This is a genomic window from Amycolatopsis sp. (genome assembly GCF_035546795.1).
In the GTDB taxonomy this organism is placed as follows: Bacteria; Actinomycetota; Actinomycetes; order Mycobacteriales; family Pseudonocardiaceae; genus Amycolatopsis_E.
Map to the genome: position 1 here is coordinate 1 of NZ_DASZWC010000069.1, position 46,381 is coordinate 46,381.

At 67.2% G+C, this 46,381-nt stretch carries 44 protein-coding genes, 2 tRNA genes, 1 rRNA gene, 1 other RNA gene and 1 pseudogene; 32 read left to right on the top strand and 17 right to left on the bottom strand.

Translation table 11 applies throughout. The annotated features are described in order from the left end of the window. Nucleotides 1–9 precede the first annotated feature (9 nt). The 4 genes from rrf to VHD82_RS34780 all read left to right on the top strand — a co-directional run bounded on the left by rrf (nt 10) and on the right by VHD82_RS34780 (nt 4,555). Nucleotides 10–126: ribosomal RNA gene (gene rrf, locus VHD82_RS34765) — 5S ribosomal RNA — on the top strand. 86 nt (nt 127–212) lie between these two features. After that, nucleotides 213–971, top strand: a complete 759-nt coding sequence (locus VHD82_RS34770) for a type 1 glutamine amidotransferase (protein WP_325713493.1) — start codon at nt 213–215, stop codon at nt 969–971. Nucleotides 972–1,075: 104 nt separating this feature from the next. After that, nucleotides 1,076–4,063: a bifunctional [glutamine synthetase] adenylyltransferase/[glutamine synthetase]-adenylyl-L-tyrosine phosphorylase gene (locus VHD82_RS34775; RefSeq protein WP_325713494.1), complete on the top strand. Its 2,988-nt coding sequence runs from the start codon at nt 1,076–1,078 to the stop codon at nt 4,061–4,063. A 57-nt stretch (nt 4,064–4,120) separates the two neighbouring features. Then, the gene (locus VHD82_RS34780; protein WP_325713496.1) at nt 4,121–4,555 is read left to right on the top strand and encodes an acyl-CoA thioesterase; all 435 of its coding nucleotides are present in this window, start codon (nt 4,121–4,123) and stop codon (nt 4,553–4,555) included. 76 nt (nt 4,556–4,631) lie between these two features. Here VHD82_RS34780 and glnA read toward each other — a convergent pair whose 3' ends face one another. Continuing rightward, the gene (gene glnA, locus VHD82_RS34785; protein WP_325713498.1) at nt 4,632–6,056 is read right to left on the bottom strand and encodes a type I glutamate--ammonia ligase; all 1,425 of its coding nucleotides are present in this window, start codon (nt 6,054–6,056) and stop codon (nt 4,632–4,634) included. Nucleotides 6,057–6,228: 172 nt separating this feature from the next. Between glnA and VHD82_RS34790 the strand changes: the two genes are divergently transcribed. Continuing rightward, complete coding sequence (locus VHD82_RS34790) at nt 6,229–6,714, top strand: RDD family protein (RefSeq protein ID WP_325713500.1); 486 nt, start codon at nt 6,229–6,231, stop codon at nt 6,712–6,714. Nucleotides 6,715–6,721: 7 nt separating this feature from the next. Here VHD82_RS34790 and VHD82_RS34795 read toward each other — a convergent pair whose 3' ends face one another. Together VHD82_RS34795 and VHD82_RS34800 are read right to left on the bottom strand one after the other, a co-directional pair. After that, entirely contained in the window at nt 6,722–7,657 is a 936-nt protein-coding gene (locus tag VHD82_RS34795) for a hypothetical protein (RefSeq protein WP_325713503.1), read from the bottom strand. A 117-nt stretch (nt 7,658–7,774) separates the two neighbouring features. Continuing rightward, nucleotides 7,775–8,503, bottom strand: a complete 729-nt coding sequence (locus tag VHD82_RS34800) for a DUF4191 domain-containing protein (RefSeq protein WP_325713505.1) — start codon at nt 8,501–8,503, stop codon at nt 7,775–7,777. Between the two features lie 65 nt (nt 8,504–8,568). Here VHD82_RS34800 and VHD82_RS34805 point away from each other — a divergent pair, with 65 nt between their 5' ends. The 5 genes from VHD82_RS34805 to VHD82_RS34825 all read left to right on the top strand — a co-directional run bounded on the left by VHD82_RS34805 (nt 8,569) and on the right by VHD82_RS34825 (nt 13,032). Then, a complete protein-coding gene (locus VHD82_RS34805) occupies nt 8,569–10,650 on the top strand; it encodes an ATP-dependent DNA helicase UvrD2 (RefSeq protein WP_325713507.1) in 2,082 nt (693 codons plus the stop codon). A 582-nt stretch (nt 10,651–11,232) separates the two neighbouring features. Continuing rightward, entirely contained in the window at nt 11,233–11,637 is a 405-nt protein-coding gene (locus VHD82_RS34810) for a WhiB family transcriptional regulator (protein ID WP_325713509.1), read from the top strand. Beyond that, entirely contained in the window at nt 11,634–11,876 is a 243-nt protein-coding gene (locus VHD82_RS34815; RefSeq protein WP_325713511.1) for a hypothetical protein, read from the top strand. The genes VHD82_RS34810 and VHD82_RS34815 overlap by 4 nt, the downstream gene beginning before the upstream one ends. A gap of 131 nt (nt 11,877–12,007) precedes the next feature. Continuing rightward, nucleotides 12,008–12,853, top strand: coding sequence for a class I SAM-dependent methyltransferase (locus VHD82_RS34820; protein WP_325713513.1), 846 nt, complete (start codon nt 12,008–12,010; stop codon nt 12,851–12,853). Between the two features lie 32 nt (nt 12,854–12,885). Then, nucleotides 12,886–13,032 (top strand): hypothetical protein, encoded by a 147-nt coding sequence (locus tag VHD82_RS34825; RefSeq protein ID WP_414637622.1) that lies wholly within the window; start codon nt 12,886–12,888, stop codon nt 13,030–13,032. Between the two features lie 4 nt (nt 13,033–13,036). Here VHD82_RS34825 and VHD82_RS34830 read toward each other — a convergent pair whose 3' ends face one another. The 3 genes from VHD82_RS34830 to VHD82_RS34840 all read right to left on the bottom strand — a co-directional run bounded on the left by VHD82_RS34830 (nt 13,037) and on the right by VHD82_RS34840 (nt 16,566). Continuing rightward, the gene (locus VHD82_RS34830) at nt 13,037–13,987 is read right to left on the bottom strand and encodes a hypothetical protein (RefSeq protein WP_325713517.1); all 951 of its coding nucleotides are present in this window, start codon (nt 13,985–13,987) and stop codon (nt 13,037–13,039) included. 128 nt (nt 13,988–14,115) lie between these two features. Next, nucleotides 14,116–15,459 (bottom strand): AarF/ABC1/UbiB kinase family protein, encoded by a 1,344-nt coding sequence (locus VHD82_RS34835; RefSeq protein WP_325713519.1) that lies wholly within the window; start codon nt 15,457–15,459, stop codon nt 14,116–14,118. Nucleotides 15,460–15,516: 57 nt separating this feature from the next. Continuing rightward, complete coding sequence (locus VHD82_RS34840) at nt 15,517–16,566, bottom strand: TOMM precursor leader peptide-binding protein (RefSeq protein ID WP_325713521.1); 1,050 nt, start codon at nt 16,564–16,566, stop codon at nt 15,517–15,519. A gap of 166 nt (nt 16,567–16,732) precedes the next feature. On the opposite strand from VHD82_RS34840, the gene VHD82_RS34845 reads away from it, so the two are divergent. Next, complete coding sequence (locus VHD82_RS34845; RefSeq protein ID WP_325713575.1) at nt 16,733–17,305, top strand: M48 family metallopeptidase; 573 nt, start codon at nt 16,733–16,735, stop codon at nt 17,303–17,305. 81 nt (nt 17,306–17,386) lie between these two features. Here VHD82_RS34845 and VHD82_RS34850 read toward each other — a convergent pair whose 3' ends face one another. Then, entirely contained in the window at nt 17,387–18,730 is a 1,344-nt protein-coding gene (locus tag VHD82_RS34850) for a zinc-dependent metalloprotease (RefSeq protein ID WP_325713523.1), read from the bottom strand. Between the two features lie 264 nt (nt 18,731–18,994). Here VHD82_RS34850 and VHD82_RS34855 point away from each other — a divergent pair, with 264 nt between their 5' ends. Further along, on the top strand, nt 18,995–20,002 hold the full coding sequence (locus VHD82_RS34855) for a YlbL family protein (protein WP_414637624.1): 1,008 nt from the start codon (nt 18,995–18,997) through the stop codon (nt 20,000–20,002). Between the two features lie 82 nt (nt 20,003–20,084). On the opposite strand, the gene VHD82_RS34860 is transcribed toward VHD82_RS34855, so the two are convergent. Further along, the gene (locus VHD82_RS34860) at nt 20,085–20,621 is read right to left on the bottom strand and encodes a PPA1309 family protein (RefSeq protein ID WP_325713527.1); all 537 of its coding nucleotides are present in this window, start codon (nt 20,619–20,621) and stop codon (nt 20,085–20,087) included. A gap of 157 nt (nt 20,622–20,778) precedes the next feature. Between VHD82_RS34860 and VHD82_RS34865 the strand changes: the two genes are divergently transcribed. The 9 genes from VHD82_RS34865 to VHD82_RS34905 all read left to right on the top strand — a co-directional run bounded on the left by VHD82_RS34865 (nt 20,779) and on the right by VHD82_RS34905 (nt 29,300). Next, nucleotides 20,779–23,781 (top strand): UPF0182 family protein, encoded by a 3,003-nt coding sequence (locus VHD82_RS34865; RefSeq protein WP_325713529.1) that lies wholly within the window; start codon nt 20,779–20,781, stop codon nt 23,779–23,781. Between the two features lie 64 nt (nt 23,782–23,845). Then, nucleotides 23,846–23,919 (top strand) — tRNA-Met (locus VHD82_RS34870). 323 nt (nt 23,920–24,242) lie between these two features. After that, nucleotides 24,243–24,319 (top strand) — tRNA-Met (locus VHD82_RS34875). A 149-nt stretch (nt 24,320–24,468) separates the two neighbouring features. Beyond that, nucleotides 24,469–24,969, top strand: coding sequence for a PadR family transcriptional regulator (locus VHD82_RS34880; RefSeq protein WP_325713531.1), 501 nt, complete (start codon nt 24,469–24,471; stop codon nt 24,967–24,969). Nucleotides 24,970–25,036: 67 nt separating this feature from the next. Then, nucleotides 25,037–26,137: a peptide chain release factor 2 gene (gene prfB, locus VHD82_RS34885; protein WP_325713533.1), complete on the top strand. Its 1,101-nt coding sequence runs from the start codon at nt 25,037–25,039 to the stop codon at nt 26,135–26,137. A 130-nt stretch (nt 26,138–26,267) separates the two neighbouring features. Beyond that, nucleotides 26,268–26,957, top strand: coding sequence for a cell division ATP-binding protein FtsE (gene ftsE, locus VHD82_RS34890; RefSeq protein ID WP_325713535.1), 690 nt, complete (start codon nt 26,268–26,270; stop codon nt 26,955–26,957). Between the two features lie 60 nt (nt 26,958–27,017). After that, nucleotides 27,018–27,914, top strand: coding sequence for a permease-like cell division protein FtsX (gene ftsX / locus VHD82_RS34895; RefSeq protein ID WP_325713537.1), 897 nt, complete (start codon nt 27,018–27,020; stop codon nt 27,912–27,914). Between the two features lie 19 nt (nt 27,915–27,933). Beyond that, on the top strand, nt 27,934–28,407 hold the full coding sequence (smpB, locus tag VHD82_RS34900; protein WP_325713539.1) for an SsrA-binding protein SmpB: 474 nt from the start codon (nt 27,934–27,936) through the stop codon (nt 28,405–28,407). After that, a complete protein-coding gene (locus VHD82_RS34905) occupies nt 28,407–29,300 on the top strand; it encodes an amidohydrolase family protein (RefSeq protein WP_325713541.1) in 894 nt (297 codons plus the stop codon). The genes smpB and VHD82_RS34905 overlap by 1 nt, the downstream gene beginning before the upstream one ends. On the opposite strand, the gene VHD82_RS34910 is transcribed toward VHD82_RS34905, so the two are convergent. From VHD82_RS34910 to VHD82_RS34920, 3 genes are all read right to left on the bottom strand, one after another. Further along, a complete protein-coding gene (locus VHD82_RS34910) occupies nt 29,253–30,563 on the bottom strand; it encodes an acyltransferase (protein WP_325713543.1) in 1,311 nt (436 codons plus the stop codon). The two genes, VHD82_RS34905 and VHD82_RS34910, sit on opposite strands and share 48 nt — an antisense overlap. Nucleotides 30,564–30,661: 98 nt before the next feature. Beyond that, nucleotides 30,662–30,877, bottom strand: a complete 216-nt coding sequence (locus VHD82_RS34915) for a hypothetical protein (RefSeq protein WP_325713545.1) — start codon at nt 30,875–30,877, stop codon at nt 30,662–30,664. Nucleotides 30,878–30,966: 89 nt separating this feature from the next. Then, the gene (locus VHD82_RS34920; RefSeq protein WP_325713547.1) at nt 30,967–31,422 is read right to left on the bottom strand and encodes a MarR family winged helix-turn-helix transcriptional regulator; all 456 of its coding nucleotides are present in this window, start codon (nt 31,420–31,422) and stop codon (nt 30,967–30,969) included. Between the two features lie 94 nt (nt 31,423–31,516). On the opposite strand from VHD82_RS34920, the gene VHD82_RS34925 reads away from it, so the two are divergent. After that, nucleotides 31,517–31,888: a cupin domain-containing protein gene (locus VHD82_RS34925; RefSeq protein ID WP_325713549.1), complete on the top strand. Its 372-nt coding sequence runs from the start codon at nt 31,517–31,519 to the stop codon at nt 31,886–31,888. Between the two features lie 160 nt (nt 31,889–32,048). Here the strand turns inward: VHD82_RS34925 and VHD82_RS34930 are convergent, their stop codons facing one another. From VHD82_RS34930 to VHD82_RS34940, 3 genes are read right to left on the bottom strand one after another with little or no spacing between them, the layout of a single operon-like run. Continuing rightward, complete coding sequence (locus VHD82_RS34930; RefSeq protein ID WP_325713551.1) at nt 32,049–32,693, bottom strand: response regulator transcription factor; 645 nt, start codon at nt 32,691–32,693, stop codon at nt 32,049–32,051. A 51-nt stretch (nt 32,694–32,744) separates the two neighbouring features. After that, nucleotides 32,745–33,887 carry a sensor histidine kinase gene (locus VHD82_RS34935; RefSeq protein WP_325713578.1) on the bottom strand — a complete coding sequence of 381 codons (1,143 nt, stop codon included), beginning with the start codon at nt 33,885–33,887 and terminating at the stop codon, nt 32,745–32,747. Next, the gene (locus VHD82_RS34940) at nt 33,887–34,579 is read right to left on the bottom strand and encodes a sensor domain-containing protein (RefSeq protein ID WP_325713553.1); all 693 of its coding nucleotides are present in this window, start codon (nt 34,577–34,579) and stop codon (nt 33,887–33,889) included. Before VHD82_RS34940 ends, VHD82_RS34935 begins: the two co-directional genes overlap by 1 nt. Before the next feature lie 156 nt (nt 34,580–34,735). Here VHD82_RS34940 and ssrA point away from each other — a divergent pair. Together ssrA and VHD82_RS34950 are read left to right on the top strand one after the other, a co-directional pair. Continuing rightward, nucleotides 34,736–35,107, top strand: a transfer-messenger RNA (tmRNA) gene (gene ssrA / locus VHD82_RS34945). 469 nt (nt 35,108–35,576) lie between these two features. Continuing rightward, nucleotides 35,577–35,726 (top strand): hypothetical protein, encoded by a 150-nt coding sequence (locus tag VHD82_RS34950; protein ID WP_325713555.1) that lies wholly within the window; start codon nt 35,577–35,579, stop codon nt 35,724–35,726. Here VHD82_RS34950 and VHD82_RS34955 read toward each other — a convergent pair. Next, complete coding sequence (locus tag VHD82_RS34955; protein ID WP_325713557.1) at nt 35,723–36,508, bottom strand: IclR family transcriptional regulator; 786 nt, start codon at nt 36,506–36,508, stop codon at nt 35,723–35,725. The genes VHD82_RS34950 and VHD82_RS34955 overlap by 4 nt on opposite strands. A 72-nt stretch (nt 36,509–36,580) precedes the next feature. Here VHD82_RS34955 and hutH point away from each other — a divergent pair, with 72 nt between their 5' ends. The 7 genes from hutH (at nt 36,581) to VHD82_RS34990 (ending at nt 44,908) form a co-directional block, all read left to right on the top strand. Next, the gene (gene hutH, locus VHD82_RS34960; RefSeq protein ID WP_325713559.1) at nt 36,581–38,104 is read left to right on the top strand and encodes a histidine ammonia-lyase; all 1,524 of its coding nucleotides are present in this window, start codon (nt 36,581–36,583) and stop codon (nt 38,102–38,104) included. Continuing rightward, the gene (hutU, locus tag VHD82_RS34965; protein WP_325713561.1) at nt 38,101–39,762 is read left to right on the top strand and encodes a urocanate hydratase; all 1,662 of its coding nucleotides are present in this window, start codon (nt 38,101–38,103) and stop codon (nt 39,760–39,762) included. The genes hutH and hutU overlap by 4 nt, the downstream gene beginning before the upstream one ends. Before the next feature lie 57 nt (nt 39,763–39,819). Continuing rightward, on the top strand, nt 39,820–41,019 hold the full coding sequence (locus VHD82_RS34970; protein WP_325713563.1) for an allantoate amidohydrolase: 1,200 nt from the start codon (nt 39,820–39,822) through the stop codon (nt 41,017–41,019). Beyond that, nucleotides 41,016–42,308, top strand: a complete 1,293-nt coding sequence (locus VHD82_RS34975; protein ID WP_325713565.1) for a formimidoylglutamate deiminase — start codon at nt 41,016–41,018, stop codon at nt 42,306–42,308. Before VHD82_RS34970 ends, VHD82_RS34975 begins: the two co-directional genes overlap by 4 nt. Continuing rightward, nucleotides 42,296–43,435 (top strand): imidazolonepropionase, encoded by a 1,140-nt coding sequence (gene hutI / locus VHD82_RS34980; RefSeq protein ID WP_325713567.1) that lies wholly within the window; start codon nt 42,296–42,298, stop codon nt 43,433–43,435. The genes VHD82_RS34975 and hutI overlap by 13 nt, the downstream gene beginning before the upstream one ends. Nucleotides 43,436–43,545: 110 nt before the next feature. Beyond that, the gene (locus tag VHD82_RS34985) at nt 43,546–44,673 is read left to right on the top strand and encodes an inorganic phosphate transporter (protein WP_325713569.1); all 1,128 of its coding nucleotides are present in this window, start codon (nt 43,546–43,548) and stop codon (nt 44,671–44,673) included. Between the two features lie 10 nt (nt 44,674–44,683). After that, complete coding sequence (locus VHD82_RS34990; protein ID WP_325713571.1) at nt 44,684–44,908, top strand: hypothetical protein; 225 nt, start codon at nt 44,684–44,686, stop codon at nt 44,906–44,908. A gap of 114 nt (nt 44,909–45,022) precedes the next feature. Here the strand turns inward: VHD82_RS34990 and VHD82_RS34995 are convergent, their stop codons facing one another. Both VHD82_RS34995 and VHD82_RS35000 read right to left on the bottom strand, forming a co-directional pair. Beyond that, a complete protein-coding gene (locus tag VHD82_RS34995; RefSeq protein WP_414637623.1) occupies nt 45,023–45,628 on the bottom strand; it encodes a hypothetical protein in 606 nt (201 codons plus the stop codon). Further along, a complete protein-coding gene (locus VHD82_RS35000; protein WP_325713573.1) occupies nt 45,629–45,835 on the bottom strand; it encodes a hypothetical protein in 207 nt (68 codons plus the stop codon). A 133-nt stretch (nt 45,836–45,968) separates the two neighbouring features. Between VHD82_RS35000 and VHD82_RS35005 the strand changes: the two are divergent. Next, nucleotides 45,969–46,381, top strand: a pseudogene (locus tag VHD82_RS35005) (hypothetical protein); the annotation flags it as partial.

The window sequence follows — 46,381 nt, forward strand, 5'->3', positions numbered from 1 at the left end:
TCGTAGTGTTTCGGTGGTCATGGCGGCGGGGAAACGCCCGGTCCCATTCCGAACCCGGAAGCTAAGCCCGCCAGCGCCGATGGTACTGCAACCGAAGGGTTGTGGGAGAGTAGGACACCGCCGAACTAAAATTGAAAACCCTTGAGGCTCTGGTCGAGGTTCTTCGGAATCTCCCAGGGCCTCAAGGCATTTCTGGGCCGTATCCTGGCGAGGTGAACGCTCCGCGCCTGCTGATCATCCAACCCGACGAATCCGACCCACCCGGCCCACTCGGCGACTGGCTCACCGCGGCCGGCGCCGAGCTGGACCTCCGTCACCCGCCGGCCGACCAGCTCCCCGAAACCCTCGAGGACCACCAGGGCATCATCTGCCTAGGCGGCGGCATGAACGCCGAAGACGACAGCAAACATCCCTTCCTCCCGAAGATCCGGACCCTGCTGGCGACCGCGGCTCAAAGCGGAATGCCGACCCTCGGCATCTGCCTGGGCGCGCAGCTCCTCGCAGTCGCAATCGGCGGCCGAGTCCAGCCAGGAGACGAGGGTCCGGAAGTGGGCCCATTCCTGGTCTCCAAGAAGGACGCCGCCTGGACTGATCCGCTCTTCGCGGAACTGCCGCTCGTCCCCGACGTCATGCACTTCCACGAGGACGTCATAACCAGGCTCCCACCGAACGCCGTTCTCCTCGCATCCGCTCCGAAGTACCAGCACCAGGCATTCCGGACCGGCCGAGCTGCGTACGGCATCCAGTTCCACATCGAAACCACTCCGGACATCGTCCAAGCTTGGGGGCGCGACGCACCGGAATTGGCGGCAACGGCCCGCCCCGGAGTCTTCGACACCGAGCGGCTCACCGAGATCCACGCCGATCTAGCCGAAACCTGGCGCCCCTTTGTCGCCCGATTCGTACAACTGGCCGCCGGCACCCTCGACCCGGCCAACCCCACGCCCCACACCACCCTCCCCCTCGCCTAACCCCCGACCCGGCAGGCAAGCAAGGGATGTTTGCTATCGGCCAGCCGTAGCAAACATCCCTTGCTGTCGGGCATCGGTGGCGTGGGGGTTTACGGTGGAAGCTGATGGCTGAGCAAGCACGGGGGACCGCGTCCCCAGCACGGTACGGCTTCACCGACGACCGGGCCGAGACACAGTTGCGGGCGGCGGGATGGTGGACCAACACCGGACCGGACCCGGCGAGCATCGACGTGCTTTCAGCATTGTCGCGGTCGGCTGACCCGGACCTGGCCCTCCGCGAACTCGAACGAATTCGTGAAGCCGCCCCCGAAGGCTGGACCGCTCTGGCCGATGCGTTGTGCACCGACCCGGCATTGAGGGGGCGTTTGATCGGCGTACTCGGCACCTCGAGCGCGCTTGCCGACTTCCTCGTCGGCTCGCCAGACGAGTGGAAGCGGCTCGCCCGCGACAAGTGCACCGAGACCGACTGTTATGCCGACGAGCTGTTGGGTGCCCTCCGGCCCAAGGCAGGCTCGGACGCCACCCTTACCAACTCGGCCGCAGAACAGGCATTACGAGCCGCCTACCGCGGCTTGCTGCTTGAGATCGCGGCTGCCGACCTGGGACACATCGTCGAGCGTCGACTGGATCGGCCACCCTACGCAGAGGTCACCCGCCAGCTCACTGCGTTGGCGGAAGCGGCGCTCATCGCCGGCCTCGCGGTCGCCCGTACAGAGCACAAGGTGGACGACACCCACGACGCGCGCCTGGCCGTCATCGCGATGGGCAAATGCGGTGGGCGTGAGCTCAATTATGTCAGCGACGTCGACGTGATCTTCGTCGGCGAGGGCGATCTCCAACTTGTCACCCGAGTCGCCAGCACAATGATGCGGGTGGTCGGCAACGCGTGCTTCGAGGTCGACGGGGCGCTCAGGCCTGAGGGCAAAGCCGGGGCGCTGGTGCGCACCCTTGAGGGGCATACCGCCTACTACAAGAAGTGGGCGCGTACGTGGGAATACCAGGCCCTGATGAAGGCGCGTCCGGTCGCCGGAGATGAAGAACTCGGACGCCAGTACATCGAGATGGTGGATTCGATGGTCTGGTCCGCCGCGGAACGCGACAACTTCGTCGCCGATGTGCAACAGATGCGCCGGCGGGTGGAGAAACATGTTCCATCCGAATTGGCCGAGCGTGAGCTCAAGCTCGGGCGTGGTGGTTTGCGCGACGTCGAGTTCGCCGTGCAGTTGCTGCAGCTCGTCCATGGCCGAGTCGACCCCGAACTGCGTTCACCGTCCACTATGGACGCGCTGGACGCGCTCGGTGCCGGTGGTTACGTCGGTCGCGCCGATGCCGCGGAACTCGAAGTGTCATACGAGTTCCTGCGCACGGTGGAACACCGCTTGCAGCTGCGGCGTTTGCGGCGCACGCATCTGTTCCCTGACGCCTCCGAATCGGCCGAACTTCGTGTGCTGGCCAGGGCGATCGGAATCAAGCCGGAGCGTGGACGCGGCGAGGGCGACGTGCTGCTGGCCGAGTTCCGGCGGCATGGTCAGCGCATCCGGCGTTTGCACGAGAAACTCTTCTACCGGCCGCTCTTGCAGTCGGTCGCCAGTGTGCCGACGGAGGCACTGCGGCTCACGACCAAACAGGCAGCGCGTCGGCTCGCGGCACTCGGATACGCGGCCCCGGACGGCGCGCTACAGCACATTCGGGCCCTCACGTCCGGCGTTTCGCGACGAGCGTCGATCCAGCATGCCCTATTACCGGTGATTCTCGATCTTCTCGCCGACACACCCGACCCAGACGGCGGCCTGCTCGCCTACCGAAAAGTCTCCGAAGCACTAGCAGAGACACCTTGGTACCTGCGCGTGCTGCGGGATGAGGGTGCGGTCGTCGAGCGGTTGGCCTTCCTGCTCGGTACGTCGAAGCTGGTGCCCGACCTACTCGTCCGGGCGCCGGAGGTACTGCAGTTACTCGGTGACCCTGCGCGGCTGGCAGGCCGTGACCCGGCGGAGGTCGCGAAATCCCTGCGTGCCACGGTCCGCCGGCAGCCAGGGCTAAATGCTGCGGTCACCGCCGCCCGATCGCTGCGCCGGCATGAGCTGCTTCGCGTTGCGTCCGCGGACTTGCTGGGCTTGATGGACGTGCGCGATGTCTGCGCCGCTCTCTCGAGCGTCTGGGTCGCAGTGCTGCAAGGGGCACTTGCTGCGGTCCTGCGTAAGAAGAATGCGGAGACGGGGGAAGCGCCCGCGAAGATCACGGTGATCGGCATGGGGCGCCTCGGGGGAGCGGAGCTCGGTTACGGGTCTGACGCCGACGTACTCTTCGTCTGCGAAGCCAACGAGGGAATCGAAGACGGCGAGGCGATCCGGTTCGCGTCGTCCGTCGCGGAGTCCGTCAGCCAGGCGCTCGGGCAACCCAGTGCCGACCCGCCCCTACACGTCGATGCCGACCTCCGCCCGGAGGGACGCGGGGGGCCTTTGCTACGGACCTTGGAGTCGTATCGCGCCTACTACGCCCGCTGGAGCGAACTCTGGGAAGCCCAGGCGTTGCTCCGTGCTCGCTACATCGCAGGCGACGACGATCTCGGAGAACGTTTCATCACGATGATCGATGGCATCCGATATCCCGAGGGCGGGCTCGACGCGACCCAAGTACGCGAGGTGCGCCGGATGAAGGCCAGAGTCCAAGCCGAGCGGATCCCCAAGGGCACCGACCCCAACCTGCACACGAAGCTCGGGCGCGGTGGCCTGGCCGACGTCGAATGGACCGTGCAGCTGGAGCAATTACGCCACGCTCACGAGCTCCCCGCGTTGCGGACGACCTCGACGCCGGACGCCCTGGCCGCACTGACCGCGGCCGGGCTGATGGATCCGGCTGACGCCGAGTCGTTGAGCGAGGCATGGTTGCTAGCGACCCGGGTGCGAAACGCGGCGATGCTGGTGCGCGGGAAGGCGGTTGACCAGGTGCCGAGCAGCGGGCGTGACCTGGCGGCGGTCGCGAGGGTGCTCGGCCAAGGTGCGGACGACGATCCAGGTGAATTCCTTGACTTCTACCGCAGGATCACCAGGCGTGCGCACGCCGTGGTGGAGCGCGTGTTCTTCGAGGATTGAATTCAGCCTTGACCGGTGTCACAGACCGATGCTGACAGGTCGTTTTACAGTGAACGGGTGACTGCGCGCGAGCCCTACGGTGTCCAGATCAAGGTGCGGCTGTACGAGCTGGACCCCCTGGGCCATCTCAACCATGCTGTTTACCACTCCTACGGCGAAGTCGCACGGATCGAGCTGATGGAGGCGGCCGCGGGTGAACACGACCGCCTTCGTGACGAGAACGTCGCCCCGGTGCTGCTCGCTTCGCAGATCAGCTACCGGCGTGAGCTGCGGATGGGTGACGTCGTGGACGTGACCTGCGACTACAAGTTCGGCACGGGCAAGAGTTTCGAGGCTGTACAGACCATCACGAAGGTCGACGGAACCCTGTCCGCGGAGATCACCTGCACCCTCGGCCTCATGGACCTGGGGCGGCGCAAACTGGTCGAAAACCCGCGCGGGCGACTCGAGCAGGCCGGATACGACCTCACCCTGCTCTCCACGGCGGAGTAGCCGAGAAAGAAACGCCGACGGCGAGGGCGTTTTCCGCTCCTCGCCGCCGGCGTGCTCGTGTTATCTACCAGCCGAGTTACACGTCGTAGTACAGCGCGAACTCGTACGGGTGCGGCCGCAGCCGCAGCGGGTCGATCTCGGTCTCGCGCTTGAGCGAGACCCAGGTGTCGATCACGTCGGGAGTAAAGACGCCTCCCTCGGTGAGGAAGTCGTGGTCGGCTTCCAGGTTGTCGAGCACACTGCCCAGGTCGGCCGGGACCTGCTTGACGTCCTTGGCCTCCTCCGGGGGAAGCTCGTACAGGTCCTTGTCGATCGGGTCGGCCGGCTCGATCTTGTTCTTGATGCCGTCCAGGCCCGCCATCATCATGGCTGCGAAGGCCAGGTACGGGTTGCCCGACGAGTCCGGGCAACGGAACTCGATGCGCTTGGCCTTCGCGTTGGTGCCCGTGATCGGGATACGCACACAGGCGGACCGGTTACGCTGCGAGTACACCAGGCTGACTGGCGCTTCGTAGCCCGGCACCAGGCGGTGGTAGGAGTTCACCGTCGGGTTGGTGAAGGCCAGCAGGCTCGGCGCGTGGGCCAGAATGCCGCCGATGTAATGGCGGGCGATGTCCGACAAGCCGGCGTAACCGGACTCGTCGTAGAACAGCGGCTGCCCGTCCTTCCACAGCGACTGGTGGCAGTGCATCCCGGAACCGTTGTCACCGAACAGCGGCTTCGGCATGAAGGTTGCGGTCTTGCCCGCGTTCCATGCCGTGTTCTTCACGATGTACTTGAACAACTGCAGGTCGTCGGCAGCGTGCAGCAGCGTGTTGAACTTGTAGTTGATCTCGGCCTGGCCGGCGGTGCCCACCTCGTGGTGTGCGCGCTCGAGGGTGAAGCCGGACGAGATCAGCCTCTGGCTGATCTCGTCACGCAGGTCGGCGAAGTGGTCGACCGGCGGAACGGGGAAGTAGCCGCCCTTGTACTTGGTCTTGTAGCCGCGGTTGCCGCCCTCTTCGTCGCGACCGGTGTTCCACCAGCCCTCGACCGAGTCGATCTCGTGGAAGGAGGCGTTCTCGGAGGAGTCGAAGCGAACCGAGTCGAAGACGTAGAACTCCGCTTCGGGGCCGAAGAACACGGTGTCGGCGACACCAGACTCGGCGATGTACTGCTCCGCCTTGCGCGCGATGTTACGCGGGTCCCGGCTGTAGGCCTCACGCGTGAACGGGTCGTGCACGAAGAAGTTGAGGGAAAGCGTCTTCTCCTTGCGGAACGGGTCGATCCGCGCGGTCTCCGGGTCGGGTAGCAGCAGCATGTCCGACTCGTGGATGGACTGGAAACCACGGACTGAGGAACCGTCGAAGGCGAGACCTTCCGCGAAGGCATCGTTATCGAAGGCCTTGGCGGGGACAGTGAAGTGCTGCATGACGCCCGGCAGGTCACAGAACCTGACATCGACAAACTGCACGTTCTCATCCGTGATGAGACGTTGGATATCGTCTGGAGTAGTGGACACCCTCTGTAACTCCTTCGCCTTTATTGCCGGGGGCAGTACTCTCTTCGGCTAACGCTAAGAGCGCGGTGTTGCCCGACCGTCACCCGTATGTTTCACGGATGTTAACGGGTGATGTGATCTGGGTCAGACGGCCAGGCCAGAGCAGGTTTCCGCCACGGCATACCCTTAAAGGGTGGCGAGATGGACTGGCGAGTGGCTGTCGGGCTCCGCGACAAGCCCGGTGAGCGGTAGCAAAGAGCCCCCGCGCTGGCGAGGTGAGCGGCTGGGCCTGCCGGAGAGCGGGGTCGGTTCGGTCGCCCGGGGTGGCTCCCGTGTGCTCGCTCTGCTGGTCGATCTCGTGCTCGCCTCGCTGGTCACCTCCTTGTTCTTCCGGCCTGATTTCCAGGATCCGGCGGTCATGCAGACGTTCAACCTGTGGTCCATCGTGGTCTGGGCCGTGATCACGGTGATCCCGGTCGCGTTCTTCGGCTTCACGCCCGGGATGGCGGCAACCGGGATTCGGGTAGGCCGGCTCGACGGCGCTTCGATGCCCGGGCTTTGGCGGGCGGTTGTCCGCAGCGCCCTGACTTTCCTGATCATCCCGGCTGCGGTCCGAAACCTTGACGGCCGCAGCTGGCTTGACCGGTTGACCGCGACTGTCGTCATACGGATGCGGTGACACCCGCTCACGCGGGCACTACGGCTGGTGGCGGTCGGCTCGTGGCTCGCCGGAAGGCGCCTTGTAGCGCTTCGACGACGGCGATGGGGTCGTCGCGGAGTTGCGACGGCCGTGTTCGTACGACGAGCACGCCGGTCCTGGCGATCGGTCGTGTGTCAGACGGCGGCGCGAGACCGAATTCGCAAAGCTCGATGTGCCAGGCCACGCGGTGTGCAGTCCAGTACGCCTGAATCGTCACGCCGCGGGCGTCCCGGATGTGCGGCCGCCACTCCGGCTCCGGTAGGCCGCCGACCCGGACGACCCTTTTCGCCCATTTGTCGACGGCGCCGGCGAAACCTTGCTTGAGTTCACGCAGTACGCGGCGGATCAATGCCGAGCCGATGGTGCTGCCGCGTTCGATCTCGCGCTGGATCTCCTGCGGATCGCACAAGCCGCGTCCGACCGCATCCGTGACCATCGCGCGCACGTCGGCCAGCTGGTCCATCCGGCGCGCCGCGTCGAACAGCGCCCTGGCCAGCGGAACGACCGGCAGGCCGTCGATTTCGACCGGTTCCGGCGGGTGGATGGTCCGCTCGACCACTGCGAACCCCCAAGAGCCGACGCCTCTGCGGTGCGGGATCAGAACGTGGACCTGCCTGTTCTTCGGCAGTGCTCGAACTCCATGCACTCTCGCGGCCGCGATCCCGGTGAGCATCGAGTTCGGGCCTGCATGGACCAGCGCGGACCGGTAGAGCTGGTGGCGGCTGAGCGGACCGTTGTTGAGCACGATCACGCCCGGGATCGGACGCTGCCAGCGATTACCTGGTCTACAGCGACTCGAAATGGTCGAATGGGACATTCCGCGCGCGACAAGAACTGCCCTGGGAGCTACATCTCCCGGGAACATCTCGGTCAGCGCCGGGTCGTCCGGCGGGCATCTGAGTGGCACGCCGTCATCATGCAACTACCCACCGACAGTTTTCGGAGGGTCGTCGGTTCAATCGCACCCCACAGAGGAAGCAAGGGATGTTTGCTACGGCCTGTGCGTAGCAAACATCCCTTGCTGTTGAGGTGGGTGGGTTCAGCGGCGGCGGATGGTCCGCTGGACGTTGCGCATCTTGGCGCCCTGCGGCATCGGGCCCTTCGGCATGGCAGCACCCCGGTTGCCGAGTGCGGCGAGCTTGGCTTCGAGCGCGTCGACCTGGACCGGCTTCAGGTTGCGCGGCAGCTTCATCAGGTAAGGCTGCAGGCGGCGCAGCGGGATCTCATCGTCGTCGTTGCCGACGATGACGTCATAGATCGGCGTGTCGCCGACAAGACGGGCCACCCGCTTCTTCTCTTGGGACACTAGATTCTTCACCCGGTGCGGAGCACCCTCGCCGACGAGGATCACGCCCGGCGCGCCGAGTACACGGTGCACGGCGTCGAGCTGCGTCGTTGCAGCGACCGTCTGGGTCACTCGCCAGCGGCCACGCAGGTTGTCCAATGCCCACCCGGCGGCCCCGGGCTGCCCGTCTGCTTTCGAGTACACGGTCTTCTGCACACGCCGACCGAAGATGATCACAGCCGCCAGCACGCCCAGGATGATGCCGAGCGGCAACAGGATCCACTGCGCGTTGAAGAAGAAACCGACGCCGAACACAACGCCGGCGATGATGATGATCGACCCGGCCATCCACGGGATGAGCGCCTTGTCCTCTCGGCGTTGCATCTTGAACGCTTCGAAGATCTGCCCACGCCGGGCCTTGCCCGCCGCGCGCTTTTCCTTCTTCGCCTGCTTGGCAGCTTCTTTGTCCTGCTTTCCCGCCATATGACCCAGGATACGGCCGGGTGGCCTTCGTCGAATCTGTCGGCCCCCTCTGCGAGGATGCGATCGTGGTTGACGCACCCCCGACGACGAATCGGCCCGGCCTGTTGGACGGGCTCGACCCCGAGCAGCGTGCCGCTGCGGCCGCCCCTCGCGGGCCTGTGTGCGTGCTCGCCGGCGCAGGCACGGGGAAGACCAGAACCATCACGCACCGCATCGCTCATCTCATCCGATCCGGACATGTCTCGCCTGGTCAAGTGCTCGCGGTGACCTTCACGGCGCGCGCGGCCGGGGAAATGCGCACACGTTTGCGTGCGCTCGGGGTCGAGGGCGCGCAGGCACTGACTTTTCACGCCGCGGCCCGTCGTCAGCTGAGGTACTTCTGGCCTCGCGTGATCGGCGACCGGATGTGGGACCTGGTCGAGGGGAAGCTCCGGCTGATCGGGCAGGCTTCACACCGGGTGGGGCTCGGCACCGAGGCGGAATTCCTCCGCGATCTGGCGAGCGAGATCGAGTGGGCGAAGGCGTCGCTGATCAGCCCGGACGATTACCCGGCTGCGGCGGTGCGTGCCCAACGTGACACTCCGACCTCGCTGAAGCAGATGGCCGAGGCATACCAGGCGTACGAGAACGCCAAAAACGCTGCGCAGGTGCTCGACTTCGACGACCTGTTGTTGCAGACCACCGCAATCCTGGAAGAGCACGGCGAGGTCGCCCGCGAGTTCCGCGACCGGTACCGCTGTTTCGTCGTCGACGAGTACCAGGACGTCACCCCACTGCAGCAAAGGCTCCTTGATGCCTGGCTCGGGGGGCGGGACGATCTGACGGTTGTCGGGGACGCCAATCAGACCATCTACTCGTTCGGCGGCGCCTCGCCGAGGCCGCTGCTGGAGTTCACTCGCAGGTTCCCCGATGCGACCGTGGTCCGGCTAGAGCGTGACTACCGTTCGACGCCACAGGTGGTCGATCTGGCGAACCGCGTCATTGGCGCGGCCCGCAACCGGCCGGCCGGTTCCCGGTTGCGGCTGATCGGGCAACGCCCCGACGGTGCGGAACCGCGGTTCGGCGAGTTCGACGACGAACCTACCGAGGCGGCGGCGGTCGCGGCCCGCATCCGGTACTTGCTCGACGCCGGTGTGGCGGCCAGTGAGATCGCGGTCCTGTACCGGGTGAACGCCCAGTCCGAGGCATACGAGCAGGCACTCTCGGAGGCGGGTGTCGCATACCTGGTTCGGGGCGGCGAGCGCTTCTTCGACCGCCGCGAGGTGCGGCAGGCGATGGTCGCTCTGCGCACGGCGGCAGCCGATCCGCCGCGCATCGAGCTCGTCACGGCGGTGCGCTCGGTCCTGGCGCGGGTCGGGCTGACCGAGCAACCACCATCCGGCGGTGCTGCCAAGGAACGCTGGGACGCGTTGCTGTCGTTGGTCGAGCTTGCCGAGGAGCTGTCCGCCACCCTCGATGGAGCAGACCTTCCTCGCTACGTTGCCGAGCTGGAGCAGAGGGCTGCAGCGCAGCATCCCCCGACGGTCGAGGGAGTGACTTTGGCTTCGCTGCACGCAGCGAAGGGGCTGGAATGGGATGCGGTGTTCCTCGTCGGCCTGGCGGAGGGCACCCTGCCGATCCTGCATGCGGACGGTGATGACAACGCCATCGAAGAGGAGCGCAGGCTGTTCTACGTCGGCGTCACCCGGGCGCGCGAGCACTTGTGGCTGTCGTGGGCGTTGTCGCGGCACCCGGGCGGCCGACGGAATCGCAGGCGCAGCCGTTTCCTGTACGGACTGCTGCCCGAGAATCATCCGGCTGCCCGGCCCACGCGTGCACCGGCAGCCAAGGCCGGCCCGAAACCGCGCTGCCGGGTGTGCGAGGGACCTTTGCTCGACACGATGGAGATCAAACTCGGCCGCTGTGGGCGGTGTCCGTCCAATTTGGACGAAGGACTGTTCGCCCGGTTGAAAGAATGGCGCACAACAAGGGCCAGGGAACTCAAGGTGCCGCCGTTCGTGGTCTTCACCGACGCGACCTTGCTGGCCATCGCCGAGCAGCAGCCGACGGACCGGGGTGGGCTCGTCTCGATTTCGGGCATCGGCGCCAACAAGGTCGAGCGTTTCGGAGCCGAAGTACTGGCAGTGATCAACACCGAACACGGTTGACCGCGTCGCGGGGGCGATCCGTGCGGCGGAACCGCTGCTCAGGAGCGATCTTCGTCGATTCGGAGAGTCTTGCGAAAAATGAGTTGCCCCGGCGTAGCGAGGGGCAATAGCCTGCAGGGGCCGGGTGAGGACCGCCCGGAAAAGACACCGCCCACCGCCGAGAGGCGAGGAGCGTCGGACAGAGAGGAGGTGCCGGGACGATGAGGATCTTGAACATAATCAGCAACCCTGGCACCACGCTGTCCTGCGCCGCCCCGGCGAGCGCTGCCGTGTACCAGGGCGCCGGTATGCGCCGGATCGACGGCCGAGGGCTGTCTGCCGTGCGCTTTACCCGACTCCACCGAATCGTTGGCTGGACCAACGCGAATGTCGATGAAGTCGCCCCGGTGACCGCTGATGTGCCGACGGCCCAGCAGCCGAAGACGTATGTTCCGCACCCTCCGATAGAGCGAAGCCCCTGACACCCGTTCAGGGAAACAGGCTCACGAAGGCCGCGGAACCGTACATCGGATCCGCGGCCTTCGTGTTTGTGCAGTACCCCTCACAACAGGAAAAATCGTTACTACACAAAGGAGAACGGGAATGTCATCGGCAATCGCCTTCGCGTCAGAGGGGGCGTTACCCGACGAGTTCGCCGGCCCGAACGCAGGGGTCGGAGACCTGCTCGATGTCGTGACCGCACCTGATCTGGACCTGCCTTGCCGGTCCGGGGACGCCGACCTGTGGTTCGCGGAAGCTCCCGCGGACCTGGAGCGGGCCAAGCGCTTCTGCGCGGACTGCCCGATCCGGGAAGCATGCCTTGCTGGTGCGGTCGCCAGGCGGGAGCCGTGGGGCGTCTGGGGTGGCGAGATCTTCGAGCGCGGCGTTGTGGTCGCGAGGAAGCGGCCCAGGGGACGTCCGCGGAAGCACCCGGTCATCGAACGACCCGTTGTGGAACAGCCTCTCGAGCGTCCTGTCTCGGACGAGCGCCGGAGTGCCGCCGCATGAGCACCGCGACTCTCGCCCGCGAAATGCCTACCGCGGTGCACGCGCGACCAAGCGTGACACCCGTGACGACCAAGGAGATCACCGAAATGTTGATGCATGAAGAACTGGCCAGAGCCCGAATACAGGAGCTGCGCGCCGACATGAACGCGCAGCAGGCTCGAAGCCATGCCCGTGCGGCCCGCCGCTGGGAACGAGTGTCCCGGTGGGCCGCACGACGGGCACGTCGCTATCGCGCCTGACCCTCGGGGGAGGCACTGGGGGAGCAAGGGATGTTTGCTGCGGAGTGACTGCAGCAAACATCCCTTGCTCGGGTTGTGGCGGTGGGGTGGTCGTGTTGAATGGGGATGTGACGGGGCATACACACGACCACGTGGACTGGGCGGCGCGGATTTCCGATCTGCGCAGGGCCGACGAGTTGGCTGCGAATGTGTTCGCGGACATCGCCACGAGGTTGACGGCGGGACTGCCGGCCGGCGCGACAGTCGTCGACGTGGGTGCTGGAGCGGGCGGAATGAGCGCAGCCCTTGCCGCGGCTCTGGGGCGCCGTAGCGGGGGAACTTTACTACTGGTTGACGCGGTGCCGGAATTGCTGGCGGTGGCCGCGGAGACGGCGGCGGCCGCTGCCGACGGGGTCAAGATCGAGACTGTGCAGGCGGATCTCGCGGCCTGCGCCCTGAGCGAAATTGTTCCGCCCGCGCATCTGATCTGGGCCGCGTCGGTACTGCACCATCTGCCGGATCAGCAAGGTGGCATTGCTAGCGCGGTTGGGGCGTTGAGGGGTGGTGGCGTTCTCGCGGTCGCGGAGAGCGGTCTGGAGACGCAGACGTTGCCGTGGGACCTGGGGGTCGGGAAGCCTGGGCTGGAACATCGGTTGCTCGCCGTTCGTGAAGAGTGGTTCGGCGAGATGCGGGCGGGCATGGAAGGAACGATTGCTATGCCCTACGGCTGGACGACGGCGTTGAGTCGTGCCGGGTTGACGGATGTCGCGTCCTTCAGTCATGTGCTGGACCATCCCGCGCCTACGACGGACATCGTCCGGGAGTTCGTGATCGAGCGGGTCAGGCACCTGGCGGAAGTCGCCGGGGAAAAGCTCGCCGACGAGGACCGAGAGACCGTGGAACGTTTGCTACGACCGGGGGCGGGGGAGTACCTCGGTGCGCGCGACGATTTGTATGTGCTGGGGACCAAGACTGTCCACTTCGGACGCAAGCCATGACGGACGGCGTTGTCACCTGTACCCGGTGCGGTGTGAACCGAGAAGCTGAGCTTGATCCTGAAGTGGCGCTTTCCTGGGTGTCCGAAAAGGACAACGAGGCGCAGCGCTGGCTCTGCCCACTGTGCGCCCGGGAACACCTCCGTGCCATCGAAGGCAAGCTGCCCGACGAGTATTGGTAGCCGGTCACACGGTTGCCGGCACCATCCCGAGCGCTCGGACGCGCGGACGGCGGCGCTTCGCCGCATTGGCGAACGCGCTCGTAAGCTCCCGCGCGATCGTCTTTACGTTGGCGCGCAACTGATCCGGCGAAGTCTGCACCAGTACGACACCGGCGGCCGACAGCGCCAGATGATTCATCTTCGGCGCGCGGTTTGCCACATCGTCGGCGCCGAACTGCCAGCCCAGCGCAACTTCGTCCCACCAGGCGTCGACAGTGCCGATGGGGCGGCCCTGGCTGTCGCACACCGTCACGTTCCACACCGGCGGCGGCAACGGCACGCAGTCCAGCAGTTCACGAGCCTGCCCCTGCAGGTACGTGTCGCCCATCGAGCCGAGGTTGCGCAGCATCTCGCGCACGGCTGCGGTGCCGCGCTGATTGCCCGCGTCAAGTTCGGCCCGAAGCTCGTCCGCCGTGCAAAGGCCGTAGTAGACCGGCAGCGACAGCAGACGGCGCAGTCGATCCGGATCCATTTCCCGGCGGGCGACATCGATCGTGGCCCGTGCCGGCGGGGCGAACGCGATGTCGTCGTCGACCACCGGCTCCGGGATCCGGGAAGTTCGTTCGAGGCTCACGAAATCCAGCGGCGGGACACGCCTCTGGACAGGCACGAGTACCTGCACCTGCCGAGATGGAACCACCCGGATGTTGTGTGCGCGCAGGGCATCCAGCCCGGTGACCACCGCGCCGGCACCGGCGTAGAACGCCGCCGCGCGCAGCATCTGGCGCCGGTTCGGCTCCCCGTCACCGAGCAGCAGGACGCCAGGAAGCAACCGCCGCCACGGCCCGCCTGGGCGGCACCGGGCGGCGATGGCACGCGGAGTCATTCCGTTGCGGCGCAAGTGGCTGATCGTTGCGACGCCATCAGGGATGGCCGCGCTGAGCGCGGTGAGCTCGACGAAAGTCGTTCGGGGCATGCCTCCAGCGTGACGCCGAGACCGGGATCAGGGAACCCGATCCTGGAAATTGTGGATAACTGCCTGACGCGAGTGGTGCGTTGCTGCGAAAAAGGCGGTTTCTGTGGATAACTCGTAACTCAATCGGCTCAATCGGCGAATCCCGGTTGCCAGCGTTCGACAATCGCGCGCGCCGGAATCTCCGCGCCCAGCTGACACAGAATGCCTGTGGAACCTGCGGTGACACGGTGAATCATCAGGTATTCCGGTGGCAGATTGAGCGAACGGCCGATCCTGAAGTCCTGGCCCCGTGAGTCGCCGACACGCATCGCCTGCCGTTGCATCCACCTCCGCGTGAAATGAAAGGTTTCGGTCGCCAACGGCTCGGTGAATGGTGCCAGATAAGCCAATACGTCTTCCGCGCTAAGGTCGCTGTCCGGACGGACGAACCCCGATTCACGCAGCAGAGCCATCAGTTCCGCGGACCGCCCGTCCAGCGCCAGCCGCGTCATCTGCCCGAGGTTCGGCGGAATGCCGTTCGGCAACTGGGCGACCGCACCGAAGTCGATCACGCCGAGCCTGCCGTCGTCGAGCAGCAGGAAGTTGCCCGGATGCGGGTCGGAATGGAGCAAACCCACCCTGGCCGGCGACGAATAGTGGAACTCGGCCAGCCGCGCGCCGACATCGTTGCGGGTTGCCGTGTCCCCGCCCGCGATGATCTTCGCGAGCGGGATACCGGCCATCCACTCGGTGACGAGCGCCTTGGGCGCGCTGGCGACGACGCGGGGAATGTTTACTCGCGCATCGCCCTCGAAGGCCTTGGCGAAGGCCCGCTGGTTGTCGGCCTCGCCGCGGTAGTCGAGCTCCTCGTCCATCCGAGCCGCCAGCTCGGCGAGCAGCGGCTTGACCTCGGTACCGGGCACGAGCGCCTGGAACAACCTGCTGAACCGCTGGAGCTGGCGCAGGTCGCTGCGCAATGCTTCGTCCGCGCCCGGGTACTGCACCTTGACCGCGACCTCCCGGCCGTCGTGCCACACCGCCCGGTGCACCTGCCCGATGCTGGCGGCGGCGGTCGGTTCGTCCTCGAACTCGCGGAACCGGTCACGCCACGACCGGCCGAACTGCTCGGCGAGCACCCGGTGCATCTGGCGTGCTGCCATCGGCGGAGCCGCGGCCTGCAGCCTCGTCAGCGCATCGCGATACGGCGCGGCCATCTCGTCCGGCACCGCGGCTTCGAACACGCTCAGGGTCTGGCCGAACTTCATGGCGCCGCCCTTGAGCGTGCCCAGCACCTCGAAAAGCTGCTCCGCGGCCTTCGCCGACAGTGCGGCGTTGACCTCCTTTGCGCTCTGCCCGGTCAGCCGCCGGCCCCAGCCGCCGACGGCCCGGCCGGCGATTCCCAGTGGCAGGCTCGCCAGCTTGGCCGTCCTGGCGGCGGTCCGGCGTGGAATTCCCGGGCTGTCCCCGTCGTCACGATCGCGGAAGTCTGTCACCCAATGGATTGTGCCTTGCTGATGATCCTTCGCGCAGCCACCGGGCGAAGTAGGCGCCTAATACGGCCGCGGTTGCGCGCCGCATCCGCAGGCCGGATTCGGCGGCCACGGACGATGCTCGATCGTGCCCTCGAAGGTGTCGACCTCGATCGTCGTGTTCCAGACCGGCGGCGGCTTCTCACCGGGGCTCAGCGTGCGCAGGATCTGGCCGACCGCCAACGCGGCCGTGGCCTGCACGCTGCACAGGTCGGCCTGCTGGCTGCGCCCGGCGAGCTGGCCCGCGACCGTCGGCCAGCGCGAGTCCATCGATTTCCGGTGCAGGTCGGCGCAGCGCATGCAGGTGCTTCGGCCCGGAAAGACCAGCGGGCCGACGATGCCGAGCCCCTCGCGCACACGGACGGGCAGATGCGGCACACCTTCCTGGACGAGCATCCGGACGATTTCCGGGGCGGGCACGATCGAATCGGCCAGCACGACCAGCTCCGGTTGGCGATCCCGGCCGAGGCGACGGTTCTTGATCGACGGGTTGACCCGCTGGATCGCCGAGATCGCGGCCAGCCGCCGCTGCCTGCCGATATCGGTGTCGAGGTAGCCGCTGCCGGTGTCTTGTTCCGTGACATAACCGTCCGCTTCGACCTGCACATGGCCGAGACCGGCGGCAGCGAGCTGGGTGGCGATGGCGATCGTCAGCCGTCCCGTTCCGTAGAGGACGACGGCACTGTGGGCGCGCCTGGTGAAGGCGTCGCGGATCGGGTAGCGGGCGCGCAACGACCACAGGCCCACCTCGCCGGCCACCCGGCCGTGCCCCGCCGGGGCCCAGGCTTCCTCGATCAGGCCGATGCGGGTGAGGCTGGCGAGGATTTCGCGCAGCTTCTCGACGTTTTCGCTGTCGGCGATCTCGAACAGTTCATCGGTGCGGAAAGAGCCGTCCAGCCTGTGCATGACTTTCACCAGATCCGGGGTCAGGCCGGTGGCGACCATGGCGTGCCGGGGGTCCAGGCCGATCTGGACCTCGCCAGGGCGGCGGTCGAAGGTCTCCAGACCGGGCCGGAGCCGGGGACGTCTGGGCAGGTGAGGGTCGCGGACGTTACTGATTTGCTCGTTCATGTTGCATAGCGTGACAGAGGGTCGCTAAGAGCCCGCTAACCAAGAGGCCGAGTTATCCACAGGAAGTATTCGATGTGGATAACTGGGGTGCTCTCGGAGTTGACCCTCCCGAGTTGTCGGTGCCTGGCCTTACCGTGGACGGGTGGCGAATGCACGGGTGCCCTCCTTGAGGGGCCGGGACAGAACCGAGCAGGCGGATGCCCCGCAGCAGAAGGTCGAAGTACGGCGTAGCGCGAGACGCAGGAGCACGGTCTCCGCGTACCGCGACGGCGACACGTTGGTCGTACTCATTCCAGCGGGGATGAGTCGAGCGGAGGAGAAACACTGGGTCGCGGAGATGGAGCGCAAACTCCAGCGCACGGAGTCGAAGCGCGCGTCTCCATCACGGCAGACCGACGCGGCGCTGCTCGCGCGTTGCGCGCAGCTGTCCGCCCGATATCTCGACAGGGCAGCGCTGCCCGTGAGCGTCCGCTGGGTACCGCCGATGCGCACGCGCTGGGCGTCCTGCACCCCGGTGGACAGGACCATTCGCGTCAGCGAGCGGCTCCGGCAGGTACCGGCGTGGGTGCTCGATTACGTGCTGGTGCACGAGCTCGCACATCTCCGGGTCGCCGGGCACAACGCGGAGTTCTGGGAGCTGGTGCAGCGGTATCCCAAGACCGAGCGTGCGATCGGATATCTGGAGGGGCTGTCGGCCGCGGCCGGCTGGGGGATCAGCGAGCTGGACGCCGAAGACTGAGCGAAGCCGGAAACGAAGCAAGGGATGTTCGCTGCGGGGTAGCGGTAGCGAACATCCCTTGCTTCGAGTCCAGGGGCCTGGTCAGTCCTCGGGGGTGCCCGGGTCTTCCTTGGGCTTCTTGTCCTCTTCCTTCTGCTGGGTGCGTTCGAGCTCGGCGATCGGGTCGAGCGCGTCGATGCTCGCCTGCTCGCCGAGCCGCTCGCTGAACTCCAGCGGGTCGTCCAGGTCCTCGGTGTCGGGCATCAGGTCGGGATGCGACCAGAGACCGTCGCGCTTCTCGAGCCCGTGCTTGTCGCCGACGAGCTTCCACAGCGCCGACGCCGCACGCATCCGCCTCGGCCGCAGCTCCAGGCCGACCAGCGTGGCGAACGTCTGCTCCGCCGGACCACCGGTCGCGCGACGGCGCCGCAGCGTTTCCCGCAGCGCGCCGGCGCCCGGCAGCCTGTCGCCGACCGCTTCGGCGACTACGACGTCGACCCAGCCTTCGACCAGCGCCAGCAGCGTTTCCAGCCGGCCGAGCGCGGCCTCCTGCTCGGGAGTCGTCTTCGGTTCCAGCAGCCCGGAGGACATGGCCTCTTCGATACTCGCCGGGTTGCTCGGGTCGACCTGGCCTGCCAGCTGTTCCAGCGCCGAGGTGTCGACCTTGATCCCGTGCGCGAACTCCTCGACGGTCGCGAGCAGCCGCTGCCTCAGCCACGGCACGTGCGCGAACAGCCGCTGATGCGCGGCCTCGCGCGCGGCGAGGAAGACCAGCACCTCGCTGTTGGGCAGCTCCAGGCCTTCGGTGAACTTCTCGATGTTCGCGGGAAGCAGAGCGGAAGTGGCGTCCGGACCCAGCGGAAGCCCCACTTCGGTGGAGGTCAGCACCTCGGCCGCGAGCTGAGCGAGCGCATTGCCGAGTTGCGAGCCGAAGGCCATTCCGCCCATCTGGCCGACCATCGACAGCAACGGCCCGGCCGCCTGCTTTGCCTCCTCGGGCAGGGCCTGCACCCACGCGCCCGAGATCTGCTGGGCCACCGGATCGCACAGCCGCTGCCATGTCGGCAACGTCTTCTGCACCCAGTCCCTTGCCGACCAGGCGACCGTCGTGTTCGCCCCCGCAGGCAGGATCGTGGCCGCGTCGAGCCACAGTTCCGCCAGGTGAGCGGCATCGCGCACGGCGCTGTCGGAATCGCTGTTGGCGGCGAAGCCGATCTTGCCGTCGCTGCTGCCGCTGAGCTTCTGCAGGGCGATCTGCTTCGCGAGGTCGTAGTTGACCGGTCCGGTCGAGCTGCCCGCTTGGCTGAGCATCTGGCCCAGTTGGCTGAGCATCTGGCCGAGCTGGTTGAACGCCTCCGCGCCGGACTGTTCGCCGCCGCCCTCGGGGTCGTTGTCACCACGCTTATCGGGATCGGTAGGTCCGAAGCCGAACGGGAGATTGCTCATAACACCACCGTACGCGGCCAGGCCTGCCCGCACTGCGTCAGCCGGGACGGGTTTCGGCGCACCGGTGAGGCCTGGTGATCCGGTCCTTACGCCGGTAACCGTACGCTGTCTCGGGTGAGCGAGTCCCGCGAGGAAACCACGGCTCGGGGTGCCGGCCCGGCGAGCGCGCCGGACACCCGTAGTGAAGATGACGCGCGCGCGAAGCACGCTCGCCGCAACCCTCCCCCGAACGGCGGCCGGGGGCTGACCAGACGCGGGTGGACGGTGCTGCTCAGCGGTGTGCTGGTGGTCGCGTTCGGACTCACCGGCGCCTTCGTCCAGGTGCCGTACGTAGCAATCGGCCCTGGCCCCACCTACGACACGCTGGGCAACGTCAACGGTGCCCCGGTGATCCAGATCGACGGTCAGCAGACGTACCCCACGTCCGGGGAACTGCGGATGACCACGGTGTCGCTCAACGACCAGATCACCTTGTTCGGCGCGCTCGGGCTGTGGGTGAGCGGCCGGTACGCACTGGCGCCCCGCGAGGAGTACTTCAAGCCCGGGGAGAGCGACGAGCAGGTTCAGCAGGAGAACGTGAAGGAGTTCCAGGACTCCCAGAGCAACGCCGAGGTCGCGGCGCTGCGGCACCTCGGGTACCCGATCAAGGTGCTCGCGCAGGAGGTCGTCGCCGGCAGCCCCGCCGACCACGTGCTCGCCGCGGGGGATCGCCTGCTGAGCGTCAATGGCAAGCAGATCAGCCAGGAAGACGATGTGCGTGCCGCGCTGACCGGCACACATGCCGGTCAGACGGTGCCCATCACGTTCCAGCACGGGACCGACCCGGCGAAGACGGCGACGATGACGCTCGCGGCGAACCCGGACACTTCGCAGACACAGGGCTTCATGGGGTTGCAGCCGATCGATCGGGCGGATGTGCCTTTCGATGTGAAGGTGTCCCTGCAGGATGTCGGCGGGCCTTCGGCGGGGCTGATGTTCGCGCTGGCGATCGTCGATCGGCTCACGCCGGGGGAGATGGTCAACGGCGAGCATGTGGCGGGCACCGGCGAAATCGACGAGAAGGGCAACGTCGGACCGATCGGCGGGATCTCGTTCAAGGTCGTCGGTGCACGCGAGGCCGGGGCGACCGTGTTCCTTACGCCTTCGGCGAACTGCGCCGAGGCGGCCGCTGCCGCGCCGTCCGGGCTGAAACTGGTCAAGGTCGACAACCTCGACTCCGCGCTCACTGCGCTCGACGACATCAAGGCCGGGAAGCCCGCGCCCTCCTGCTGACCCGGAGCCGGAACCGAAGCAAGGGATGTTTGCTACGCATAGGGCGTAGCAAACATCCCTTGCTCGTCTGGTGGGGTTGTGGTCAGGGGATGAGGGTGGCGCGGAGCGCCTCGACGAGGTTCGGGGCCAGGTCCGGGTGTTCGACGATCTCGTCGACCGGTTCCCCGTCATCCGTTGAGTAACCGCGCAGCCGCATCACGCACGCGGCGGGGCCGTCCCTGAGCACCGCCGCTACCAAACGCGCCTCGGTCCGATCCGGGTGGTCGGCGGCGGCCTTTCGCAGCCGGGCGATGTCGTCGCCGGACAGTTCTGCTTCGGCACTCGGCGGGAGAACGATGATCTCCTGCGCGATCGCGCACCCGGCGACAGTCTGCGGCCACGCGATCCGCCCCAGGGTTTCGGCGAGATCCGCTTCCTCGAGCGGTTCCTGGGCGACCGGGGTCAACGCGCTCGCCCCGTCCAGTTGCCCCGCCAGTTCCGGCTGTTCCCGCAGCAGCGCCTCGGTCGAAACCAGCGCGAACAACTGCGGCGGCTGGTCCCATCCGCCGGACGCCACGAACTCCTCGACTTCCCGGGCGATCGCGGCGACGCCGGGCGCCGGGTTCTCATGGGATCCCATCCGGTCATCGTGTCAGGTACCGGCCTCAACCGGGCGATCGGTGTCCGATTTGGGGCGGGTGGGGAACCAGGAGCGCCCTCCGTACAGTTAGGTGACCAGGGGTAGCGTGCGTTCGCAGCACCCTCGGACCGAGTTCGCGACAACAGGAGCGTGTGCAGTGGCCAACCGGCCCCCTGTGAGCCTGCCGAAGCTGTCCCGCCGCAGCCGGATACTGCTCATCATCGCCGCTGTCATCATTCTGGCGCTGCTCCTTGGGGCGAGACTGCTGGACACCTACGTCAACTGGCTGTGGTTCGGCGAGGTGGGCGCGCGCGAAGTGTTCAGCACGGTCGTGCTCACGCGAATAGTGCTGTTCTTCGCGATCGGCATCTTCATCGGCGGCACCCTCGCGTTGTCGCTGTGGATCGCCTACCGCACGCGCCCGGTGTTCGTCCCCGTGTCGGGCGCCGACGACCCCCTGTCCCGCTACCGCTCGGCAGTGGTCGGCCGGATCCGCCTGTTCGGCATCGGTATCCCGCTCATCACCGGCCTGATCGCGGCGGCGACCGGTCAGGGTGACTGGCAGCGGGTGCAGTTGTTCCTGCACGGCACCAGCTTCGGCCAGACCGACCCGGAATTCGGCAACGACATCGGGTTCTACGCCTTCACGCTGCCGTTCTACCAATGGCTGCTCGGCTGGCTGTTCGTCGCGACCACGGTTTCGTTCATCGCGGCGCTCATCGCGCACTACTTGTTCGGCGGTATCCGGCTGGCCGGCCGGGGCGGACAGCTCGCCGGGCCCGCGCGGGTCCAGCTCGCCGTCACCGCGGGCATTTTCGTGCTGCTGAAGGCGGTCGACTATTTCTTCGACCGGTACAACCTGCTTTTCTCCACGCGGAACTCGTTGTTCGACGGCGCCACCTACACCGACCTCAACGCCGTTCTGCCGGCGAAACTGATCCTGCTGTGCATTTCCGCCATTTGCGCCGTCGCGTTCTTCGTGGGTGCTTTCCTGCGGAACATCCAGCTGCCCGCGATCGCCCTCGTGCTCCTGATCCTGTCCGGCGTGCTCGTCGGCGCGGCCTGGCCGGCGATTCTCGAACAGTTCTCGGTCAAGCCGAACGCCAACCAGAAGGAAGCGCTTTCCATCAGCCGGAACATGGCGGCCACAAAGGACGCGTTCGGGCTCAACAACGTGCAGTACGAGGATTATTCGGGCACCGGGCAGGCGAGCGCCGCGCAGATCAGCGCGGACAGCACCACGGTGCCCAACATCCGGCTGCTGGACCCGAACGTGCTGGCGCCCACCTTCACCCAGCGCGTCGGGCGCGAGAACTTCTACGGCTTCCCGGCCAAACTGGACATCGACCGCTACACGGTCGACGGCAAGACGCAGGACTACATCGTCGCCGCGCGTGAGATCAACACCGCGAACCTCACCGGGAACCAGACCAACTGGATCAACAAGCACATGGTCTACACCCACGGCAACGGGTTCGTGGCGGCGCAGGCCAACACGATCGACCGCGCGGTCTCCAGCGCCAACAGCGACGGCGGCTACCCGATCGCGGCGACCAGTGACACCCAGAACCCCACCGGCGCCGGGCTCAACCCGGCGAACCCCTCCCAACCCGGGATCGAAGTCCAGCAACCGCGGATCTACTACGGCGAGCTGACCAACGACTACGCGATCGTCGGTGGCCAGGCCGGTAAGGCGCCTGGCGAATACGACAGCGCCACAGACGGGGACTACCGCTACGACGGCGCCGGCGGCGTCCCGATCGACAACTGGTTCAACCGGCTGGCGTTCGCGGCCAAGTACGGGGAGCGCAACATCCTCTTCTCCGACGCGATCAGCGACGGTTCGAAGATCATGTACAACCGCGACCCGCGGGAACGGGTGCAGAAGGTCGCCCCGTGGCTGACCGTCGACGGCGACCCGTACCCGGCCGTTGTGGACGGCAAGATCCAGTGGATCGTCGACGGCTACACCACGCTGAACAACTACCCGTACTCGCAGTCGACCCAGCTGGGCGAGGCCACCGAGGACTCGCTGAGCGGTGTCGCGCGGCAGGCTAACAACAACATCAACTACATCCGGAACTCGGTGAAGGCCACCGTGGACGCCTTCGACGGCACGGTCACCCTGTACTCGGTGGACGACAAGGACCCGGTCCTCAAGGCCTGGGAAAGCGTTTTCCCTGGCATCGTCAAGCCGAGCTCGGCCATCTCCCCGGACCTGCGGGCGCATTTCCGCTACCCCGAGGACCTGTTCAAGGTGCAGCGTGAACTGCTCGCCCGTTACCACGTGAGCGATCCGCAGGAGTTCTACACCACGAACACCTTCTGGAACGTGCCGCAGGACCCGACCCAGGAGGGCGGCACCAACCTCGACGCGTCCGGCCTGGCGAACCAGCCCGGCTACTACGTGCTCGCCGAGACGCCGGGCCAGACCGGCACGACGTTCCAGTTGACCAGCTCGCTCACCGCACTGCAACGGCAGTACCTGGCGGCCTGGATGTCCGTGTCCTCCGACCCGTCCGACTACGGCACGATCAGAGTGCTCCGACTACCCACGACCGCGGCAGGCAACAGTCAGGTCGACGGTCCGGTACAAGTGCAGAACAAGTTCCAGAGCGATTCGAGATTCGCCCAGGAACGGACGCTGTTCAGCAACCAGAGCGTCACGGTCATCTTCGGCAACCTCATCACCCTGCCGTTGGAGGGCGGGTTCCTCTACGTGGAACCTGTTTACATCCAGCAGCGCAACCAGAACAGTTATCCACAGCTGGCCAGAGTCCTGGTGTCCTACGGCTCGAAGGTGGGCTTCGCGTCCACCCTCGGCGACGCACTGAAACAGGTTTTCGGGGACGGCGCGAACCAGCAGGCGACGTCGCCGACACAACCGAGCACGCCCACGACCAGTACGTCACCACCGGCCTCGACCACCACGACGCCACCGACGACCGTCCCGCCCGCCGGCTCGAACAGCGCCATGGACAAGGCGGTCGCCGACATCCAGGCGGCGCTCAGCCAGCTCCGGGCGGCCCAGCAGAGCGGTGACTTCACCGCCCAGGGGCAGGCGCTGGCCGCGCTCGACACCGCCAGCCGCGAGTTCGAGGCTGCTCAGAGCGCCCCTGCGGCGACCACCACGACCTCCGCCCCGCCCCCAGGAGGCTGATCGCTGGAGTAAAGACACCCCGCTTACACCCCGCCGAAACCAGGGCGTAAAGTAGTAATCGCAACGCGGGGTGGAGCAGTTCGGTAGCTCGCTGGGCTCATAACCCAGAGGTCGCAGGTTCAAATCCTGTCCCCGCTACAGAGGCTGGGAGGCCCTTACCCACGGAGTGCGTGGGTAAGGGCCTCTTTCGCATTTTCTTGGGGGTCGGACCCCCATGCCCCCGGCAGGGAGGGCTTCGCCCCCCTGCACCTCCCGCTCGGTGCCGGGTGGGTGGCGGCGCGATGGTGAGCCGGCCCACGCGGAGCGGTGTGAATCGGAATGTGACTATCGAGTGGCGCTGTCACAAAGAGCTGCGTTGGCGCTCTGTCAGCAGGCCGTGTCGGTCAGTGTCCGTTGTGGACGGTGTCTTCGCCGGGGGCGGATGTGGCGGCTCCGGGGCGGGTGTATAGTCGTAGACGCAACGCGGGGTGGAGCAGTTCGGTAGCTCGCTGGGCTCATAACCCAGAGGTCGCAGGTTCAAATCCTGTCCCCGCTACCAAGCGAAAAGACCCGGCCGGTAACGGCCGGGTCTTTTTTCGTGCGGGTGGCTTACCGCGGGTTGGGCCGGATGGCGCATTCGAATGACCATTGTGGACGGAGCGGCAGGCCACTGTGGACAGAACGGTCGAAAAGTGGGACGGTGGTGGGGTGTCTGAACTGAATGCGACAGCAGCAGCATTGCTTGGTCTGCTCCAGGACGGCCCGGCGACCGGCGGTCAGTTGGTCGCGAGCGCCGAGGAACGTTTCGGTGCCTTCTTCAGCGTCACCCGCAGCCAGGTCTACCGCGAGCTTCCCGCTCTGGCCAAGGAAGGGCTCGTGCGCCTCGGCAAGCAGGGGCCGCGCTCCAGCCAGCAGTACGCGATCACCGCGGCGGGCAAGAAGGCCTTCAAAGCGTGGCTCGGCTCGGACGCCGGACCCGACCACCTCCGCAGCCCCCTCATCCTCCGGCTCGTGCACGCGGGCTCGCTGACGGCGAAGCAGCGTTCTTCGCTGATCGAGTCGGCCCGCGCCGCCTACGGCCAGGAACTGGACGAGGCCAAGGCCGCGGTCAAGGCAGCGGACGACCCGTACGTCAAGGCGGTCGCCGAATTCGGCCAGGCTCACGCCCGCGCGGCGCTGAAGCTGGTCGACGCGATCCCGCAGGGCTGACCGGCGGCGAACGCGAACGGCCGGTTCGCCGTAACCGGTCGCGACCCTTGCCGTAGCCTTGAGGGTTGTGAGTGCTGAGTTCGAAAGTGACCTGAAGGATCTCGCCGGCAAGCTGACGCAGGTCGAGACCGTCATGGACCTCGACGCCCTGCGCGCCCAGGTGGCGGACCTGGAGAAGCAGGCGTCCCAGCCCAACCTCTGGGACGATCCGGAGGCGGCCCAGCAGGTCACGAGCCAGCTCTCCCACAGGCAGAGTGAGCTCCGCCGGGTCACGGAGCTCCGGCAGCGCCTCGACGACCTCGGCGTGCTCTATGAGCTCGCCGAGGCCGAGGGCGATGCCGGCAGCCGTGCCGAAGCCGAGAACGAGTTCACCCAGCTGTCGAAGGACATCGACGCCCTCGAAGTGCGCACGCTGCTGTCCGGCGAGTACGACGACCGCAACGCGGTGGTCACCATCCGCTCCGAGGCGGGCGGGGTCGACGCGGCCGACTGGGCCGAGATGCTCATGCGCATGTATCTCCGCTGGGCCGAGCGACACGGCTACCCGACGGACGTCTACGACATCTCCTACGCAGAAGAGGCCGGGATCAAGTCTGCCACCTTCAAGGTGAGCGCCCCGTACGTCTACGGCACGCTTTCCGTCGAACAAGGCACCCACCGGCTCGTCCGGATTTCGCCATTCGACAACCAGAGCCGCCGCCAGACCTCCTTCGCGCACGTCGAAGTTCTTCCGGAAGTGGAAGAAGTCGACCACGTCGATATCCCCGAAAAGGACATTCGCGTGGACGTGTACCGCTCGTCCGGCCCAGGTGGACAGAGCGTCAACACCACCGACTCCGCGGTGCGCATCACCCACCTGCCTTCCGGCATCGTCGTTTCCTGCCAGAACGAGAAGTCGCAGCTGCAGAACAAGGCCGCCGCGATGAAGGTGCTGCAGGCGAAACTGTTGCAGCGGAAGAAGGAAGAGGAGCGGGCCGAGCTCGACGCGCTGAAGGACGGTGGCTCCAGCTGGGGCAACCAGATGCGCTCGTACGTGCTGCACCCGTACCAGATGGTCAAGGACCTGCGGACCGAGCACGAAGTGGGCAACCCCACTGCTGTGCTCGACGGCGACATCGACGGCTTCCTCGAAGCCGGGATCCGGTGGCGCAAACAAGCCGTCGCGTAACCCCCGGTGATGAAGCAAGGAATGTTTGCTACTGCGTGGGCCTCGGAGCCGTAGCAAACGCACCTTGCTTCCCCGGAACCCGGCGATGCCAACCCTGGCTTAACGGTTGCCATGAGTAGGATGGCCCACCGTGATCCGGCTCGACAATGTCTCAAAGGTCTACAAGACGTCGACGCGCCCTGCGCTTGAGGGCGTGTCCGTTGAGGTGGACAAGGGCGAGTTCGTCTTCCTCATCGGTCCCTCGGGATCGGGGAAGTCGACGTTCCTCCGGCTACTGCTGAGGGAGGAGACGCCCACCAAGGGCCGGGTGCTCGTGTCCAATTTCGACGTCGCCAAGATGGCCCGTCGCAGGATCCCCCGACTGCGGCAGACCATCGGGTGCGTCTTCCAGGACTTCCGGCTGCTCAACAACAAGACGGTCTCCGAGAACGTCGCCTTCGCGCTCGAGGTCATCGGCAAGCCGAAGCACATCATCAAAAAGGTGGTGCCCGAGGTGCTGGAGCTGGTGGGCTTGGAGGGCAAGGCGGACCGTATGCCCAACGAGCTCTCCGGTGGTGAACAGCAGCGTGTGGCCATCGCCCGCGCGTTCGTCAACCGGCCGCTCGTGCTGCTCGCCGACGAGCCGACCGGGAACCTGGACCCGGACACCAGCCAGGACATCATGCTGCTGCTGGAGCGGATCAACCGCACCGGCACCACGGTGCTGATGGCGACCCACGACCACTCCATCGTGGACTCCATGCGGCGCCGGGTCGTCGAGCTGCAGTTCGGCAAGGTGATCCGAGACGACGCCCGGGGCGTTTACGGCGTGGGCCGGTAGTTTCCCGGCTCCGGTTCCCCGCCCGCCCCGCTCCGCCCCCGACCCAAGGACCCTTCCCCGATGCGCGCAAGTTTCGTCTTCAGCGAGGTCTTCACCGGCTTACGCCGGAACGTCACGATGACCATCGCCATGATCATCACCACCGCGGTGTCCCTCGGCATGCTCGGCGGTGGCCTGCTGATCGTGCGGACGATCGACAAGATGCAGGTCGACTACATGGCCGACGTCGAGGTCTCGATCTACATGACCCAGGACGTCAGCGCCAACGACAAGGACTGCTCGCAGGACCCGTGCCGCAGCCTGCGCCAGGACATCCAGAACAACCCGGCCGTCGAGTCGGTGGTGTTCGAGAACCGCGACCAGGCGTACGCCCGGTTCAAGAAGATCTTCCAGGACAACCCGATCCTGGTGCAGTCCGCGCGCCCCGAGGCGCTGCCGGCGTCCCTGCAGATCAAGCTGCACGACCCGAGCCGCAGCGAGATCATCCAGCAGCAGTACGGCACCCACCCCGGGGTGGACCGCGTCGAGGACCAGCAGCAGTTCCTCAACCGCTTCTTCAGCCTGCTCGGTGCGGTCCGGGACGGCACCTTCGTCATCGCGCTCGTGCAGGCCCTGGCCGCCCTGCTGCTGATCTCCAACACGGTGCAGATCTCGGCGTTCACCCGGCGGACGGAGGTGGGCATCATGCGACTCGTGGGCGCCACGCGCTGGTATACCCAGCTGCCGTTCCTGCTGGAGGCGGTGATGACCGGCGTCGTCGGCTCGATACTGGCGATACTCGGACTCATCGCGCTCAAGTTCACGTTCCTGGACAAGATCCTCGGCGTCGCCTCCGGGGTGATCCCGAAACTGGAAGTGCTCGACATCATCGTGGTCTCACCGTGGCTGCTGCTCGCGTCGATCGTCATTTCCGCGACGACCGGCTACGTGACATTGCGCTTGTATGTCCGGCATTGACCCGTACTAACCTGGAACTATGCCCAAGGAACGTGGCCACAAGGTGATCGTGTCGAACCGCCGCGCGCGGCACGACTACTCGATCATGGACACCTACGAGGCCGGTATCGCGCTGATGGGCACCGAGGTGAAGAGCCTGCGCGCCGGGCGTGCCTCGCTGGCGGACGCGTTCGCCACCGTGGACGACGGCGAGGTCTGGCTGCGGAACCTGCACATCCCGGAGTACGAGCACGGCACGTGGACCAATCACGAGGCGCGGCGGCACCGGAAGCTGCTGCTGCACCGCGGTGAGATCGAGAAGCTGATCGGGAAGACGAAGGAGAGCGGGCTTTCCCTGGTGCCGCTGTCCATGTATTTCAAGGACGGCAAGGTCAAGGTCGAACTCGCGCTGGCCAAGGGGAAGAAGGCCTACGACAAGCGGCAGGACCTGGCGAAACGGGACGCCCAGCGGGAGATGACCCGGGCGATGGGCCGCGCTCTGAAGGGCCGCTAGTGGCGGGGCCGGAGGGCGACGAGGACATCGCGTCGTGGGTGCGTGGGCTGGGCCTCGACGGCCTGGTCGACCTGCACCTGCACTTCCTGCCGGACCGGATGATGACCAAGGTCTGGGCCTATTTCGACGCGGTCGAGGAGCGGCTGGGCGCTGCCTGGCCGGTCTGGTACCGCACGTCCGAGGCTGAGCGGCTCGCGACGCTGGGGTCGTTCGGGGTGCTCCGGTTCGCGCCGCTGGCGTACCCGCACAAGCCGGGGATGGCGGAATGGCTCAACGGGTGGCTGGCGGACTTCGCGGAGCGGGTGCCGGCGGCGGTGCGGACGGCGACGTTCTTCCCGGAACCGTCCGCCGGGTCCTATGTGGAGTCCGCGTTGCGGGCCGGCGCCCGTTGTTTCAAGGCGCATGTGCAGGTCGGCGCTTACGACCCGCGCGATGAGCTGCTGACCCCGGCGTGGGGTGCGATCGCGGAGGCCGGGGTGCCGGTCGTCGTGCACGCGGGACACGGGCCGGAGCGGGGGCCGTACACCGGGCTCGACGTTTTCGGTGAGGTGCTCAAGCGGCATCCGCGCCTGACTGCGGTGCTCGCGCACGCGGGGATGCCGGACTACGAGGACGCGCTCGAACTCGTGCACCGATACCCGAGGGTGTATCTCGACACGACGATGGTCGGCGTGCCGTTCACCGAGAAGCTGATGCCTTCGCCGCCGGACTGGGTGAGCCGGATCGCCGATATCGCCGACCGGATCGCGCTCGGCACCGATTTTCCGAACATCCCGTACCCCTACTCCGCGCAGCTGCGAGCGATCGCCGGCTGGGCGGCCGACGATCGACTCGATGAAGCTTTCCTACGGCTTGTCCTGCACGACACCCCGGCGAAGCTGCTCAACCTCTGAGGGCTGAACCCGTTTCGTGGCAAGGAGAACGCTGGCCAGCACGAGGGTGGCCCAGGGGGCGGGCCCGTCGAGCAGTGTGCCGTCCGGCGGAGTGGTGAAACCGCGGGCGGCCAGACCGAGCAGTCCCGTGGAACCCACCAGCGCGGCGGTGACGAGGCGCGTGGTGGATGCGGAGCTGCTCGAGGTGCCGTGCGTTTCGAACCGGTCGAAGACCCGTAGCAGACCGAAGAGGACGAGACCCGTCGCGGCGAGCCGCAGCGGCGCGACGGCCAGCCAGCGCAGCGTGCCCGGTTCCGGTGTGGCGTAACGGAATCCGATCACGCAGATGCCGCTGACGACGACCAGCGCGGGCATGTGCCACAGGTACACGCTCATGAACCGGGCCCCGACCCAGCGTAACGCGGTGCCGGCCGCCGGCCGGTCTGCAAGCGCAGTCAATTGGGGGCGCAGGGCGAGCACGAGACCGATCTGTCCGGCGGCGAGCGAAAGCAGGACGGCGGTCGGCGGGCTCATGTTCGACACTGCGGCGCCCGGCATACCGATCATGCTCGTCGGGTAAGGACCGAACGCGACCATCAACGCAGTCACCGCGAACCCACCGAAGCAAAGCTTCATTGCTGCCGCGCGGCCGAACCCGGCGAGTTTGCCTTCGATGTAGTGGAAACCGAGCTGGTGCACGGCCAGCCAGACGAAGATCGCGTTGGCGTAACCGATCAGGGGAACACCGTCGAAGCGCGCGACGTCGACCGGCACCGCGAGCCCCGCGAGCGTCAGGGGCACTACCAGCCCGAATCGCCGATGCGCGGCGACCATGAGCGGCGTGGCGAGGACCGCTAGCAAATACACCCCGAGGAACCACAGCAGCTGTCCGGCGATCGCCCCCGCCACGTGTAGCGGTTGCTCCGGGACGCCGAAGTCGAGCAACAGAACGGGAACGCCCAGCCAGACAGCGGCGAGTGGAAGGACCGGGAGCATCAGCCTGCCGATCCGTGCGGCCAGCCATGCGCGGGGTGACGGAGCCCGGCGCAACGAGATCAGGTTGGCCGCACCGCCGGCGAAGAAGACGAGCGGCATCACGTTGGACAACCAAGTGAAGATCGCCCAGCCGGGGGTGGCGAGCGCGTTCCCGGTGGTGAGAAAACCGTTGTCGTAGTTGAGGACCGGCATCAGCCAGTGCTGGCCGATGACCGCGAGGATGGCCCCGGCGCGGACGACGTCGAGGAATCGGTCTCGGGGCGGCCGCTCGGCCAGGCTTGTTGGCATGGCTCCAAGCCTGGCCGGGCACGGGCTTCCGGACAGCCCTGCCAGCCGCCGCACCGGCCTTCGGGTTCAGGGGAGCGGGTTGGTGGGGCGTGCCCTACTCAGACCTCGTCGACCTCGGGGGTCGCCAGCCCACAAAGGCGGTATTCCCAGCCGTTTTCAGAGGTGTAGCCGAGCCGGTAGCGGGTCTCGATCTTGGGGCCGTCGTGCAGGTGGACGTGCCGCATGACGCTGCCGCTGACCGGTTCTGCGTCGCCGAGAGCCTGTACTCGTCCGTCCAGGGGGCCGCCGAAGAAGCGGACGCTTACCTCGGTCATATGTCCCTCCGGGAAAAGCTCGCGGTACCGACGTCCGCCCATGGTAGGTGAGCTTTCGGCCGTTTGCCGCCCTCAGATCGGGTGAGAGTTCACCACACGGGACGAAGTGTCACAGGCCTGCGGGTGGCCGCGTCCCGGACGACCGCGAGCAGTCCGTTGTGGAGGTGTTCCAGCTGGTCGGAGCCGATCAGTTTTGCCAAATGGTTCTCGATTTCCTGTGACCGGAACTCCATGCGCCCGATGCACTGCCAACCGCGCTGGGTGAGCGTGATCAGGCGGCTGCGGCGGTCGGTCGGATGCGGTCGTCGCTCTACGTAGCCGCGGTTCGTGAGCTCGTCGACGAGCTGGACCCCGGCCTGCTTGGTGACGCCGAGGTGTTCGGCCAGCTCAACGGCTGTCACGCCGTTCGGCCGGTGCGACAGGTACTGGAAAGCAAAGCCGTGTGCAGGACGTATGTCGGCGAAGCCGTCTTCCGCGAGGCGCTCGTGAAGCTGGTCGATGACGGCGCGGAACGTCAGCGCGAGCAGTCCCGGTAGTTCGCTCATCGACGACTCCTCTTTTGGTCAAGCTACTTGACTACTTGGTCAACCGTCTTTACCGTATTACTCGTCAAGCTGATTGACTACTTTGGAGGTTGTCATGACACTCGTTTCGCTCGCCGATGCGCCGAAATTCGAGAACTCCGGCCTCGTCTTCCGGCCCCTAGCGGTGCCCAGTCGCGGCTCGACGCAACTGGCCGTGTGGACGCTCGAAGTCCCTTCAGGCGCGGCAACTGAGAGACATACCGTGAGCCACGAAGAGCTCTTCGTGCTCCAGGCCGGCGAAGCCCGCTTCGAGGTCGGAGACGCCGTACACAATCTCAAAGCGGGAGACGCCGTGATCGTCCAGCCCGACACGCCGCTACGCCTGACCAACCCGGGCAACGCGCCCGCACGGCTCACCGTCTGCACCTCGAAAGGCGTTCTCGGGACGCTCAACGGGAAAACCATCGTCCCGCCCTGGGCCCGGTGAGGTGGGTGAGCAAGGGATGTTTGCTACTGCTCTGCGGGTGGGGCTAGCAAACATCCCTTGCTCCCGGGCGTGGGAAGGACGTAGCAAACGTCCCTTGCTCACTCGCCGAGCCAAGGCGTAGTAAACGCACCTTGCTTCCGGCCCCTGCGAGCCGGCGCGGTCAGGCGCGGCCTAGGTAGGTGAGGACGGCGCGGACCCGGCGGTGCTCCTCGGAACTGGCCTCGAGGCCGAGTTTCGCGAAGATGTTGCCGATGTGTTTTTCGACAGCGCCCTGTGAAACCACCAGCGAGTTGCCGATCGCCGTGTTGGACAAGCCCTGCGCCATCAGGCCCAACACCTCGGACTCCCGCGCGGTCAGCGAGTCGAGCGGATTCTTGCGCCCCCGTGCCATCAACTGCCCGATCACCTCCGGGTCGATCGCGGTGCCGCCACGAGCGACCCGCCGCACCGCGTCGAGGAAGTCGGCGACATCGGCGACCCGTTCCTTGAGCAGGTAACCGACCCCGCCTGCCCCACCGGAAAGCAGTTCGACCGCATAGCTTTCCTCGACATACTGCGAAAGAACCAGCACCGGCAGGCCGGGCACCGCCTCGCGTGCCCCTAGCGCCGCGCGGAGCCCTTCGTCGGTGAACGTGGGCGGCATCCGCACATCCACGATCGCCAGATCCGGCCGATGCGTGATCGCGGCTTGCACCAGATCGTCACCGTTGTCCACGGCCGCAACGGTTTCGATGCCTTCGTCGGCCAGCAGCCGCTGCATCCCCGCGCGCAGCAGCACGGCATCTTCCGCGATCACCACGCGCATGTCCGCTCCCCAGGTCGTGAGTTCGTCGAGCGCTATTCACTCACGACCGGGTCACCACTTGCACGGGAGGTCGGCCCTGATGACCGTCGGGCCGCCGGCCGGGCTGACCACGGTGATCACGCCGTCGATCGTCGCGGCGCGGTCCGCGAGCCCGGCGAGGCCACCGCCGGGCCGCAGTTCCGCCCCGCCGTGCCCGTTGTCGGTGATCTCGACGACCACCTTTTCCTCGGTGCGCCACACTTTCACGCCGGCCTCGGTGGCGCCGGAATGCTTGGCGACGTTCGTCAGCGTCTCCCCGACGATGAAGTACGCGGTGGTCTCGACCGCGGCGGGCGGGCGCGGTTCGACGTCCACCCGCACCTCGATCGGGATCGGCGATTTTGCCGCCTGCGCGGACAAAGCGGCGTCCAGGCCGCGATCGCCGAGCACCGCGGGGTAGATCCCGCGGGCCAGATCCCGAAGCTCCGACACAGCGAGTTTCGCGTCCGAGTGGGCTTCGTCGATCAGCGCGCGAACGCCGTCCGGGTCGCCGGTTCCCATTTTGTTCTTCGCGCGGCCGAGACTCATCGCGACAGCGACCAAGCGCTGCTGTGCGCCGTCGTGCAGATCCCGTTCGATGCGGCGACGTTCCGCCTCCGCGGCATCCACGCCGCGGGCACGCGAAGCCTGCAGGTGCTGTGCCTTCACCGCGAGCCGTTCGGCCTTGTTTGGTCCCAGCAAAGCGATCGCGAGCGAACCGTGCATCCATCCGATCCACGGTGCCACCCAGATCGCCATCGGCAACAGGATGATCGACGCGATCCCGATCGCGCCCTCGGCGACCGCGAGCGGGAACGACAGCATCAGGAAGCCGAGGTCCCGCCACGTCGTGGGATCGACCAGCCGATACCGCCAACGCCGTAGTAAAGGTCCCTCGCTCGCCAGCCGGTCGGCGTCGGGGAGGGGGGTGTCCAGCAGCCGCCTGGCGAAGCGGCGTTCCAGGTCGCCGAACCCGCGCACCATGCTGGTGGTGAACATCAGCAACGGGATACCGACCCAGATCACGACGGTGCCGATGCCGACCAGCAGGAAGGTCACGGTCAGCACGAACTCGACCAGCCGCAGCGCGAGCCCGGCGATCAGATAGACGATGGTGCGCACGGCCCGCGGTCGCGGTTGTACGAGTGGCGCCCGCTCCTCGGCCATGTCCGTCATCATGCCACCGAGTGAACCGAAGCCGGCTGCGAACAGTCGGCCTCCGCCAGCCGCTTCGCGCGCGGGCCGGGCCCCAGGATGAACCTGGCGAACCTGGCGTGGGCAACGCCGAGAGCGCGGGTCAGCACGACCGACAGGGCGAGCACGAGCAACCCCAGCGCTGCCCACGGTAACGCCTTGAGTGTCGAATCGACCACGATCCAGCGGATGTCGTCGCCAGGGAAGAAGTACGCGCCGTCGGGCAGGAAGCGGAAGTAGATGGGCAGCGCGGTCAGGCTCAAACCCGCTGACCACATGGTCACCATGATCGAGAACTCCGCGATGCCCAGCGGGAACAGCAGGACCAGGTAAGCGAGATCCCGCCACGTCGCGGGATCCAGCAGTCGCGCCCGCCACCGCCTGCGTTGTCCCCTCGCGGGCAGCGGGCGGTACGGCGACGCCACATAGGTGGCGAGCAGCCGGTGCACCCTGACCCGCTCGGCACGCGCGGCCGCCTTGCTGCCCAGGAAGAGCAAGGCCAGCACCGGCAACCCGGCCCAGATGATCACTGTGCTCAGGCCGGTCGACGCCAGTGTGACGACGAACACGAACGCCGCGATCCCGAGCGGCAGATTCAGCAACAGGTACAGCAGGGAACCCCCGACCGGTGGCCGGGGCCGGGTGTTGTCTCGTTCGAGCACCGCCGACGTCATGATCAGGTCCTTCCTCGGTTGACCTGACCAGCATCACGCCCCGGCACCCGCGCCGACCAGGGGGAACGCGGGCGTTTACGGGGTAGGGACAGCCCTACCGCCGGTGGGAATGAACTCGGTTGCCGCACACGTTATCCTTGGTGGAACCACCAACAAGGGGGTGAACGGTTTCGACTTTGGACGTTGAGTCAAGGGAAGCGTGCCGGTGCAGGCGAGAGACCACCGTAAGCGTCATCGCACTAAAATAAGCGCCAAGACGAATAGTCGCGCTGACTACGCCCTCGCCGCCTGAGCGAGCGCGTGTCTGTCGGCCCGGGGGCGCCTCCGCCCCGGTAGCCGGCATCAGCTAGGAGGCTCACCTACCGGACCCGGCCGCGGGGTCCGGATGGGAAAACCACAGCGGCTGGGCCCGTCACATCGGCTTGTTCGCGTGACCGATGGGGCCGAGTAGAGGCATAGCGAACTGCGCACGGAGAAGTCTTGATGAGGCGCCAGAGGACCCGGGTTCAATTCCCGGCACCTCCACTCGAATGGCCGGCGAGTGCTCGCGGAGAGCGCTCGCCGGTTTCGTGTGTCGAGTGTTTCAGCGGGGGCGGGCCCCCGGCACCCGAATGGTCGGCGAGTGCTCGCCGGTTTCGTGTGTCGGGTTTCCTTTCGGGGTCGGACCCCCAAACCCCCGCCAGGGGGCTCCCCCCCCTGGACCCCCATCACCGTGGATGCGTTGGGTGGCAACAGCGGCGGTTGCGTGGGGTGTGCATTGTGGACGGTTGTGGGTGGGGGGTGGATTGGACCAGTTGTGTGGCTGGGGGGATACGGGCTGGTTGCGGGCTCGTGACGGAGCGGAGTAAGGGTAGACTGGTCGTTGCTGGGCTGCGATGCTGATCTGGCGCGCGGCGGAAAACCGTCGTGCAGCGAAGCCGGAAGAAGGTGCCAGATGGCCCGGGTAAGCCGTGCAAGTAGCTCCGACGAAGCCCTCGAACGAGGTTGGCTAGCCGGAGTGCGCGCGGAGGAAAAGGTCCTCCGGGACGTCCAGGAGGGCAAGGCGGTCATCACCGTCGCGGGGCATTCGAGCAATGCGATCGAATGCGCCGAACTCCTCGAAATGCTCGGTCTGCACGCCGAGCAGGGCAAACAGGCCCAAATCTAACGCGACCGGCCCCCGATTCGCGCCGTCAGCTCACCCGCCGCCTGCCGAACCAGTTCGGCCAGTTCCGGCCAATCCCGCGCACACCCTGCCGTCCCCGGGCAGTGATGGCGCATCGTCACGCTGATGGCGGCCATCGGGCGCGCCCCGTGATCGAAAACCGGATAAGCCACCGACGCGAACCCCTCCGTCACGAAGCCGTCCTCCACGGCCCACCCGCGTCGCCGCTCGGCTGCGAGCACTCGCCGCAGCTCGGCCAACGACCGTGGACCTCGGCTCGTGCGGCGGACGAATGCGGCCGCGTTCGGGAACAACGCGCGCACGTGCGCGGCCGGCAGGTACGCCAGCATCGCCCGCCCCGACGCGGGCAGATGCGCCGGTAAGCGCACGCCCACATCCGTCACCAGGGTCTCGGGCCGTAGTGAACGTTCCTTGATGAGGTAGAGCAACTCGTTGCCATGCAGCACGCCGAGCTGAGCGGTGTGCCCGGCGCGCGCCACCAGTTCACGCAGCACCGGGCCGGCCAGCCGTTCGAGCGGATCGTGGCGCAGATAGGCCGAGCCCAGCTCGAACGCGGCGATCCCGAGACCGTAGCGGCGCTCGTCGGCCAGGTGCACCACGAAACCGGTCGCGGTCAACTCCGCCAGCAGGTGATAGGTCGTCGAGCGTGGCAGACCGAGTTCCCGCGCGATCGTGGCGGCCGAAGTCGGCCCCGCGCGCCGGGAAAGCGCCTGCAGCACCGCCAGGCCACGACGGAGCGCCGGCACGTCACTGCTGTCACCCATATGTCTGGAATACCAGACACAACCGGCCGAACGCCTCCTGCGGCCGGACGTTCGGCGGAGTGCAATGAGCCAATGGTGCGGAGTGTGCGGCTGGACGCGGGGCCGGTGAGCAGGGACCAAGTGGTGGCGGTCGCCCGCGCGGGCGCCGAAGTGGAGCTCGGTGAAGCTGTCCTGAAAAACCTCGCTGCCACGCGACAGCACGTCGATGCGCTTGCCGGTGCGAGCGATCCGACGTACGGGGTGTCCACGGGTTTCGGGGCGTTGGCGGTGCGGCACATTCCGCCCGACCGCCGGATCGCGTTGCAGCGCTCGCTGATCCGGTCCCACGCGGCCGGCGCGGGTTCGGCGGTCGAGCCGGAAGTTGTTCGTGCGCTGATGTTTCTGCGGTTGCGCACGTTGGCCGGCGGCTACACCGGTGTCCGGCCGGAGACAGCGATGGCGCTCGCCGCGTTGCTCAACGCGGGGATCGTGCCCGTCGTGCACGAGTACGGATCGCTGGGCTGCTCCGGTGATCTCGCCCCGCTGGCCGCGGTCGCGCTTGCGTTGATGGGCGAGGGCGAAGTGCTCGACGTTGACGGCCGCAGGCCCGCGTCCGAAGCGTTGCGCGCGGCCGGCCTGAAACCCGTGACGCTGGCCGAAAAGGAAGGTCTCGCGCTCACCAACGGCACCGACGGGATGCTCGGCATGCTCGTGCTGGCGCTCGCCGACCTGCGCCGGCTGCTGGACACGGCGGACCTCACCGGCGCGATGAGCGTTGAAGCTTTACTAGCGACCGACCGGGCATTCGCCGCTGACCTGCAGGGATTGCGGCCGCATCCGGGTCAGGCGGCGTCGGCGCGCCGGATGCTGGCCGCGCTGCGGGGTTCGGAGATCGTCGCCAGTCATCGCGGGCCCGACTGCACTCGTGTGCAGGATGCGTATTCACTACGGTGCGCGCCGCAGGTGCACGGCGCCGCGCGCGACACCGTCAGCCACGGGGAACTCGTCGCAGATCGGGAACTGGCTTCGTCGATCGACAATCCCGTGGTGCTCCCGGATGGTCGTGTCGAATCCAACGGGAACTTCCACGGCGCGCCGATCGCCTATGTGCTGGACTTCCTCGCCATTCCCGCCGCCGACGTCGCGAGCATCGCCGAGCGCAGGACCGATCGGATGCTCGACATCACGCGCTCGCACGGGTTGCCGGCGTTCCTCGCCGACGATCCCGGCGTCGATTCGGGGTACATGATCGCGCAGTACACGCAGGCCGCGGTGGTCAGCGAACTGAAACGGCTGGCCGTGCCGTCGTCGGTCGATTCGATCCCGAGCAGCGCGATGCAGGAGGACCACGTCTCGATGGGCTGGTCGGCCGCACGGAAACTGCGTAAAGCGGTCGACGGACTGACCACAGTGCTCTCGATCGAACTGCTGGCGGCGGCACGGGCACTGGATTTCCGTGCCCCGCTGAAGCCGGCTCCCGTCACCGCCGCGGTACGGGATCTCGTGCGCGAGCGGGTCGGCGGACCTGGCCCCGACCGGCATCTCGCGCCGGAAATCGCCGCGGTGGAAGAACTTGTGCGGTCCGGACGAATTCTCAACGCCCTGGAGGAAGCATGAGCCGAACCGTTCGCGCCGCTCGCGGAGCCACGCTGACCGCGAAAAACTGGCAGACCGAAGCCGCGCTGCGGATGTTGCACAACAACCTCGATCCCGAGGTGGCCGAGCGGCCCGAAGACCTGGTCGTCTATGGCGGCACCGGTAAAGCGGCACGTGACTGGGCCAGTTTCGACGCGATCACCCGGTGTCTCACCGAACTCGAAGGAGACGAGACGCTGCTCGTGCAGTCGGGCAAGCCGGTCGGGGTTTTCCGCACTCACGAGTGGGCGCCGCGGGTGCTGCTCGCCAACTCGAACCTCGTCGGTGACTGGGCGAACTGGCCCGAGTTCCGGAGGCTGGAGCGGCTCGGGTTGACCATGTACGGCCAGATGACGGCGGGGTCGTGGATTTACATTGGCACGCAAGGGATCCTGCAGGGAACCTATGAAACCTTCGCCGCCGTCGCGGCCAAACGGTTCGGTGGGTCGCTCAGGGGCACGTTGACCGTGACGGCCGGGCTCGGCGGGATGGGCGGGGCGCAGCCGCTCGCGGTCACCATGAACGGGGGGACGGCGCTCGTCGTCGAATGCGATCCAGCGCGGGTGCGGCGACGGCTGGAAACCGGGTATCTCGACGAGCTGGCGTCCGATGTGGACGATGCCGTGCGCCGGGTGACGATGGCGAAGAAGGAAGGGCGCGCGGTTTCGGTCGCGGTGCTCGGCAACGCGGCGGATGTGCTGCCCGAGCTGCTGCGGCGCGGGGTGGAGGCCGATGTCGTGACCGACCAGACCTCCGCGCACGATCCGTTGGCGTACTTGCCGATCGGGGTCGAGGTGGCGGACTGGCGTGACTTCGCCGCGGCGAAGCCGGAGGAGTTCACCGAGCGGGCGCGAGAGTCGATGGCACGGCATGTCGACGCGATGCTCGGGTTTCACGACGGCGGCGCGGAAGTGTTCGACTACGGCAACTCCCTGCGTGGCGAAGCGAAACTCGGCGGCTGCGAGCGGGCGTTCGACTATCCCGGGTTCGTGCCCGCCTACATCCGGCCGCTGTTCTGCGAGGGCAAGGGGCCGTTCCGGTGGGTCGCGCTGTCCGGGGATCCGGGGGATATCGCGGCGACCGACCGGGCGATGCTGGAGTTGTTCGGGGACAACGAATCACTCGGCCGGTGGATCAGGCTCGCCGGGGAGCGGGTGGCCTACCAGGGGTTGCCGTCGAGGATCTGCTGGCTGGGTTATGGGGAGCGGCAGCTGGCGGGGTTGCGGTTCAACGAGATGGTCGCGCAGGGTGAGCTGCGGGCGCCGGTGGTGATCGGGCGGGATCACCTCGACGCGGGGAGCGTGGCGTCGCCGTATCGCGAGACCGAGGCGATGGCCGATGGCTCGGACGCGATCGCCGACTGGCCGTTGTTGAACGCGCTGCTGAACACGGCTTCGGGGGCGAGCTGGGTGTCCATCCACCACGGGGGCGGGGTCGGCATCGGGCGGTCCATCCACGCCGGGCAGGTGTGCGTGGCGGATGGGACGCCGCTCGCCGCGCAGAAGATCGAGCGGGTGCTGACCAACGATCCGGGGACGGGCGTGATCCGGCACGTGGACGCCGGCTACGAGCGGGCGGCCGAGGTCGCGGACCAGCGCGGCGTTCGGATCCCGATGCGGGAGCCCGCCGGTGAGCAATGAATGTTTGCTTCGCTCCGGCCGTAGTAAAGCCACCTTGCTCATTGAGAGGGCGGGGCGATGAGTGCGGTGTCGCTGCTCGGGGAGATCACGGAGGTTGGGCGTGACGGCCGGCGGGGTGGGTACTCGCGGCACGTGTTCGATCGGGCCGAGGGGGAGTTGCGGACGTGGTTCGCCGAGCAGGCGCGGCGCCGCGGGCTGGATGTGGAGACCGATCGCAACGGCAACATGTGGGCCTGGTGGGGGACGCCTGATGCGGGGGCGGTGGTCACCGGGAGCCACCTCGACTCCGTGCCGGGCGGTGGCGCCTTCGACGGTCCACTCGGTGTAGTGAGTGCGCTTGACGCGGTGGATTCGTTGCGTACACAGGGCTTTCAGCCACGACGGCCGATCGCGGTGGTGGTGTTCGCGGAGGAGGAAGGTGGTCGCTTCGGCGTTCCCTGCCTTGGTTCGCGGCTGCTCACCGGGCAGTTGGACGCGGACAAGGCGAGGGCGCTGCGTGATCCGGACGGGGTCACGTTCGCCGAGGCGGCGGCTCGCGCGGGCATCGACCACGAGCGCTTCGGGCGCGACGATGAATCGCTCTCGCGAATCGGCACCTTCGTCGAGCTGCACGTGGAACAGGGGCAAGGGATGTTTGCTCTCGATGCCCCGGTCGCGGTCGGCAGTACGGTGCTCGCGCATGGGAGATGGCGATTCACGTTCACCGGCCAGGGCAATCACGCCGGCACCACGCTGATGGCCGATCGGCGTGACCCGATGCTGCCTGCGGCGTCGCTGGTCACGGCGGCCCGCCGGATCGGCTCGAAAATCGAGGGCGCCCGGGCGACGGTCGGGCGGCTGGTCCCGCGCCCGGGCGGCACGAACGTCATTCCCACTGCGGTCGACGTGTGGCTCGATGCTCGGGTGGGGAGCAATGAATGTTTGCTACCGATGGTGGGGGAGATTGCGGGGATTGCGGAGGCTGCGGCAGCTCGGGAGGGGTGCGCCGTACGGATTGCGAAGGAGTCGTACGGCGGCGAAGTCTCCTTCGACGGGAGCCTGCGCGAAGAGCTTGTGTCGCTGTTGGGCGGTGTACCGGTGCTACCGACCGGAGCGGGCCACGACGCTGCAATCCTCTCCACCCACGTGCCCGCCGCGATGCTGTACGTACGCAACCCAACGGGCGTCAGTCACTCCCCGGAGGAGTTCGCCGAGGACGACGACGTCCTGCGAGGCGCGGAAGCTCTCGCCCGGGTACTGGAGCACTTGTCGACATGACGACCTACTGGTGTGAATACGCCTGGCTGCCGGACGGAGTCGCGAGCGGCGTCCGGCTGGACGTCGAGCAAGGGATGTTTGCTTCGGTTCGGGTGGGGGCGGAGCGGGTGGGGGAGGTGTTGAGCGGGTTGGCCTTTCCGGGGTTCGCCAACGGGCATTCGCACGTGTTCCACCGGGCGCTGCGCGGCCGCACCCAGCATGAGCGCGGCACGTTCTGGACCTGGCGCGAGCGGATGTACGAGCTGGCGGAGCGCCTCGACCCGGACTCCTATTACCGGTTGGCACGCGGTGTCTTCGCCGAAATGGTCTTGTCGGGCTGCACCAGCGTCGGCGAATTCCATTATCTGCACCACGGCGCGCGCGGGCGCCCGTACGCGGACCCCAACGCGATGGGGCACGCCCTCGCCGAAGCCGCCGCGGAAGCGGGGATCCGCCTGACGCTTCTCGACACCTGCTACCTCGCGGGCGGCTTCGAGCAACCCCTCGGACCGACGCAGCTTCGCTTCGGCGACCGCGACGCGCACGCCTGGGCGGAACGGGTGAATGCGTTCGCGCCCAAGGAAGCGCGCGTCGGTGCCGCGGTGCATTCGGTGCGCGCGGTGCCGGCCGCGCAGTTGCCGGTCGTCGCCGAATGGCCCGGGCCGCTTCATGTGCATCTGTCCGAACAGCGTGCGGAGAACACCGAATGTTTGGTGCAACACGGCCGCACCCCCACTGCGGTACTCGCCGACGCAGGAATTCTCACCGACCACACCGTCGCTGTGCACGCCACGCATCTCACCCGCAGCGACATCGGAGTTCTCGCCGCGACCGGGACCCGGGTCTGCTTTTGCCCGACCACGGAACGGGATCTCGGCGACGGGATCGGCCCGGCGCGCGCCCTGGCCGACGCGGGGGTCGGACTTGCGCTCGGAAGTGACAGTCACGCCGTGATCGACCCGTTGGAAGAGGCGCGGGCGCTCGAGCTCGACGACCGCCTGGCCGCCGAATCCCGGGGCCGGTTCCCGGTGGCACAGCTGATCCAGGCCGCGACCGAGCACGACGCGATCGGCTGGGGGGACTCCGGGCGGCTTGCGGCGGGAGCGGCCGCGGATCTCGTCGTGGTCGACCTTCGCTCGACGCGAACGGCCGGGATCGAGCCCGGTGGAGCGGTGTTCGCGGCGTCCGCAGGCGACGTGACAGACGTGCTGATCGGCGGACGACGAATAGTGCGGGACCGCTCGCATCAGCTGATCGAGCGGCCGGAATCGTTGCTGGCAAAGGAGATCGAGGTACTGTGGCGATCCTGATCGACGGTATCGGCGAGCTGACCACGAACGATCCCGAACTCGGCAGGATCGCCGATGCCGCGGTCGTCCTCGACGACGAGCACATCGCGTGGGTCGGTCCTTCGGCTGCGGCGCCTGCCGCCGATGAACGGGTGGACGTCGAGGGTAGGGCGGCGCTACCCGGTTGGGTGGACAGTCATACACATCTGGTGTTCGCCGGTGACCGGACCGCGGAATTCGAGGCCCGGATGGCTGGAAAACCTTACACGGCAGGGGGAATCGCGGTCACGGCCGCAGCTACTCAGAACGCCACGGATGCGGAGCTGACGGCGAACCTGCGAAGGCATCTCGCCGAAGCCGTCCGGCAAGGTACAACCTGTGTCGAGACGAAAACGGGGTACGGGCTGACTGTCGCCGACGAGGAGCGGTGCGCGCGAATCGCCGCCGGGCAGGTCGACGACGTGACCTTCCTCGGTGCGCACATCAAACCAGACGAGTCCTATGTGGACATGGTATGCGGTGAGATGCTGGACGCGGTCGTACCTCACGTGCAGTGGATCGACGTCTTCTGTGAGCACGGTGCTTTCGACGCCGACGAATCCGCACGGGTGCTGCGCGCCGGATTCGAACGTGGCCTCGGCTTGCGGGTGCACGGGAATCAGCTCGGACTGGGGCCGGGCGTGCAGATCGCGGTGCGGCACAACGCGGCGAGCGTGGACCACTGCACGCACCTGTCGGAGTCCGATGTGGACGCTCTCGCCGATTCCAACACGGTCGCGACGCTGCTGCCCGCTTGCGACCTTTCCACGCGGCAGCCGCTCGCGCCTGCACGACGCCTGCTCGATGCGCGGGCGGTGGTCGCGTTGGCCACCAATGCGAATCCCGGGAGTTCGTACACAACCTCGATGGCCTTCTGTGTCGCTATCGCCGTGCTGCAAATGGGATTGTCGGTCGAAGAAGCGGTTTGGGCGGCGACGGCCGGTGGTGCACGGGCATTACGGCGCGACGATGTCGGAATTGTCCGAGTCGGCGCGCGTGCCGATTTGCAGGTGCTCGACGCGCCGTCCGTGACGCATCTCGCTTATCGGCCCGGCGTGCCGCTGACCTGGGCAGTATGGCGATGCGGCCGACAACGTGAATTCGCTTGAGCAATCGCGAAAAGGTGGAAACCCTGAATTCACTGGAAATTCAACCGGCGCCCTTCACTCGATCGGTAGCGTGGAATTCGACTCGCGAATTCCTTTGAGAAGGGCTGCACGTGGACCCCTCACTGATCGTCGTCGTGGTGATTATCGCCGCGCTGGCCTTCGATTTCACCAACGGATTCCACGACACCGCCAACGCGATGGCCACCTCCATCGCCACGGGCGCGCTCCGGCCCAAGGTGGCGGTGGCGATCTCGGCAGTGCTCAACCTGGTCGGCGCTTTCCTCTCGATCGAGGTCGCCAAGACGATCTCGGGCGGAATCGTCGACGACGCCAAGGTGACCCCGGTCGTGGTGTTCGCCGGACTGATCGGAGCCATCGTCTGGAATCTGCTGACGTGGCTGCTCGGCCTGCCGTCGAGCTCCTCGCACGCGCTGTTCGGTGGGTTGATCGGCGCCACCTGGATCGCGTCCGGGGCGGACGCGGTGCATTTCTCGGCGGTCGTGGGAAAGATCCTGATCCCGGCGGTCGCGTCGCCGCTGGTCGCCGGGGCCGTCGCGATCGCCGGCACTTTCCTGGTCTACAAGATCACCGCATCCGCGCGCCAAGACGTGGTGTCGAGGTCGTTCAAGACCGCGCAGGCGCTGTCGGCCTCTCTGGTTTCGCTCGCACACGGCACAAATGACGCGCAGAAGACGATGGGCGTGATCACGCTGACGCTGATCTCGTCCGGCTCGCTCGCGGCGGGTTCGTCGCCGCCGGTCTGGGTGATCCTGACCGCGGGCGCGGCCATCGCGGCCGGCACGTACTTCGGCGGCTGGCGGATCATCCAGACGATGGGCAAAAAGATCACCGAAATCCAGACGCCGCAAGGGTTTGCGGCGGAAACTTCGGCGGCGGTGACCATTCTCGCGTCCTCGCATCTCGGGTTCGCGCTCTCGACCACGCATGTGTGCTCGGGCGGGATCATCGGCTCCGGGGTCGGGCGGAAACTCGCCGAGGTGCGCTGGGGCGTCGCCGGGCGGATGGCGCTCGCGTGGCTGGTGACCCTGCCCGCGGCGGCGATCGTCGGCGCGATCGCGTCGGAGGTATCGAGCCAGGGCAGCATCGGCACGATCCTGGTCGGGGCCGCCGGTGTGGTGATCGGCCTGGTGATCTACCTGTGGTCGCGGCGGCACCCGGTGACGTCGGCGAACGTGAACGAGACCGAGCAGCAGCAGCCGGTTCCGGCGACGGTCTGAGGAGGACTGGGTGAACATCGACTGGGCTGCCCTCGGCAGCGTCTTCCTGATCGCGCTTGTCGCGGTGGCCGCGCTGACCAGCCTGTTCGCCGTCGGCGTACGCGGCCTGGCCGCGCGCACGACCGCTCGGGAGGGCGGGGGCAGCGGCGGCGCGGCGCTCAGCGGCGCCGTCGTGTGCTTCGCGGTGTGCGTCGCCGTCGTCGGCTATGGGATCTACCTGATCGTCGCCGGCTGAAGCCGTAGCAAACGCACCTTGCTCCCCCGAGGAGCAAGGTGCGTTTACTACGGCTTGGTCCGCGGTGACAAAGCCGCAGCAAACATCCCTTGCTTCTTTCCGCAGGTCAGAGGGTCAGCCGGCTAGGTCGTCGCGGAGGGCGGTGAGCCGGTGCGGGGGCAACAGCTTCGCCATTTCGTCGATGCGCGCCGGGTCGTCGAGCATCGCGGCGACCTGTGGCAGCGCGTGGTCCGGCACGACGTCGATGCTGGCCTTGATGGTTCGGGCCGGCAGGTGGTCGACGAACCGCGCGATGGTGATCCAGTCCTCCCGGCGCGACAGTTCCCGCGCGACCGCGGCCACGACCGGGCCGGGGATCCCGGCGATGATCCCCGACGCGCGACGCGGATCGAGCTCCGCCGCGACGTCGGCGAGGAAAGCGGGCGACAGACGCTTCGCGATGTCGACCCCGCGGGAGACGTCCACCAGGCCGGCGATGCGAGCCGACAACAACGGCCCGAAAACCCGTTCGGCGATTTTCGCCAGCAGCGGGCTCGGCAGCAGTTTGCTCGCCCCCGCCATCCGTTCCAGCACCCCGAGATGTGCGTCGAACAGCGCGCTCGTCACCTGTTCCCGGAACCGCCGCAGATCGTCCGGCGGCACGTCCCGCAGATAGCCGAATCGTTCGGGCTGTACCCCGAGCACCTTGGCGAGTTTCCGGATTTCCGCATCCTGCGTCATCTACAGCCCCACGGCCTTACGAACCGCGGGCCGGAGCAGCGCCGGCACATACCGCAGGGCGTCGTTGCCCGCCTTCGCCAGCGCTGACGCCTGCCGTCGCCGCGCGTCGTGGAGTGCGTCCGCCAGATCCTGCCACTGCTGCTCCGGCAGTGTCGCGATTCCCTCGGGCAGATTCCCGAGCTGCCCGGCCAAAGTGCGGTCGCTCATCCGCCGATCATCTCATCTCACTACGGTTTTCCGTATGGCTGCGCAGATCGAGACGGCGAAGATCACCCTCTGACTCGACGCCCGCCTCGCCCGGTCCGCAGGCTGTTCCGCTCAGGGCAGGTTGCTGCTGCCCATGATCACCGGCATCGGTGCCCAGGTACGGGAGTCGCCGAGGACATCGCGAAAACCGGCGTCACTCGACGAGGAGACCCGTCTGAGTGAGCAGACTCACTTGCCGGACCATCTTTTCGGTGCCCTCGGCTGCACCGGCCGGCGTGATCGGCTCCGCCGGTTTGCACTGATCCTCGGCGGACGCGACCACCGGCTGGCCAACGTCGTCGCCTACCACCCGACCGTGCCCGCCACCCCGGCCGCGAATCACACCGTCGACGCTGTCGAACACACCGCGCACTTCGCGGCCCCGGTCATGATGCTGTACCCGGGGCAGGACAGCACCGTGCCGCGGGAAAGCTTCGAGCGCTTGCGAAGCCGAGCACGGTTTCAGCGGCCGCACGCGACACGGCAACCCGGTCAACGCCGAGGCCT

Bases quoted from the DNA above. Each gene is read 5' to 3' on its own strand.
- VHD82_RS34775 (WP_325713494.1), top strand. From the start codon at position 1,076: ATGGCTGAGCAAGCACGGGGGACCGCGTCCCCAGCACGGTACGGCTTC.
- VHD82_RS34800 (WP_325713505.1), bottom strand. From the start codon at position 8,503: ATGGCGGGAAAGCAGGACAAAGAAGCTGCCAAGCAGGCGAAGAAGGAA.
- VHD82_RS34810 (WP_325713509.1), top strand. From the start codon at position 11,233: ATGTCATCGGCAATCGCCTTCGCGTCAGAGGGGGCGTTACCCGACGAG.
- VHD82_RS34815 (WP_325713511.1), top strand. From the start codon at position 11,634: ATGAGCACCGCGACTCTCGCCCGCGAAATGCCTACCGCGGTGCACGCG.
- VHD82_RS34830 (WP_325713517.1), bottom strand. From the start codon at position 13,987: ATGCCCCGAACGACTTTCGTCGAGCTCACCGCGCTCAGCGCGGCCATC.
- VHD82_RS34840 (WP_325713521.1), bottom strand. From the start codon at position 16,566: ATGAACGAGCAAATCAGTAACGTCCGCGACCCTCACCTGCCCAGACGT.
- VHD82_RS34850 (WP_325713523.1), bottom strand. From the start codon at position 18,730: ATGAGCAATCTCCCGTTCGGCTTCGGACCTACCGATCCCGATAAGCGT.
- VHD82_RS34860 (WP_325713527.1), bottom strand. From the start codon at position 20,621: ATGGGATCCCATGAGAACCCGGCGCCCGGCGTCGCCGCGATCGCCCGG.
- ftsX (WP_325713537.1), top strand. From the start codon at position 27,018: ATGCGCGCAAGTTTCGTCTTCAGCGAGGTCTTCACCGGCTTACGCCGG.
- smpB (WP_325713539.1), top strand. From the start codon at position 27,934: ATGCCCAAGGAACGTGGCCACAAGGTGATCGTGTCGAACCGCCGCGCG.
- VHD82_RS34910 (WP_325713543.1), bottom strand. From the start codon at position 30,563: ATGCCAACAAGCCTGGCCGAGCGGCCGCCCCGAGACCGATTCCTCGAC.
- VHD82_RS34915 (WP_325713545.1), bottom strand. From the start codon at position 30,877: ATGACCGAGGTAAGCGTCCGCTTCTTCGGCGGCCCCCTGGACGGACGA.
- VHD82_RS34920 (WP_325713547.1), bottom strand. From the start codon at position 31,422: ATGAGCGAACTACCGGGACTGCTCGCGCTGACGTTCCGCGCCGTCATC.
- VHD82_RS34925 (WP_325713549.1), top strand. From the start codon at position 31,517: ATGACACTCGTTTCGCTCGCCGATGCGCCGAAATTCGAGAACTCCGGC.
- VHD82_RS34930 (WP_325713551.1), bottom strand. From the start codon at position 32,693: ATGCGCGTGGTGATCGCGGAAGATGCCGTGCTGCTGCGCGCGGGGATG.
- VHD82_RS34935 (WP_325713578.1), bottom strand. From the start codon at position 33,887: ATGACGGACATGGCCGAGGAGCGGGCGCCACTCGTACAACCGCGACCG.
- VHD82_RS34940 (WP_325713553.1), bottom strand. From the start codon at position 34,579: ATGACGTCGGCGGTGCTCGAACGAGACAACACCCGGCCCCGGCCACCG.
- VHD82_RS34955 (WP_325713557.1), bottom strand. From the start codon at position 36,508: ATGGGTGACAGCAGTGACGTGCCGGCGCTCCGTCGTGGCCTGGCGGTG.
- hutH (WP_325713559.1), top strand. From the start codon at position 36,581: ATGGTGCGGAGTGTGCGGCTGGACGCGGGGCCGGTGAGCAGGGACCAA.
- hutU (WP_325713561.1), top strand. From the start codon at position 38,101: ATGAGCCGAACCGTTCGCGCCGCTCGCGGAGCCACGCTGACCGCGAAA.
- VHD82_RS34970 (WP_325713563.1), top strand. From the start codon at position 39,820: ATGAGTGCGGTGTCGCTGCTCGGGGAGATCACGGAGGTTGGGCGTGAC.
- VHD82_RS34975 (WP_325713565.1), top strand. From the start codon at position 41,016: ATGACGACCTACTGGTGTGAATACGCCTGGCTGCCGGACGGAGTCGCG.
- VHD82_RS34995 (WP_414637623.1), bottom strand. From the start codon at position 45,628: ATGACGCAGGATGCGGAAATCCGGAAACTCGCCAAGGTGCTCGGGGTA.
- VHD82_RS35000 (WP_325713573.1), bottom strand. From the start codon at position 45,835: ATGAGCGACCGCACTTTGGCCGGGCAGCTCGGGAATCTGCCCGAGGGA.